This is a genomic window from Microtetraspora sp. AC03309 (assembly GCF_020826795.1).
In the GTDB taxonomy this organism is placed as follows: Bacteria; Actinomycetota; Actinomycetes; order Streptosporangiales; family Streptosporangiaceae; genus Microtetraspora; species Microtetraspora glauca.
In genome coordinates, this window is the sequence record NZ_JADDIL010000011.1 from 1 (window position 1) to 57,671 (window position 57,671).

The 57,671-nt window shown below is 71.7% G+C and carries 40 protein-coding genes and 1 riboswitch (1 of these 41 running past the window's edge); of the genes, 17 read left to right on the top strand and 23 right to left on the bottom strand.

Annotation, left to right across the window (positions count from 1 at the left end; translation table 11 throughout):
* The 3 genes from IMZ11_RS08155 to IMZ11_RS08165 all read right to left on the bottom strand — a co-directional run.
* The coding region (locus IMZ11_RS08155; RefSeq protein ID WP_228639168.1) for a DUF6493 family protein at positions 1-2,823 on the bottom strand (2,823 nt) is incomplete at its 3' end.
* Positions 2,820-3,008, bottom strand: coding sequence for a hypothetical protein (locus tag IMZ11_RS08160; RefSeq protein WP_228639170.1), 189 nt, complete (start codon positions 3,006-3,008; stop codon positions 2,820-2,822). The genes IMZ11_RS08160 and IMZ11_RS08155, both read right to left, overlap by 4 nt.
* Positions 3,009-3,083: 75 nt before the next feature.
* Positions 3,084-4,487, bottom strand: a complete 1,404-nt coding sequence (locus IMZ11_RS08165; protein ID WP_228639173.1) for a cellulase family glycosylhydrolase — start codon at positions 4,485-4,487, stop codon at positions 3,084-3,086.
* 53 nt (positions 4,488-4,540) lie between these two features.
* Between IMZ11_RS08165 and IMZ11_RS08170 the strand changes: the two genes are divergently transcribed.
* From IMZ11_RS08170 to IMZ11_RS08180, 3 genes are all read left to right on the top strand, one after another.
* Positions 4,541-5,041, top strand: coding sequence for a hypothetical protein (locus IMZ11_RS08170; protein ID WP_228639175.1), 501 nt, complete (start codon positions 4,541-4,543; stop codon positions 5,039-5,041).
* Positions 5,042-5,279: 238 nt separating this feature from the next.
* Positions 5,280-5,822, top strand: coding sequence for an RNA 2'-phosphotransferase (locus tag IMZ11_RS08175; protein ID WP_228639177.1), 543 nt, complete (start codon positions 5,280-5,282; stop codon positions 5,820-5,822).
* Positions 5,823-5,898: 76 nt separating this feature from the next.
* Positions 5,899-7,272 (top strand): hypothetical protein, encoded by a 1,374-nt coding sequence (locus IMZ11_RS08180; protein ID WP_228639178.1) that lies wholly within the window; start codon positions 5,899-5,901, stop codon positions 7,270-7,272.
* Between the two features lie 245 nt (positions 7,273-7,517).
* On the opposite strand, the gene IMZ11_RS08185 is transcribed toward IMZ11_RS08180, so the two are convergent.
* The 3 genes from IMZ11_RS08185 to IMZ11_RS08195 form a co-directional block, all read right to left on the bottom strand.
* Positions 7,518-8,258, bottom strand: a complete 741-nt coding sequence (locus IMZ11_RS08185) for a glycoside hydrolase family 25 protein (protein WP_228639181.1) — start codon at positions 8,256-8,258, stop codon at positions 7,518-7,520.
* 197 nt (positions 8,259-8,455) lie between these two features.
* Positions 8,456-8,600: riboswitch (cyclic di-AMP (ydaO/yuaA leader) on the bottom strand.
* Positions 8,601-8,808: 208 nt separating this feature from the next.
* Positions 8,809-9,465: a response regulator transcription factor gene (locus tag IMZ11_RS08190; protein WP_228639183.1), complete on the bottom strand. Its 657-nt coding sequence runs from the start codon at positions 9,463-9,465 to the stop codon at positions 8,809-8,811.
* Entirely contained in the window at positions 9,462-10,631 is a 1,170-nt protein-coding gene (locus IMZ11_RS08195) for a histidine kinase (RefSeq protein ID WP_228639186.1), read from the bottom strand. The genes IMZ11_RS08190 and IMZ11_RS08195 overlap by 4 nt, the downstream gene beginning before the upstream one ends.
* Before the next feature lie 269 nt (positions 10,632-10,900).
* On the opposite strand from IMZ11_RS08195, the gene IMZ11_RS08200 reads away from it, so the two are divergent.
* Positions 10,901-11,917 (top strand): DUF418 domain-containing protein, encoded by a 1,017-nt coding sequence (locus IMZ11_RS08200; protein WP_228639188.1) that lies wholly within the window; start codon positions 10,901-10,903, stop codon positions 11,915-11,917.
* 33 nt (positions 11,918-11,950) lie between these two features.
* On the opposite strand, the gene IMZ11_RS08205 is transcribed toward IMZ11_RS08200, so the two are convergent.
* The 6 genes from IMZ11_RS08205 to IMZ11_RS08230 all read right to left on the bottom strand — a co-directional run bounded on the left by IMZ11_RS08205 (position 11,951) and on the right by IMZ11_RS08230 (position 31,343).
* Positions 11,951-13,924, bottom strand: coding sequence for an ABC transporter ATP-binding protein (locus IMZ11_RS08205; RefSeq protein ID WP_228639190.1), 1,974 nt, complete (start codon positions 13,922-13,924; stop codon positions 11,951-11,953).
* Between the two features lie 438 nt (positions 13,925-14,362).
* Positions 14,363-17,032, bottom strand: coding sequence for a class IV lanthionine synthetase LanL (gene lanL, locus IMZ11_RS08210; RefSeq protein ID WP_228639192.1), 2,670 nt, complete (start codon positions 17,030-17,032; stop codon positions 14,363-14,365).
* Positions 17,033-17,364: 332 nt separating this feature from the next.
* Positions 17,365-19,635: a hypothetical protein gene (locus IMZ11_RS08215; RefSeq protein WP_228639194.1), complete on the bottom strand. Its 2,271-nt coding sequence runs from the start codon at positions 19,633-19,635 to the stop codon at positions 17,365-17,367.
* A gap of 13 nt (positions 19,636-19,648) precedes the next feature.
* On the bottom strand, positions 19,649-29,005 hold the full coding sequence (locus IMZ11_RS08220; protein WP_228639196.1) for a hypothetical protein: 9,357 nt from the start codon (positions 29,003-29,005) through the stop codon (positions 19,649-19,651).
* Positions 29,006-29,160: 155 nt separating this feature from the next.
* Positions 29,161-29,853, bottom strand: coding sequence for an aspartate/glutamate racemase family protein (locus tag IMZ11_RS08225; protein WP_228639198.1), 693 nt, complete (start codon positions 29,851-29,853; stop codon positions 29,161-29,163).
* Positions 29,850-31,343 (bottom strand): amidohydrolase family protein, encoded by a 1,494-nt coding sequence (locus tag IMZ11_RS08230; RefSeq protein ID WP_228639200.1) that lies wholly within the window; start codon positions 31,341-31,343, stop codon positions 29,850-29,852. Before IMZ11_RS08230 ends, IMZ11_RS08225 begins: the two co-directional genes overlap by 4 nt.
* A 158-nt stretch (positions 31,344-31,501) precedes the next feature.
* On the opposite strand from IMZ11_RS08230, the gene IMZ11_RS08235 reads away from it, so the two are divergent.
* A complete protein-coding gene (locus tag IMZ11_RS08235) occupies positions 31,502-32,542 on the top strand; it encodes an Lrp/AsnC family transcriptional regulator (protein ID WP_228639202.1) in 1,041 nt (346 codons plus the stop codon).
* A 3-nt stretch (positions 32,543-32,545) separates the two neighbouring features.
* On the opposite strand, the gene IMZ11_RS08240 is transcribed toward IMZ11_RS08235, so the two are convergent.
* Positions 32,546-33,733 carry an amidase gene (locus IMZ11_RS08240; protein WP_228639204.1) on the bottom strand — a complete coding sequence of 396 codons (1,188 nt, stop codon included), beginning with the start codon at positions 33,731-33,733 and terminating at the stop codon, positions 32,546-32,548.
* A 69-nt stretch (positions 33,734-33,802) separates the two neighbouring features.
* Positions 33,803-34,678, bottom strand: coding sequence for a LysR family transcriptional regulator (locus IMZ11_RS08245; RefSeq protein ID WP_228639206.1), 876 nt, complete (start codon positions 34,676-34,678; stop codon positions 33,803-33,805).
* 124 nt (positions 34,679-34,802) lie between these two features.
* Here IMZ11_RS08245 and IMZ11_RS08250 point away from each other — a divergent pair, with 124 nt between their 5' ends.
* From IMZ11_RS08250 to IMZ11_RS08265, 4 genes are all read left to right on the top strand, one after another.
* Positions 34,803-36,359, top strand: coding sequence for an amidohydrolase (locus tag IMZ11_RS08250; protein WP_228639208.1), 1,557 nt, complete (start codon positions 34,803-34,805; stop codon positions 36,357-36,359).
* Between the two features lie 14 nt (positions 36,360-36,373).
* Positions 36,374-37,330: an ABC transporter substrate-binding protein gene (locus tag IMZ11_RS08255; RefSeq protein ID WP_228639211.1), complete on the top strand. Its 957-nt coding sequence runs from the start codon at positions 36,374-36,376 to the stop codon at positions 37,328-37,330.
* Between the two features lie 2 nt (positions 37,331-37,332).
* Positions 37,333-38,241, top strand: a complete 909-nt coding sequence (locus IMZ11_RS08260) for an amino acid ABC transporter permease (RefSeq protein WP_228639213.1) — start codon at positions 37,333-37,335, stop codon at positions 38,239-38,241.
* Positions 38,242-38,318: 77 nt separating this feature from the next.
* Positions 38,319-39,071: an amino acid ABC transporter ATP-binding protein gene (locus IMZ11_RS08265; RefSeq protein WP_228639364.1), complete on the top strand. Its 753-nt coding sequence runs from the start codon at positions 38,319-38,321 to the stop codon at positions 39,069-39,071.
* A gap of 308 nt (positions 39,072-39,379) precedes the next feature.
* On the opposite strand, the gene IMZ11_RS08270 is transcribed toward IMZ11_RS08265, so the two are convergent.
* Both IMZ11_RS08270 and IMZ11_RS08275 read right to left on the bottom strand, forming a co-directional pair.
* Entirely contained in the window at positions 39,380-40,240 is an 861-nt protein-coding gene (locus IMZ11_RS08270) for a TIGR03619 family F420-dependent LLM class oxidoreductase (protein WP_228639215.1), read from the bottom strand.
* Positions 40,237-40,773, bottom strand: a complete 537-nt coding sequence (locus IMZ11_RS08275) for a nuclear transport factor 2 family protein (RefSeq protein ID WP_228639217.1) — start codon at positions 40,771-40,773, stop codon at positions 40,237-40,239. The genes IMZ11_RS08270 and IMZ11_RS08275 overlap by 4 nt, the downstream gene beginning before the upstream one ends.
* A gap of 392 nt (positions 40,774-41,165) precedes the next feature.
* On the opposite strand from IMZ11_RS08275, the gene IMZ11_RS08280 reads away from it, so the two are divergent.
* The 3 genes from IMZ11_RS08280 to IMZ11_RS08290 all read left to right on the top strand — a co-directional run bounded on the left by IMZ11_RS08280 (position 41,166) and on the right by IMZ11_RS08290 (position 45,439).
* Positions 41,166-42,725: a glycosyl hydrolase family 18 protein gene (locus IMZ11_RS08280; RefSeq protein ID WP_228639219.1), complete on the top strand. Its 1,560-nt coding sequence runs from the start codon at positions 41,166-41,168 to the stop codon at positions 42,723-42,725.
* A 212-nt stretch (positions 42,726-42,937) separates the two neighbouring features.
* Positions 42,938-43,645: a type 1 glutamine amidotransferase gene (locus IMZ11_RS08285; protein ID WP_228639221.1), complete on the top strand. Its 708-nt coding sequence runs from the start codon at positions 42,938-42,940 to the stop codon at positions 43,643-43,645.
* Between the two features lie 156 nt (positions 43,646-43,801).
* Positions 43,802-45,439 carry an AMP-binding protein gene (locus IMZ11_RS08290; protein WP_228639223.1) on the top strand — a complete coding sequence of 546 codons (1,638 nt, stop codon included), beginning with the start codon at positions 43,802-43,804 and terminating at the stop codon, positions 45,437-45,439.
* Between the two features lie 39 nt (positions 45,440-45,478).
* Here IMZ11_RS08290 and IMZ11_RS08295 read toward each other — a convergent pair whose 3' ends face one another.
* From IMZ11_RS08295 to IMZ11_RS08310, 4 genes are all read right to left on the bottom strand, one after another.
* The gene (locus IMZ11_RS08295; protein WP_061261115.1) at positions 45,479-45,757 is read right to left on the bottom strand and encodes a dsRBD fold-containing protein; all 279 of its coding nucleotides are present in this window, start codon (positions 45,755-45,757) and stop codon (positions 45,479-45,481) included.
* 131 nt (positions 45,758-45,888) lie between these two features.
* Positions 45,889-46,485 (bottom strand): CBS domain-containing protein, encoded by a 597-nt coding sequence (locus tag IMZ11_RS08300; protein ID WP_228639366.1) that lies wholly within the window; start codon positions 46,483-46,485, stop codon positions 45,889-45,891.
* A gap of 127 nt (positions 46,486-46,612) precedes the next feature.
* Complete coding sequence (locus tag IMZ11_RS08305; protein WP_228639225.1) at positions 46,613-47,788, bottom strand: cytochrome P450; 1,176 nt, start codon at positions 47,786-47,788, stop codon at positions 46,613-46,615.
* 111 nt (positions 47,789-47,899) lie between these two features.
* Positions 47,900-48,406 carry a hypothetical protein gene (locus tag IMZ11_RS08310; RefSeq protein WP_228639227.1) on the bottom strand — a complete coding sequence of 169 codons (507 nt, stop codon included), beginning with the start codon at positions 48,404-48,406 and terminating at the stop codon, positions 47,900-47,902.
* Between the two features lie 360 nt (positions 48,407-48,766).
* Between IMZ11_RS08310 and IMZ11_RS08315 the strand changes: the two genes are divergently transcribed.
* Positions 48,767-50,335, top strand: a complete 1,569-nt coding sequence (locus tag IMZ11_RS08315) for an MFS transporter (RefSeq protein ID WP_228639229.1) — start codon at positions 48,767-48,769, stop codon at positions 50,333-50,335.
* Positions 50,336-50,485: 150 nt separating this feature from the next.
* The gene (locus IMZ11_RS08320) at positions 50,486-51,454 is read left to right on the top strand and encodes an Lrp/AsnC family transcriptional regulator (protein WP_228639231.1); all 969 of its coding nucleotides are present in this window, start codon (positions 50,486-50,488) and stop codon (positions 51,452-51,454) included.
* 145 nt (positions 51,455-51,599) lie between these two features.
* Here IMZ11_RS08320 and IMZ11_RS08325 read toward each other — a convergent pair whose 3' ends face one another.
* A complete protein-coding gene (locus tag IMZ11_RS08325) occupies positions 51,600-52,517 on the bottom strand; it encodes an NAD(+)/NADH kinase (RefSeq protein WP_061261112.1) in 918 nt (305 codons plus the stop codon).
* A 285-nt stretch (positions 52,518-52,802) separates the two neighbouring features.
* Here IMZ11_RS08325 and IMZ11_RS08330 point away from each other — a divergent pair, with 285 nt between their 5' ends.
* Positions 52,803-53,312: an RNA polymerase sigma factor gene (locus IMZ11_RS08330; protein ID WP_061261111.1), complete on the top strand. Its 510-nt coding sequence runs from the start codon at positions 52,803-52,805 to the stop codon at positions 53,310-53,312.
* Positions 53,309-54,418, top strand: a complete 1,110-nt coding sequence (locus IMZ11_RS08335) for a hypothetical protein (protein ID WP_228639233.1) — start codon at positions 53,309-53,311, stop codon at positions 54,416-54,418. Before IMZ11_RS08330 ends, IMZ11_RS08335 begins: the two co-directional genes overlap by 4 nt.
* 133 nt (positions 54,419-54,551) lie before the next feature.
* Here the strand turns inward: IMZ11_RS08335 and IMZ11_RS08340 are convergent, their stop codons facing one another.
* Both IMZ11_RS08340 and IMZ11_RS08345 read right to left on the bottom strand, forming a co-directional pair.
* Entirely contained in the window at positions 54,552-55,076 is a 525-nt protein-coding gene (locus IMZ11_RS08340; RefSeq protein ID WP_228639235.1) for a hypothetical protein, read from the bottom strand.
* Entirely contained in the window at positions 55,073-56,881 is a 1,809-nt protein-coding gene (locus IMZ11_RS08345) for an APC family permease (RefSeq protein WP_228639237.1), read from the bottom strand. The genes IMZ11_RS08340 and IMZ11_RS08345 overlap by 4 nt, the downstream gene beginning before the upstream one ends.
* Positions 56,882-57,216: 335 nt before the next feature.
* On the opposite strand from IMZ11_RS08345, the gene IMZ11_RS08350 reads away from it, so the two are divergent.
* A protein-coding gene (locus tag IMZ11_RS08350) for a class I SAM-dependent methyltransferase (protein ID WP_228639239.1) crosses the window boundary here: on the top strand, positions 57,217-57,671 show its 5' portion. Its footprint extends 205 nt past the window's final position; only the first 455 of its 660 coding nucleotides appear in the window; it begins with the start codon at positions 57,217-57,219; its stop codon lies off the right edge, out of view.

The window sequence follows — 57,671 nt, forward strand, 5'->3', positions numbered from 1 at the left end:
CCCCCGGATCTCCCCCTGTCCCTCCGGCTCCCGACTCGGAGCGAGCCGCTGGTGCAGGCGCCGGGCCGTACGGACGAATCCGCTCGTGACCTTGCGCGCGGCGATCTCGGCGATCATCGGGATCGTGCCGCGCGCGTCCGCCCAGCGGGCGGCCTCGACGGCGAAGGTGAGCGCCTGGGTGTGGCCGGAGTGCGGGCGCTCACCCGGCCCCGGCAGGTAGACGGGCAGCAAGCCGGTCATGATCTGCCACACCTCCCGGTGCGCGCCCTTCCTCGCGCAGTCCTCCAGAGACGACGTCACGTGGCTCAGCTTGGCGGAGGCCCGGCGAAGGGTGAGGCCGAGCTGCCTGCCGCACTCCACGGCGGACAGGCTGCCGTCGGCGGCCGCCCGCAGCAGCAGGTCCTCGCCGCGTTCAGGTGACTGGAACCAGCCGCGCTCGGCCAGCAGGGCGGCGACCAGCAACGCCAGCCCCTCACCGGCCGGCCCGTCCTGGTGGAACAGCTCGGCCACGTACTGGTGGAAGTGGCCGGGCCGGTCCCAGGCGTCGAGCAGGTGCGGCAGGAGATGCATGGCCACCGCCTCCCGGTCCGAGGGCAGCAGGAGCCGCCAGTGCGACATGTAGGCGCCGTGCTCTTCCCAGCGGGATGAGGGCGGGTCGGCCAGGAGCGCGTCGACCAGTGCCAGTCCCGTCGGCTCCAGCCGGATGCGGGGGTGCAGCGTGGGGGTGTGCCTTCCCGGCTGCTGGTCGTGGGTGTAGTCGCCGTTGGCGTGAGACCAGTCCACGCGCGTCTCGGGCTCGGGCCGTTCCTTCAGCCAGCGCGCCAGCGTGGCCCCCGCCTCGGAGGTCAACCTCCCCGCGCGGTCCGTCACGGCGGGATCGACCTCCCGGGGCAGGCGCAGCAGCGCCTGCTGCAGGTCGGCGGGCAGCGCCCGCAGGCCCGCCCGTTCGTAGCCCTCCAGGCGGGTGACCAGCTCGGCGGGGTCGAGGTGGCCCGAGGTGAGGGTCGGGGTGGCCAGCAGGTACGGAGGGAGCGCCCCGGCTTTCAGGGCGGCGTGGATCTCGGCGCAGCGCAGCAGCATGGCCCGGTGCGGCGGTGAGACGGTACGCGGGTCGGGCAGCCGGTCACGCGGTTCCTTCGGCTCCTCCTGCTCCTCCGGCTTCTCCGGCTCCTCCTGCTCCTCGCGCTCCTCGGGAACGGGCGGTTCCTGCCCGGGGAAGGCGGCCTCGCGCAGCAGGGCCTCGGTCCATTGTCCGAGGTGGGACCAGTGGCGGTGGCCGTACAGCTTGTCCCGGTCGTCCCGGCCGTCCCGGCCGCGCGGCGCCTTCCTGGCCTCCGGGTAGCGAACGAAGCCGTCGAGCCAGCGTTCGAAGGCGACGCCGTCGCGCAGCCGGCCGTACGTGCCGGCCAGGTCGTCGAGCGCCGGAGGGAACGGCTCACGGGCGGGCGCCTCGAACGACGGGAGCGGGACGGCCTGGAAGTCGTCGGCCTCCACCGGCGACGAGTCCACCTCGCCGTACGCCTCGGACAGCCGCGCCGCCAGGTCCGCGGGCAGCATGGTCGCCGCCTCGCGCACGGCTTCGGCGCCGACCGGCGAGAAGCGTCCGGCGTGCTTGACGGCCAGCCGTACCGATCGCTCCTGGACCTCGTACGACATGGACAGGAACGCCGAGGCGAGAGCGGGCGCCAGATGGTCGAGATCGCCGCCGGCGTCGCGAGCCGCCTGGTCGAGCAGGGTCAGCCCGGCACGCACCAGCTTGCCCTCGGGGCGGAACAGCAGCGCCTCCACCGCCTCGTTGACCTCGTCGCCGGTCAGGCCGCCGGCGGGGCGTAGTCGCCTCAGTGCCAGCTCGGCCACCGGCCCCGGCGCGGCGGGCAACAGCCGCAGATAGTCGCGGGAGCGTTCCGGGCCGGGAGCCGGGTCGAGCAGGTCGTGCAGGCGGGCGAAGAAGCGCAGGTCGGCGGCACCGCCGCCGAGCAGGAACCGCCGGACGCAACCGTCGACCAGCAGGTCACGGCTGACCCGGCCCGCGTCGGCCAGGTCGCGGAGCGAACGCAGCCAGGAGTGCCCGTTCCGGGCCCATTCGGGCGGGTCGAGCCGGTCCTCTCGCAGCGCCCGGCCCACGCCCTCGGCCGTGAAGATCCGGGGGACCAGGTGCTCGGTCAGCGGGTCGCGCTCCAGGTCGGGCGGGGTGGATACCCAGGCGACCACGAGCGGATCATGGTCGGGCGGGACGGCTCCGGTGCGGCGCAGCAGTTCCAGCGCCAGTTCCGCGCTGTCGTCCCTGGCCTGTGCCCGGCTGCCGCGCAGGCGCAGAGCCAGCCGGACGGCGAGGTCGGCCTGCCACTCCGGCGGGCGGGTGGCGATGACCGTCAGCAGCGGGCCGAGGTCGGCCTCCGTCCGCCAGCGGGCGAAGTCTCTCCGGTAGAGCCAGGTCGCGACGGCCGCCGCACCGCCGAGCGTGCCCGCGCCGGCGACCCGCATGGGCTCGATCCAGTTCTCGCGCTCACTCCAGTCGACCCAGTGGTCGTGTCGGCGCAAACGCTCCCCCGACCACCAGCTCTCGTGCGCTTCGTCGCTGGAGAGGCCCCGGGCCGTCTCCGCGCGGACGAACGCCTTCATGGCCCGCTCCTCGGCCCGGCTCGCCTCGGCCTGGCGGCGCTCGTAGCGTTCCTGGGCGTCCTTCCTGGCGGAGCCGATGTGGCCGGGCAACTCGCGGGCCACCTCGCGGCATCCCGCCGCGTCGAGGCGCAGCACCTCGGCCGCCGTTCGTGCGGCGTCGCCGCGGGCGATGGCCTCCCGGACGCTCTCCCAGGAGCTCACGCGGCCACCTCCGCGGCGGCGCGGGCGGCGATCCGGGCCGCGACGGCGGTCGCCGGGCCGTCGAAGAGGCGCGGGAGAGCGTGGGAGAGCGGCAGCGCGCGGCCGCCGGAGGCGGACAGTCCCGGCGGGGATCCGGCGAGCGTGGAGGGGCAGACGTAGGTACACGCCTGCGTCGCAGTCGTCATGCCGCAGACGCTAGAGATCGTCTCCGACAAAACCGCCCGAGGGCCGTCTGGACCGGACGAGCGGCAGCCGTCCCACTACGTGGGGGTGATCGTGAGGGTGATCCGCCCGGACGTCCTGGTCGTGACGGTCAGGATGCGCCTGGCCGCGTCCCAGGTGGCCTCGCCTTCCGAGGCCCTGCCCCCGTCGGGGAAGCCGGCTGCGGGCAGGTAGATCTCGGTCGGGCCGGTGTCGTCGCCGTCGAAGGTCAGGGTCAGTGAGCGCTGGTCGGAGTCGATGCTCACCGGGACGCCGCCGATCGCCCGCGGGTAGGGCCTGGCGTAGGCGGCGACCAAGGGTGTGGCCCTGCCGCCCTCGTCGTACGGTCCCCAGGTTCCGGGGTCCCTGGACCAGTACGCCATGCCCATGCCCGACCGCTCGCCGAGCCGGACGACCCGGTCCACCAGGTCGCTCGCGCCGGGCCTGGACATGTCCAGGCCGAACTCGCCCAGCAGCACCGGGGCGCGGAGCCGGTCCGCCGTGCGCAGCACGTTCTCCCGCCACCAGCCGAGCGTGCGGTCGATCCATTCCTTGGACCCCGCGGTGTAGTCCTCGCCCAGGTCGAGGGGCAGCGGGTACAGGTGCGGGGCGAAGGCGATGCGGGGCTGTCCGTCCCGGGGGTCGTCGAAGTACGGGAGCGCCGAGGGCAGGCCCCAGTTGACACCCACCGCCTGCGGCTCCAGGAAGATCCAGCTGTCCCGGTCCACGGACCGGATCTCGGCGATCGACCTGCGGTAGAGGGCGGCCAGGGGGCCGGTCTCGAACTGCGGGCCCTGGACGGAGCCGCCCCACGGCTCGTTCATCAGGTCGTAGCCGAGGACCGCGGGATCGTCCCTGAACCTGGCGGCGACCGCCTTCCACGCCTTGGCGTAGTGGTCCATCAGTTCCGGGTGCTCGCCCGTGGTGTTCCAGAAGTGGTCGAAGGCGCGGATGACTCCCGGCTCCAGGTAGTACATCTCCCAGGTGGGCTGGTCGGTGCCGACCGGGAGCCCGTCGAGGTGGGTCGCCCACACGGGGGCGCCGTTGCCCGCGGTGCCGGTCGGGGTGATGCCGCTGCCCCACAGGTCCTGATGCATGTCCAGCAGGACGTGGTACCCACGCTTGCCGTACCAGCGGACCCGCTCGGCCACCTTGTCCAGATATTTCGCGTCATAGACGCCGGGCTGGGGTTCCACCGCGCGCCACTGGATGAGGAAGCGGACGAAGTTCGTCCCCATGCCCCCGTACTCGCGGTCGATGTCCGCCTCGGTGAGCTCGGGCAGGGCGTCCGGGGTGCTCTTGGCGCTGCCCGCCGTGTTGAACCCGCGCAGGATGAGCGCTCTGCCCTGATCGTCGGTGATGAAGCGGGTGCTCGACTCCGGCGCGTTCCTGGTCGCCGAGAGCACGCCGCCGACCAGGACGGCCACCGCGGCGAGGGACACGATCCACCGAGTTCTCTTCATCTGATCTCCGTGGGGCTTCCGCCGGAAACGTGGACGCGGCTAGCATGCCGAACATGAGCCATGCTCGCAACAGTCTGCCTGCGATCGTCACCCTGCTGATCGTCACCGCGTTCGGCCTGTTCGGCGTCTCGCTGGTCACCCGGGTCGGCTACCTGGCCGTGCCCGCCGCGCTCGGCCTGCCGTCCGGGCTCCCCGGCCTGCGGTTCCTCCCTGTCGGCGAGACGACGTGGCTCATCGCGCTCACCGACAGCGCGGCGGCGCTCGTGCTCGTCGCCTTGGTGGCCCTCGCACGCGGCGGCTTCTGGAGAACGTGGGGCGCGTTCCTGGCCGGTGCCGTGCTCGCCGACCTGCTGCGGGGCGTCGTGCTGGCGCAGACGGCGTCCGCGAGCCTCGGCGCCTACGCCGGATACGTGGTGGGAGCGCTGGTCACGGGGCTGGTGTGGGGGGTCGCTCTCGGCTGGCTCGCCGGGCTGGCCGCCCTGCCGCGCCGCAGAGAGCATGTGCCCTCGCCTCCGACAGAGGCGGGCGAGCCGATCACGGCGTCATCGCTCTGAGAGGTCCGCGGCGAGCGGTTCCCGGCACCGCTTCCGGAGCAGCGTGTCGCGCTTCGCGGGCGTGACCGGCCCGAAGGAAAACGGGCGTGATCGGCCCGAAGGGAAAACGGTGTGCGCCATCCGTCCGCGCGCGCGTACGGTGCGAGGATCGAGAAGGGCACTCCGGGCGTCTCCGGCCCGCCCGATGGTCACCCCCGGCACCGGAACATTGCTCCGGCCACGATCTGGCGAGGACACGATGGACGAACGGCGCCTGGTGTGGGTCTCGAAGTATCTGGCGAAGCACCTGCGGCACCAGCCGGAGCGGATCGGCATCGAGCTGGACGCGAACGGCTGGGTGGACGTCGAGGCGCTGCTGGCCGCCTCGGCCGCGCACGGGTTCCCGATCTCGCGAGCGGAGCTGGAGCGGGTCGTCGCGGACAACGACAAGCGACGGTACGTGATCCAGGGGGAACGGATCCGGGCCAGTCAGGGCCACTCCGTCTCCGTCGACCTCGATCTGCCGGTGACCACGCCGCCCGCACTCCTCTATCACGGCACGGTCGCGCGGAATGTGGCCGCGATCCGGGCCGAGGGCCTGCGGCCGATGAGCCGTCATCACGTCCACCTGTCCCCCGACCGGGAGACGGCGACGAGGGTCGGAGCACGCCGGGGCAGGCCGGTCGCGCTGACGGTGGACGCCGCCGCGATGCGGGCGGCGGGACACGAGTTCCGCGTCAGCGCGAACGGCGTGTGGCTGGTCGACCACGTCCCGACCGCCTTCATCCGTTTCCCCGGCTAGCACGCCGACGATCCACGCCGAATGGGATGATCCGACACAACCGGCGTCCGCTCATCGAGGGAAGGAACAGCCCATCATGACGGAGAACGCGCGACAGCTCGCCCGTGACGCACGACGCACTGTGCGGCAGGGTCCCGCGGCGATCGCGCAGCGGCAACGCGCCCGTTTGACCGAGATCGTGGCCTACGCCCGCGCCCACTCGCCGTACTTCCGCGAGTTGTACCGGGAGCTACCGGAAGAGGTCGACGACCCGGCGCTACTCCCGGTCACCGACAAGAAGACGCTGATGGCCCGCTTCGACGACTGGGTCACCGACCGGAATGTGACGCTCGAGAAGGCCCGGGCGTTCGTGGACGACCCCACACTCGTGGGTGAGCGGTTTCAGGGGCGGTATCTCCTGGTCACCACCTCCGGCACCAGCGGGCTGCGCGGCATCTTTCTGCTGGACGAGCGGAGTGTGGCCGTGCACACCGCCGTCGGGCAGCGCGCCCGCGGTGGGCTGGGCATCGGCCAGGTCATCCGTCTCCTGCGCGGCGCCGGCCGTACCGCGATCGTCTCCGCACCCGGCGGCCACTTCGCCACCGTCGCCGGGGCGGCGCGGTTCCGCCGGGACCACCCACGGCTCAGCTGGATGCTGCGAGAATTCTCGATACACCAGCCGCTGCCGGAACTGGCCGCCGAGCTCAACCGATACAACCCCAGCTCCCTCACCGGCTTCGCGGGCATGCTCGGGCTGTTGGCCGGGGAGCAGGAAGCCGGCCGCCTGCGCATCCGCCCAGGGGTGATCATCGCCGGTGGTGAAGCGCTGACGGCAGAGAACCGTACCCGGATCGCCGACGCGTTCCACGCCGGGATCCGCTCCGCCTACGCCGCCACAGAGTGCGGCTTCCTCTCGTACGGCTGCGCGCACAACTGGCTTCACGTCAACAGCGACTGGGCCGTGCTGGAGCCGGTCGACGCCGACTACCGGCCTGTCCCCCCTGGTCAGCCGTCACACACGGTCCTGCTGAGCAACCTCGCCAACCGGGCCCAGCCGATCCTGCGCTACGACCTGGGCGACAACGTCCTGCTGCGTCCCGACCCCTGTCCGTGCGGCAGCCCACTACCCGCTGTTCAGGTGCAGGGCCGCGCGGCCGAGATGCTTTCCTTCCCCACCGGCCGCGGCGAGCACATCGGCATCTCCCCCATGGCCTTCGGCACCTTGCTGGGCCGTCTTCCCGGCATCGAGCAGTTCCAGCTCGTCCAGACGACGCCCACCACGCTGCGGGTGCGCCTGAAGCCCGCGGACGGCACCGACCCCGACCGCGTGTGGCAGACGGTGCGTGACGAGATCGCTCACTTGCTGACCGAGCACAAGGTCGACCACATCACGCTCGAGCGCGCCGAAGAGCCACCCGAGCGGTCGGCCGGCGGCAAGTACCGCAGGATCATCCCACTGGCCGAGCCGTGACGAGAAGATCGACGGGAGGGGCACTGGCTGGTGCCGTGGCCCCACCGTCCAAGGCCAGAGCTTCTCGGGGTTGCGAACCGTCCAGATGCGCTTGATCCGGTCGCCTGGACCGTCGAACGCCGCCATCCGCCCACTATGACGACAGGACGCTCTGGTCGAGGCGCCCGGTGCTTCCGCTCGCCGATTCCGCATTCGGGACGGCCGTTCAGTCCCGTACGGAGGACGGCGGGCGGAAGCCGGGTCGGCTACGCCTTGGCGGCGGGGCGGCCCAGGGCGCGCAGCTGGTCGGCGGTCAACGCGGAGACGTTCTGGTCGATCGGCGTCTCGGTGTACTGGTGGATGGCCCAGCTCTTCCAGTCGGCGGGCGGGGTGACCGCACCCTTGGCCTTGCTGTAGTGCGCCACCCACAGGGGGTACTCGGACAGCCCGCGGCCGTAGGTCTCCGCGAAGTTCCAGCCGGTGTAGATCAGCGGCGTCGCGCCGGTCTTCTTCTTCACGTAGGCCAGCCAGGTCTTGGCCCACTTGTTGACGTGGGAGACGGACCGGCCGTCGGAGGTCTCCAGGTCGAGCACCAGCAGGTCGCCGGGCTTGCTGGGCTGCGCGTTCACCACCGACAGGAAGTGGTCGGCTTCGGCGATGGGGTCGTTGTAGGTGCGGGCGAAGTGGTAGGCGCCGCGGACGATGCCCTTCTTGCCCAGCTCGCGCCAGTGCCGGGCGAAGGAGTCGTCGCGCCAGGTCAGGCCCTCGGTGGCCTTGACGATGCCGAAGTGGGCCGGGCTGGAGCTCCAGTCATGCGTGGGCTCGTGGCCGGAGACGTCCTCGCCGTAGATGAGCGGCGGGGCCTTCCCCTCGGCCGCCTGGGCGGCGGGGGCGGGGCCGTCCGGGGTGGAGTGCGCCGGGCTGGACAGGACCAGGGCGGCGGTGGCGGACACGGTGACCAGGAGACCGGTCGCGGTCAGAACTCGGAACGTACGGGTGAGGGACATGCTGGTTTCTCCTATGAGGCATTGCTTGGGGACTGCCGTGGGGAGTGGGGTCCGCGTGGTGAGCGGGTGTCAGGGTCACGCGCCGTCGCACCCGGTCCCCCCGCGGAGGGCGGCGTGTTCTACCCCACGGCCAGACGGCGCCGGCCGGGGTTCTTCGAAGAAGGGGCAGGTCGATGCGTGGGCATGAAGGGATCGACTCCTTGCTTCCATGCCGCCTACCGGGTCAGCTGACGGGTTCGGGCGGGGAAGTGCCCTACGGCACGCAGCGCGGGCTGGCGTGTCGATTCACCCCGGGAGATGGGTCCCCGGCTCCGCTGGGAGCGGATGAGGCGGCCCACGCGCCGTCAAGACGGGAAAGATTTCCCGCCGGCGACGCACGGTCCGGGCAACGAAACGGCAACACAGGTGACGACTCAGTCGTCGGTACGTACTCCGATAGTGGACTCAAGGTACACATACCGACATAAAGTGACAAACAGGACAAAGGATTCTTTACCCGGCCAGGTCAACCGCCGGTCAGGCAGGGAACCTCGTGGGCTCCTCGCCCGCGCTACCCGCCGCCCATCATGCGGTTCTCCCAGGCCCAGGCGGCGATCTCCACCCGGTTGCGCACCCCGAGCTTCGCCTGGATGCCGGACAGGTGGCTCTTCACGGTGCTCAGCGAGATGAACAGCTCGGCGGCGATCTCCTGGTTGGTACGGCCCCTGGCGATGGCCCGGACGACCTCGGTCTCCCGTTCGGACAGCGGCCGCGCGGGCCCGCGTGCGGCCGGGACTCCGGCGGCCGTGAGGTGGCGCAGCAGGCGCAGGGTGACCGACGGCGAGATCAGGGCGTCCCCGGCGTTCGCGGCCCTGACGGCCTCGACGAGCAGCGCGGGACCGGCGTCCTTCAGGACGAAGCCGACCGCTCCCCCGCGCAGCGCGCCGTGAACGTACTCGTCGAGATCGAAGGTGGTGACCACGACCACCCGGAGCGGGTCCGGCACCCCCGGGCCTGCCAGTGCGCGGGTGACCTCGATGCCGTCGAGGCGGGGCATCCGGATGTCCACGAGGCACACGTCCGGGCGCAGCCGCCGGGCCAGGTCGACCGCCTCGGCGCCGTCCGCGGCCTCGGCGACCACGCTGATGTCGGGCTGGTCCTCCAGGATGAGCCGCAGGCCACTACGGATCATCGCCTGATCGTCGGCCACCAGGACTCTGATGGTCATCCGCGCTCCCGCGCGGCGACGGGCAGTGTGGCGCGCACGGACCAGCCGGCCCCGGAACGCGGCCCGGCGACCAGCGTGCCGCCGAGGGCCTCCAGGCGCTCGCGCATCCCGACCAGGCCGTACCCCCCGCGGTGGTGGTAGCGGGCCGGCCCAGGCGGCGCGTCGTCGACGACCTCGACGGTGACGACGTCCCGATCTCGGTCGACGATGACCGTGACCGAGCGAGCCTGCGGGGCGTGGCGGGAGACGTTGGTCAGCGACTCCTGGACGACCCGGTAGACGGTGCTGGTCACTTCGGGCGGCCACCCCGACCGGTCGTCGTCGTCGGGAAGCCGCAGGTGGACCACCCGGCCCTGACCGTGACCGTGACCGTCGAAGCGTTCGACCAGCTCGCTGAGCCCCTCGGGGCCGGACGTGGCGGGGGCCGCGTCGTCGGTGTCGCGCAGCAGGCCCACGACCCGGCGCATCGCGGCCAGCGCGTCGGAGCCGGCGGCCTCGATGCCCGCGAAGGACCCGTCCACCTTCTCGGGGTGCCTGCGGGCGACAAGCTGGGCGGCCTGGGCCTGGACCACGATGCCGGTGATGTGGTGGGCGACGACATCGTGCAGTTCCCTGGCCAGCGCCAGGCGCTCGTCGCGGCGTACCTTCTCGGCGATGGCCCGCCGTCGCGCGTCGAACAGCCGCGGGGCCACCCCGATCACGAGGGCGCAGAGCCATCCCGCGCCGTTCAGCACCGTCACCGTCGGGATTCCGGAGGAGAGCGCGTGTGCGGTGAACAGGCTGCCGAGGACCACCGCGAACCCTCCGGCCGCGACGGCGCAGGCGGTCAGGGCCGGGAGCGCTCTGACCGCGGAGCCGACGAGCACGGACAGGGCCACGGCCATGGCGGGGCCGGGCTCGGCGGGCAGGGCCGCGAACCGGGCGGTCAGGATCGCCGCCGCCGCGACGGCCAGGCCCGCGACCGCCGCCCACGCCCTGTGGCGCCGTCGCGCCATCGCGATCACGCACACCACCGCCCCGGCGGCGCAGTCGAACCACCAGTAGCCGCCGCCCCAGCTCTCCGCGATCCGTGACGCCCAGAAGGCGAGCAACGCCGCGAACAGCGCGCCGAGCCCGATGTCGGCCGCGATCCCGGCCCGCCCGGTGGCCCACTCCCGCACATTCACATCGTCGAGGCTATGAGATCTCTTCCCGCGCCGAACCGGCCGAAAGTACGATCCTCGCGGCGGCGAACCGCGCTTTCGGCCGATGCCCGCACCCGTCCGGACCCGCAGGATGAGGCCCCATGTCACATGGAAACTCTTCCTCCCGTGCTGGAAGCGGAGGGCCCGACCAGGCGCCGCGGCAGCCGCCAGGCTCTGACCGACCGCTACCCGGACATCCCGTGGAGCCGGGTCATCGGCCCGATCACCACCAAGGGGACCGGCGTTCCCGCGTGCGCCACGACGACGGCAGGGAAGGCACCGCGACGGCCTCCCACGGCCGACCGCGGATCGCCGCGCTCGACGTGGTACGCGGGTTCGCGCTGTGCGGGATCCTGCTGGCCAACATCCAGCCGATAAACGCCGTCGGCGTCATCGCCGTGAAGGGGCCGGCGACAACGGGGGCGGCGTGGATGGGGCTGCTCGTCGAGCAGCGCTTCTTCCCGATCTTCTCCCTGCTGTTCGGTGTCGGGTTCTCGCTGCTGCTCGACTCCGCCGCGGACCGCGCCGCCCGCCCGCGACTGCTCCTGCTGCGCCGACTCCTGGTGCTGCTCGCGATCGGGCTGGTGCACATGTTCGTGCTGTGGCGCGGCGACATCCTGACGATCTACGCCGTCGTCGGCCTGCTGGTGCTGCTGCCCTCGACCTGGCTGCCACGGTGGGCCGTGGCCGGCCTCGCCGCCACGCTCATCGCGACGTCGCTGATCCTCGGAGGCGGCTTCCTCGCGCTGGTCCCCGGGCTGTTCCTGCTGGGCTCGGCGCTGACCCGGTACGGGGTGATCTACCGGATCGAGCGGTCCACCCGGGTGCCGGCCGTGCTGGGCCTGGTCCTCGCGGCGGGGGCGGCGCCGGTCCTGTGGTGGCAGGCCGGATCGCGATCCGGCGACCCGGACTTCAGCGTCTTGATGGCCGGGGCGGGCCTGCTGCTCGCGGGCGTGTACGTGTGCGCCCTGCTGGTCCTGCTCAGGACGCCGCTTCGACCGGCGCTGCGGACCGTCTTCGCACCGCTGGGCCGGATGGCGCTGACCAACTACCTGACCGCCACGCTCCTCGCCCTGGCGGCCGGTCACCTTCTCGGCGGCCCGCCGGAAAGCTGGTCCGTGACGACGGTGCTGTTGATCGCCGCCGTCATCCTCACCGCCCAGTGGCTGTGGTCCACCCTCTGGCTGCGCCGATTCCGGCAGGGCCCCCTCGAATGGCTCTGGCGGTGGGCCACCTGGGCCCGCCGACCACCCATGCGCGTCCCCTGACCCGCTCGGGTGGCGTCAGCGGGTGGCGCGTGATCAGCGGGCGGCGCCCGTCTGCGCGCGGACCATCCGGGCGTACAACCCGTGCGGCTCACCGCGCAGGTCCCCGGGCGCGCCCTGCTCCGCCACCCGGCCCCGCTCCAGCGCGACGACGGTGTCGAAGGAATCGAGGACGCCGAACCTGTGAGTGATCACCACGGTGGTCCGGCCCCTGCGCTCGGCCAGTATCGCCTCGACGACCTCCGCCTCGGTCAGCGGATCGAGCGCGGAGGTCGCCTCGTCCAGTACGAGCACGGAGGCGTCGGCCAGGAGGGCACGCGCCAGCGCGACGCGTTGCCGCTCACCACCCGAGAACAGCGCCCCGCGCTCCCCCACCCGCGCCTCGTAGCCGCCGGGAAGGGCCATGATCCGCTCATGGATCCGGGTGATCTCGCAGACGCGTACCAGTTCCTCCGGTGAGGCGCCGGGATCGGCGTACCGCAGGTTCTCCGCGACCGAGCCCTGAAAGAGGAAGGGGTCCTGGGGCACGATGCAGAGCCGTCCGGGGAGCGGGCCCCGCACCTCCGTGCCGTCGATCACGACCGCCCCCTCCGTGGGGCGACGCAGCCCGGCCAGCAGGTGACCGAGCGTGCTCTTGCCGGAGCCGCTCGGTCCGACGACCAGCACGGTGGACCCGGCCGGGATGTCGATGCCCACCTCGCGCAGCGCCGCATGGCCGTGATCAGTGCCCGGTTCGCGGCCCTGTCCACACGCCTGTTCAGCGTCCTGTTCACCGCGCTGTTCACCGCGCTGTTCACCGCCCTGTTCACCGCCCGGAGCGCGCGTGGCGGGGTAGCTGAAGGCGACGCCCTGTACGGCCATCGCGCCCGGCCCGTGCCGGTGGATCTCCGGTTCACACGCCTCCGGTTCACACGCCTCCGGTTCCCGCATCTCCGGTTTCCGCGCCTCCGGTTCACGCGCCTCCGGTTCACGCGCCTCCGGTTCCCGCGTCTCCGGCCGTAGGTCGAGGTACTCGAAGACCCTCTCGAAGGCACCCTGGACGGACCGCAGCTCGGCGGAGATCTGCAGGATCTGCCCCAGCGGCTGGTACAGCCTCGACTGCAACACGATGAAGGCGAGAAGCGTGCCGGGCGTCATCTCGCGGGTCAGCCCCGCCGTCAGGAACACCAGGTAGGGGGTGAGCACGAAGAAGACATGCGCCACGCTCAGCACCAGTTGGGCCGCCAACCCCGAGCGCACCTGCAGCCGTGCGAGACGGCCGCTCTCCGCCGCGAAGGCGGCACGCTCGTCCTCGCTCCTGCCGTGCACCCGGGTCAGGATCACGGCCCCCAGGGACAGTCGCTCCGCGGCGATCGAGGACAGCTCCGCCCTGGCCTGCTGGCTGACACCGGACAGCTTCTTGAGTGCCCGTCCCGAACGGGAGGACACCCAGAAGGCGACGGGTGCGAGAACCACCGCCGCGCCGGCGAGCGGCGGGGACAACGCGACCATCGCGACGCCCGCCACGACGAACCCCAGCACGCCGGCGAGCACGCCGGGAAGTGTGTCCTTGATCGCGTGCTCGACCTGGGCCGTGTCGCCCGACAGACGCGACTGGATCTCGCCGCCCTTTGTCGTGGCGAAGAAGTCGAGGGGCATGCGCTGGAGGCGGTCGTACATCTCCTCGCGCAGGGAACGCACCACCCGTTGCGCCGTCCGGGCCGACACCCAGGTCTGTCCGAGATCCACCGCGCCGACCGCGCAGGCCGCGGCCGCCGCCAGCGCGGCGAGCCCGGCGAGCAGCGGAAGGTCGGGGCCGCCGGGCCCGAAGAGCGCCCGGTCGATGACCACCTGGCTCAGCAGCGGAACGGCGGCGTTGAACGCGGAGAAGGCTGCGACGAGCACGAGGACGAGCAGGACGGCGGGCCGGTGGGGCCGGAACAACCGTGCGACCCTGCGCCAGGTCCTCGGCGCCGAGGAGGCGGGCGGGTACGGCGTGGCCTCCGCGGCGGGGCCGGAGCTGTCGGGCACGGCGGCACCTGTCCTTGTCTGGGGGAACTTCGGGCGACCTCGGGGACCCCGGCGGACTTCGGGGAACTTCGGGCAACCCCGGGGAAGCTCAGGGAAGCGGGACCTCGGGGAAGGTCGGGCAACCTTCGGGTACGGCGATGGCGGGCGGACGATGGGTGGATGACGGACAGACGGACAGACGGACAGACGGACATGGCCCCGCCCGCCCATACGCGCCAGGCAGACGGGCATGGCCCCGCCCGCCCATACGGGCGGGCGGGGCCATGGGGATCAGGCTTCGAAGGTGCAGCCGGTGGTGGTCCTGCAGTTGGTCAGCCGCACGGCCTCCCTGTCACCGGCCTCGATCTCCGGCAGCGCCTGCAGGTCCTCGACGTTGAAGGACATGGTCTTCCCCTTCCATAGCCGCCGGGCCCCCTTGTGGACGGCCCGGTCTCTGTGTCACCGCCCCAGGTCGGAAGCGGCGAGTCCCGGAGTGTCGTCCGGCAGCCACATCCGCGGGTGGCGGTGGCGCAGCCGGAGGAGGAAGGCGAGCGTGCCCGCCGTGCCTCCCAGGAACGTCGGTACGAAGTCCCCGAAGGGGCCAGGGACGAGCAGCCGGCCGGCGCGGTCGACCGCGCCGAGCTCCAGGCAGCCCGCCAGATCCAGCGCCCATCGGCGGTAGCGGTCCTCACCGGTCAGGTCGGCGAGGTCCAGGAGGAACTCCCCGTCGCCGGGCAGCCCGTGGCACGGCGCCGGCCCTGACTGCCATCGGGTACGGTGCACGGCCGTCGCCGCCTTGCGGGCCAGGTCCAGGGACACCGGATCACCGGTGGCCTTCCAGTACCGCACCAGGAAGGTGCCGATTCCCGATGAGCCGCTGCACCAGTACGGCCGGCGCGGCCGTACCGTCTCCGGCTCGTCGCGCAGGGTCGGCCACCAGGCGGTGTCCCCGTCCACGTCGGCGTACGCGGTGAAGGTCCGGGCGATCTCGTGCACCGTCGCCATCCAGTCCGGCCGGGAGAGGGCGCGGCTCGCGTGGAGCAGCGCGGTGCCGATCCCGGCGATGCCGTGCGCGAAGCCGAAGTGGTTCGCCCCGGCCAGCCCGGAGTCGAAGGAGTCCGGCGTCGGCCACTGGGGGTACCCGTCCAGGTACGACCGTGCCTCGTGCAGGTTGTGGAAGATCCGCTCGGCGCGTTCCCGCAGGGCCGGATCGGCTGACCGCGACGCCAGGTGCAGGACCGCCATGCCACAACCGGCCAGCCCGTGGGTCACGTCCGGGCTGGGGGTCTCGGTCGGCAGCAGGCTCGCCGCCCGTACGGCGAACGTGGCCGTCTCGGCGTCGCCGGTCGCGGTCGCCGCGTCGTGAAGCGCCCACAGTGCTCCGGAGCGGCCGAAGTACAGGCCCGGCCGCCAGGTGTCCTCGTCTTCCAGCCGCCGCCGCAGCCACCGGCAGAGGGCGGCGACCGCGTCCCCGGTCGGCGCCGTCCGCATGGCCAGGGTGAGCACGCCCAGGATGCCCGCCGCGCCGCCGTTGATCGAGCACGGATCCGCCTCGATGCCGTCGGTGACGTTGGGCCAGGGTGACGGGCTGCCCTCGCTCGCGTCCATCGTCTCGACCAGATGCGCGAGCCCGTCGTCGATCAGCCGGGCGGTCAGCCGGGCGGTCCTGCCGGGCGGCCGGGACGCGGCCCCGGGGACCGCCTGCCCCGGGGTGAGCCCGGCCAGGAACCGGTCGCAGGCGTCCAGCGACCAGCGCCGCTCCGGCTCGGCCGCCAGCAGCCCCTCGACGAGGGGGCGCAGCAAAGCCAGGGTGGGATTGGCCGTGGCGACGTCGGCGACCCGGGCGAGGCCCGGCGGCTCCAGGTGTCCGCCGACGGCGCAGAAGTACGCCATCGCGCCCAGGCTGTAGCGGTCGGCGCTCTCGCCCGGCACGGGCCGGAGCTCCCCGACCTGATCCGCGAGCTCGGGCGCCAGGTATCCGGCGGTGCCGCCGACCAGAACGATGTCCCCCGGCGCGGCGGCGTGCTCCAGGTCGATGAGCCGCAGCTCGCCGTCGGGCAGCACCATGATGTTGTTCGGAGAGAAGTCGCCGAGTGTCCGTTCCCGCTCGTGCGCCGCCCGGAGCAGGCCGACGAGGCGGGTGACCAGAGGCAGCGCCCGCGCCGCTTCGAGGCCGAACCCGGTGTCGCCGAGCGGCCCCACGTGCTGGTGAACCCAGCGCTGCAACGTGACGCCGGGCAGGCGTTCCTCGACCAGGAAGGCGTGCCCGCCCTGCTCGAAGAAGTCCACGAGGGCCGGCACGATCCCGCTCGACGCCATCTCCCGCAACCGCACACGCTCGGCCGCGATCCGGCCGGCGGCGTCGACGCCGCGCAGATCGCCGCACGCGTTCGGCCGGCCTTCCTTGATGACCACCTCGCGTCCGGTCGCGGTGTCGTCGGCGTAGTACACGCCGCCCCGGCTCGCGTGCCGTACGGCCTGGCGCACCATGAACCGGTCGTTCAGGAGCACCGAGGCCGCGGCCGGTCGAGCCGGCGGCGGTTCGAACGGGCAGGTCGCGAACGGCGGCGGGGAGAACCGCGGACGCCGTTCGTCGAGCACGAATTCCCCGGCCGGGGACCGCAGCCGGACTTCGTAGAATCCGTCGTTCCCCAGCACCCGGTGCCCGCGGAAGGCGCCATAGCGGTAATGCACGATTCCGCCGGGCCGATATGGAAGGTCGGAGAGGATCGCCGGGCCGGGAAGACCGCGGGTCGCCTCGTCGAGCAGCGCGGCGAGCCGTACCGATTCGGCGTCGTCACACGGGTAAACGGTGATGAATTTACCGGCCTGCGCACGACTGCAGTGAGGTTCGAGGAAATTCCAGTATTCGGTCAGCCGTACGGGGAACTTGAAGGCGCATCCGGCCTGAACCAGAATCCCGGAAACGCAGGAGAGCACGACGGGGGCGGAGAGCATCGTCGCCGAAACGTGCAGCTTCCAGCCCTGGTCGGGCATATGATAGGCGTCCGGCGTGACCTGGCACCAGGAGTCGTTCTCGTTGATCGACCAGCCGGCCGCGCCGGCGCGGGCGAGTTCGGCGGTGACGATGTCGCGTAGTAAGGCGGGGTGACCCGAGCGAGCTATCAATCCGACTCCCCCTGTTCGCGGAGCCTGCTTCCTGCTGTCGGGGGGATTTTTCGAGGGAGCGCTTGAAATCCACTTGAAATGGCCCTTGAAATTCACTTGTAGCGTACTCGGAACCCACGTCAGAGCATGTACGTCGCTATTTCCGAACGCATTCTCACCTCGCTTCTGCCACGCTGCGGCACACGAACGGGTGCGGCGATCCGGCCCCCGCACGTTCGAGGCGGCGGAGCGCGTGGAGCTCCGCCGCCTCATCGGTCGCGCGTCACCTCGTTCGCCGAGGTCGGATCAGGAAGCCCGCCCGGCGCGTGCTTCCGTCCCGGGTCCCGCGGGGATCACGTGTGCACCAGGGTGAGCCCTCCCACGCCGCTTCTCCTGATCACGACGACGGCGTAGACGCCGGCCACCTTCGGATCCGCGATGGTGACCCGCTCGATCTTGTTCGGCCCGCCGCTGGTGGAACGGCGGGCGCTGGAGCGCGGCAGGGCCCACTTGGTCGAGTCCGGCGCCAGCACGAAGAGGTCGAAGTCCTGCCCGTTGCGCGGCACCACGGTGATCGTCGCGGGCACGCCCTGCTCGATCCTCGTCGTACGGATCTCCACCAGCCGGTCTGCGCCCATCGTGAACTCCATGGGCGTGCCCTTCTCCAGGTGGTCGGCCGGCGCCGTGACCACCTCCGTCATGGCCTCCTGATAGTCGGTGCCGGAGGTGACGTCGGCCTGGTAGAGCTTGCGGTCCGGGACCGGCTGCACGGCGACGAAATCCGGGCCGGAGATGCCCCATTCCGAGCTGGTGACGGCCGACTCAGGATCGGCGTCCCTGGCCACCTTCAGGTCGACGTCGTCGCCGTCCGTCAGGGAGGGGGCCGTCGCCACCACGGACCACCTGTCGGGGGTCGCGATGTAGCGCTGGTGGAGCGGAACGTTCGCGGGCCGGTACTCCGGCTGCCTGTCGTTGAGCTGCTCGAAGCGTTCGGGGTAGACGGCGTTCTGGAAGGCCGTCGAGCTCGCGTCGAGCGCGTCCGCCGGCTCGATCAGCTTCATGAACTCGTGGATGTCGTTGGCCGGCGCCTTGGTGAAGGCGGCCACGACCCCGACGGGTCCCAGGCTGGAGGTGTCCCAGTACCGCTCGTTGCGCGGCCCGAAGTCGGCCAGGTCCAGGAGGACACCCGCGACGCGGCCCTCCGTCTTGTCGGAGTAGGACGCCTCCGGCCAGTCCTCGCTGAACCAGCGCGGGCCCTCCAGATTGATCGAGCTCACGTCGCCCCAGCGGAAGTGCGTGTCGGCGTAGGTCTGGACCGCCAGCCAGTCGGCCCATCCCTCCGTCCAGGCGCAGCCGGGGCTCGCGGGCGTGCGCATCCAGTGAGGATCACAGGAAGGGGCCGGCGGGAAGGAGCCGTAGGTGTAGTCCATGATGAAGTGCCCCAGCTCGTGGGCCACCGTCATCTTGCGCAACTCCTCCACCGCGTTCAGGTGGACCTCGAAGCGCGCTGAGCATTTTTCGCTGGCGCCCAGGCAGTAGTAGGAGCCGGAGGCACTGTCGGGCGCCCAGTAGATGCGCACCGACCGGCAGTTCGCCTCGCCGGTCTTCCAGCAGTCGTTCCCGGGCACGTTCAGCCAGCCGGTGTACGCCTTCCAGGTGTCGTAGGCGGCGGTGAAGACCCGGAACGCGCCTTCGAGCGGGCTGCCTGGCGCGCTCTGGAAGTCGATGGTCGTCTGGTCGGTGCCGATGGGCACGTCGCTGGTCACCGCGCTGTCGCCGTAGTAGGCGGGGTCGAGCGGGTCCTTGACGCCGGGATTCACGACCGCCCAGTAGTCGCCCGTCGCGCTGACCTCGATGGAGAGGTCCTGGCCGGTGCCGTCCTCATCGGTGCCGGGGAAGCACAGCTTGTAATCGCCGGCGGCGTCCGTCATGGTCCACCCGAGATTGTCCTTGCTGCCGTCGGCGTCGGTGTCGTACCCGTAGACCTGCGCCATGGGCACGCCTCCGACCGAGCCGTCCTCCGCTTTGACGTAAGTGACGCGCCCGTGCGCGCACGTGTCCTTCGCCAGAGACGTCCGCTGCTCCGGCGGCGGCGCCGCGCGGCGCTCGCCGTCGGCCGGCGGCATGCCGAAGATCGACGACTCGGCGCCGATCGTGAGATAGGCCAGCCCCTCGCTGCTCGGGCCGGGCCGCCCGTCCCGCGCCTGGACGCGGACCGAGGCGGGGCCGGGCGCGACCGCGGTGACCACGCCCTCGTAGCGGACCGGCTTGCCGCGCCGGACCCGCTCGGTACGGCGGGCCCGGTCCACGGGGCTGCGCCCGATCGTCGCCGCCGCGCGGTCGAGCCCGGCCGGCGGGCGCACCCACCGCAGGGTCTCCGGCAACTCGATGGTCGTCGTGGCGTCCGGCACGTCCTGCTTGGCGACCACCTCGACGCTGAGCGTCGCGCTCTGCCCCACGGCCGGAGCCCGGTCGAGCGAGACGGTCACGGTGAAGCAGTCGCCCGGATCGCACGGAGGAGGCCCCGCGAGGGCCGGGGCGGGGGCCGCCGCGGTGAGTACCGCGGCGATCCCCCCGGCCACCAGCACCTTCACCAGGGCGGCGGCCGTCAGTCGGCGTGACATGCGTGTCTCCTGATCAGCCCGCGCAGGCCACGGGCGAGTCGAAGTGTCCGGGTGAGGTGGGATACGGCGAGCCGCTGTCGCCTGTGGGGATCGCCAGCTCCCTCGCCCCCGAGGCGTCACCCGCGCCGCGCCCCGCGCCCGCTCCCCAGGCCACCTTGGCCAGGAAGTCGAGCATCGCCGGGGAGTGCTGGCGGACGATGTTGTGCCCGCCGTTGGCCGGGCCGCAGTGGGTGTAGAGGTTGAACGAGCCGTTCCAGTCGATCATCTTGTCGCCCGGGTTCGGCCCGTTGGCGGTCTGGTCGCCCTGCAGCACGTCCCGGTCCGCTCCGCCGTACTGCCAGTCGACGCCCTGGTGGTGCTGGTCGTCGGTGACGGAGGCGTTGTCCTTGTCGGTCATCCGGAACCACAGGCAGGGGTCGACGACGGTGGTGAGCGTGCCGTCCGGCATCCGGCCGGGGGCGCACTCGTCCGGGAAGGAACCGCGCGGGTTGTAGTCGAGCAGGTCCGCCCCGGCGCCACCGAAGACGTGATCGACGAAGCGGTCGTCGGTGCCCCGGGCCGCCGGGTCGAACACGCCGTCGCTGAGGCAGTCGGCGGTCGCCGCGTCGAGGACCGGGTCGCAGCCCTTGCCGCCCCAGATGACGTCCGCGCCGTCGCCGCCGAAGACCTCGTCGCCGCCGCTGTCGCCGTTGATCAGATCGTCGCCGGCGCCGCCGTGCATGCTGTCGCGTCCCGGCCCGCCGCGCATGCGGTCGTCGCCACCCTTGGCGAACCCGTCGTACGGCATGGTGGCGCTCACCCAGGTGTCACCGTCCGCGTCGTGCAGCAGGTCCGCGCGACGGTCGTAGGAGCCGAGCGGGAAGCCGCGGTAGGTCTCCTTCGGCGGGGCGTTGAGGCTGACCGTGAAGCCCAGCCGCTGGGCGTCCCCGGCGTCGATGCGCTCGTTCACCACGCCGCCGCGGTCGCCGAGCATGGCGTCCTCGCCCTCGCCGCCGTCCATCTCGTCGTCGCCGAGCTCGCCGAACATGTCGTCGTCGCCCGCGCCGCCGTACAGGCGGTCGTCGCCGTCCTGTCCCCACAGCCCGTCGTCGCCCGCGTCGCCGTACAGGCGGTCGGCCCCGAAGGCGCCTTCCGGCTCGCACGTCGCCTGGGCCTGCGTGCAGAACCTGGTGGACTCTCCTGGCAGCGCCGGATCGTGCGTACGGCTGCGCGTCGCGTCGGCGGGTGCCTGCCCCGCCGCGTAGCGCTCGGTGTAGACGCGCTCGCCGCTCTCGGTGAGCGTGCGTACGAGCGAGCCGTTGTCGCCGAGCAGCACGTCGGCCGCGCCACCGCCCTCGATCGCGTCGGCCTCGTCGGCCGCGCCCGGCTTGGCCGAGCCGCCGATCAGGTCGTCCTGGCCGGGTGTGGCGTCCTCGCCCTCCAGCTCCGCGGGCTCGCTCGCGGCGCCCTTCCAGCCGGGGTCGGCGAGCGGTTCGCTGGTGGTCTGGGTGGACTCGGCCGACAGCGGGAGGTCGCCGCGGATCTGGTCCGCGCCGCCGCCGCCCTCGACATAGTCGCCCTGGGCGCCGCCGGAGATGTAGTCGTCACCGTCCTGCCCCCACAGGACGTCCACACCCGACCCGCCGGAGATGCGGTCGCCGCCCGAACCGCCGCCCAGGAGCGTGACCGCGCGCGGTGTCATGGGCTTGCCGGCCGATCCGGACCTGACCGTGGCCCGGGTGGGCTCGCCCGCCGGCGTCACCAGGGCGTTGTCGCCCAGGACGACGTCGTCGCCCGGACCGCCGAACAGCGCGTCGTCGTCGTCGGCCGTCGCCGTGTGCGAGCCGCCCACCACGTCGTCGTCGCCCTGGTCGCCCTCGACCCAGTCGACGCCCTGGCCGCCCTCGGCGTAGTCGTCGCCCGCCTGGCCGCGCAGCCGGTCGGCGCCGCCCTGCCCGAAGATCGCGTCGTTGCCCGCGCCGCCGTCGGCGACGTCCGCGCCGGAGCCGCCCGCGAGCAGTTCCACCCGGTGCGTGCGGAGCTGGCCGGCCCGTACCGCGACCGGGGTCGCCGTGCCGGACGTGCTCAGGACCGCGTTGTCACCGGCGATCACGTCCGGTCCCTCGCCGCCGAGCAGGGTGTCGCCCGCGTCGGGGTGCGGCCCGGAGCCGCCGCCGACGAGCTCGTCCTCTCCGTCCTCGCCGAGCACCCGGTCGGCGCCGTTGCCGCCTTCGAGGTGGTCGTCACCGGCGTCGCCGTGCACCTCGTCGGCCCCGATCCCGCCGAAGGCGATGTCGGCGCCGTCGCCGCCGTGGATCACGTCGGGGCCACCGGCCTCCTCCGGCGTCCCGTCCAGGTCGAAGGAACCGGTGGCGTCGCCGTTGTCACCGACCAGCCGGTCCGCTCCGGCGTCGCCGTAGAGCGTGTCGCCTCCGTCGGCCTTGCCCGCCGTGCGGCTGCCGCCGATGACCAGGTCGTCGCCGGAGCCACCGAACGCGACGTCCTCGCCCGCTTCGCCGAGGACCGTGTCGTCCTGCGCGCCGCCGTACAGCGTGTCGTCGCCGGAGCCACCGGCCACCTCGTCGGCCCCGTCGTCGCCGTAGGCGGTGTCCTTTCCTGAGCCGCCGCTGATCGAGTCGTCGCCCGCCCCTCCGGACAGGTGGTCGTCGCCCCGCTCGCCGCAGATCCGGTCGTCTCCGGCGCCGGCCTCGACCCGGTCGGCTCCGCCGCCGGCCGAGACGGTCTCCTTTCCTGAGCCGCCGAGGATGAGGTCGCGGCCGTCGCCGTTCCCGTCGGTCTCCTCGCAGGGCTCGGCGCGCCGTCTGTCGCCGAAGATCGTCGCGCCGCCGTCGCCGCCCACGATGTGGTCGTCGCCGTCGCCGCCGACCAGCAGCTTGACCGACGGCTCGACGCCCGCGGGCAGCGGCAGGTGCCGTACCCGCCTGGCCGGGCCGTAGTCGTCGCGGCCCTCGGCCTCACCGACGTCGGACGGCTCGGCGATCACCCAGTCGTCGCCGGGGCCACCGAAGATCTCGTCCTTGCCGTGACCGCCCGCGAGCACGTCGTCGCCGCCACCTCCGATGATCTTCACCGTCTCGCCGGGCAGGGAGTGCCCGGCGACCAGGTCGACGGCCTGCCCGCCGTACACCGTGTCGGCGCCCGCGCCGGTGTCGACGTAGTTGGGGCCGGTGTCGGCGGGTCCCGCTCCGTCGGGTTCGGTCTCCTCGCGCGGCCCGGTGTAGATCTCGTCGCCGGCGGAGCCGCCGGTGAGCGTGTCGCCGCCGGGCCCGCCGACCAGCAGGCTCGGCTGGGCGCGGTAGCGGGGTGACGGGTCGGTGGCGGCCAGCGGGCTGTCGGACGCCACGCTGAGCGTGTCGTCCCCGCCGTTCCCCCACAGCCGGTTCTTGCCGAGCCCGGCGGCGATCCGGTCGTCACCGTCGCCGGAGCCGTTGGCGGGCTCGCCGGGCAGGCCGTCGGCGGTCCAGTCGGCGACCTCGACCGTGCCGACCTTCCGGGTGGCGGGGGTGAGGTGGCCGTCTCCGGCCACCCAGCCGCCCGCGCCGCCCACGGTCAGGTAGTCGTCGCCGGGGCCGCCGGCCACGATCGCGACCGTCCTGCCCCGCTCGTCGTACTGGTCGGCGCTGGTGATCTGGTCGTCGCCCTTGCCACCGTCCACCACGTTGGTTCCCGCGCCGGCCAGGATCAGGTCGTCTCCCTCACCGCCGAACGCGACGACCTTCCGGTCGAACGGGTACGGCTTGCCCGACGCGTCGGCGTAGCCCTGGAAGACGAGCCGCAGGCTGCCCTTCGCGCCGCGGCCGTCCGCCAGCACCCGGTCGAGTCCCGCCGTACGGTGCTCCTCGCGTACGCCGAGCGCGCTGACCACGAACCCCTCGTCGCCGGGGAGCTGGCTGACGGTCCATTGCTCGGCGTCGTCGCCGGGCTTGGCCGTGCTGCCGCCTCTGGCCGGGCGCATCGGCCCGATGTGCAGCACCAGCGCCTCGCCGCTGACGGTGGCGAGCTTGGGCGGATCCTCGTCGCACTTCGGTTTGGCCGAGAAGTCGAGCAGCGTGGCCTCGACGATCGTCCAGTCGAACCGCTTCTTGAAGATCGAGATCCCGATCTCCACCCATGCCTTGAGATAGACCTTGAGCTTGCCGTCCATGGTGAACAGGCACAGCGGGTTGCGCAGCAGGACGCCGGTGAACTCGTGGAACCTGAACTTGCCGTCGTTGGTCGGATCGGCCCAGAGCATCGAGATGGCCAGGGAGACGCCGCCGCTCACGCCCGCCTTGACGAGCAGCAGGTCGACCGCCGCTCCGGCCTCGAGTTGTCCGTACAGCTTGATCGCCGGTAGGGGCTGGCCGCGTTCGTCGGTGGTCTTCAGGTAGAGGCTGTCGAGGACTTGGAGGTCGGCCTCTCCCTGCTCGATCGCCTTGCGGATGCCGTACGTGTCGAAGCCCGCCTTGATCCGCGCCTCGACCCCGGCGGTGCCGGAGATGACGACCATGATGGGCGGCGGCGCGTACACCGGGCCGAAGGACTGGCTGTAGGTGAAGCCCAGACGCAGCGGGCCCGAGTCGTACTCGACCAGCTCCACGTCCTTGCCCATAAGCAGGCTGAAGATCGACCGGCCGGCGTTGTCGAGCACGGGGAAGCTGAAGCCGGCGCTCTTGGAGTGCTTCAGCGGTCCCTGCTCGGCGTCGCTCGCCGCCTTGCCCTTGGCGCAGCTCCTGGCGCCCTCGTCGAGCGCCGCGAACAGGTCGGCCGTCTCCGGGGCCACATCCGTGATCAGCGAGTCCGCCACGTCCGGCGAGTTCTCGGTCGTGAGCGCCCTGTCGCCGACCACCGTGAAGCCGCCGATGGGGATGTGCAACTCGCCCCGGCAGTCGGGCAGCGAGGAGACCAGCTTGAGGATCTCGGTCATCCGCTCGATGAACTGCGTCGTGCTGTTGCCGCCCAGGGTGTTGAACTTCTTGGCGATCGTCATCAGGTTCACGTCGTCGCCGCCCGCGGCCCGGCTCAGGTCCGAGAGCACCGGGATCGGCGCGTAGAGCTGGTCGACCACCGGCCTGACCGGATCGGTGAGCCGCTTGACCTGGGTCACCACCGGGCCGAGGACGGTGCGGAAGAAGTCACCGGCCTCCAGGTTCACGTTCGTGAAGGCGATGTTCAGGTTCGCCGGGTCGGGGGCCCCGCCCTTGGTGAGGTCCCAGGCCACGTGGAAGTCGCCGAACAGCCCCGGGAGCATCGGCGACCCGGGCGTCACGGTGAAGCGCCAGTCGATGGCCGCCTTGGCGTGCAACGAGGTCTCCACCAGGTCACCGGCCTCGGCGAGTTCCCGCAGCCCGATCCGGCCGACGGGCTTGAGCCCGACGGTGAAGGTGCCCGCGAACAGGTCGGGCGACTGCGCCGTGCGGTTCTTCAGGGTCACGTCGAGGATGGCCAGCTTGGCGTTGATCTCCTCGGGCAGCGAGACGTTCACGCCGACGCTCGCCCGCGGCTGCTTGTCCGGCGTCGCGTCGAGGAAGAAGCCGTTGGTCCGGTCCAGGCCGACGGTGGCCTCGATGTGCCAGCCGACCTTGGCCTGCACGCCCTTGCCGGGCCCCTGGCGTAGCGCGAGGCCGGGGATGCCGATGTCCAGCCGCCGCTCCAGGGCCGCGCAGCCGTCGACACAGCCCTGCTGCGGGTCGACGACGCCCTTGCCGATGCTGATCGTGAATCTGACGCCGGTCAGCTCGGTGCCCTTGGCCGCGTCGCAGGCGGTGGGGTCCGCGGGCTCAGGCGCCTGCACGCAGGTGATCACGGGTTGCGCGCCTGGGCCGATCTTGGGGGCCAGCTCGGCGTTGTACCACTCGCGCAGGTCCTTGCCGGTGGGCACCCGGCCGCCGTTCGGCAGCTTGCGGATCGCCGCCTTGATCTCCAGGCGCTTGGCGCCGACGAAGTCCGCGCCCTGCTGGAGGTCGTGGCCGACCAGGGGCAGCCGGCCGTCGTAGGCGGCCGTGCGCATGCCGGACTCAAGCGCGGTGAGGTAGCGGTCGATGCCGTCGCCCAGGTTGGTCCAGTCCAGTTCCATCCCGGCGGGCAGCGTGGAGAAGTCGAACGCGGGCAGCTCCAGCCGGTCGATGTCGCCGGGCAGCTTCTTGGTCAGGTCGAACATCTCGGCCAGCGGAGCGGCTCTGGGCAACCGCAGGACGAGCGCGTGCTTGCCGTCGGCGGTGATCGGGCTGCCGCCCAGGTAGGCGGGCAGCACCGCGCACAGCGCGAGGTCGGTCTCGTCGCGACGGGGGTCGCGGTCGCAGGTGACGGGGTCGCTCGTCTCGTTGAGCGCCAGGTCGAGCCCGGCGAAGAAGTCGGCCGGCGGCACCGGCTCCTGCGACTCGCCGCCGTAGCGGAGGCTCACGCCGTAGCCGAGCCTGGCCTGCAGCGGATCGTCGCCCGCCTTGCCGATGGAGACGGGGAGCGGCCCGATGGAGGCGTCGACGGTGCCGTCGAGCTGCGCCCTCGCCTCCAGGTCGAGGCTGGAATCGGTCTCGACGAGCAGGTCGCGGGCGAGGTCGAAGTCGCGCTTGAGCGCCACCTGCAGGCCCAGCCGTACCTCGCCGTCGATCGTGGCGTCGAGCGTGCCGGAACCGGAGGCGGCGACCAGGCTGCGCTCCCCGAAGGAGAAGCGCAGCGGCTCGTTCAGCGCCGCCTTCTTGTCATAGGCCAGCGACAGCCGCAGCCGGCCGCCCTCGTAGCCGACGCGCACCTGACCGCCCAGCGTCTTGTTCAGCTCGGCGACCAGCGCCTGCACGGTGTCCGGCGGGGCGGCGGTCAGCCGGTCGACCGCGTCCCTGAGCCGCGAGCGCAGCGTGTAGGCGGCGCCCGGCTCCGGCGTGGCCTCGCCGAACTTCCCGGTGAACGCCATCGTGTGCCCGTCGCAGACCGCCGCGACGGTCATCAGACGGGTACCGACGATCACTCCGCGGCCGACGTGCGCCTGGGTGAACGTGCGGGAGGGGTCGGTGACGAAGCCGTTGCCGCCGCCGCAGGCGCCGTCGCCGTACACGACGCCGGGGCCCGAGCCCATCTCCTCGGCGGAGACCAGGTCGGAGACCGAGCGGCCGAGGAGCGGCAGCTTCGTGGTCATCGCGTCGCCGACCGGCCCACTGCCCTTGACCTGGTCGAGGTAGGTGGCCATCGCGCCGAGCGACTTGATCAGCGCGCCGAACAGGGCGCGCGGGTTGTCGGGGTCGAAGGCGAAGTCCTTGACCTTGCCGAGCTTGTCGAAGCCGCTGAAGACCAGCGTGTCCGGCTTGCCGATGTCCGGCATCTCCACCGCGCCGGTGACCTTGCCGCCGAAGAAGTCCGCCATCCCCGGCACGCCCAGGGTGAGCCTGGCCTGGGCGGCGGCGTCCACCTGGGACGTCAGGACCTCGCCCGGGTTGCTCGCCAGGCGCTCGAACAGCTGCGTCAGCCGTACGTCTCCGACGTCCTTGAGCGCCACCTTCACCGTGTCGCCGCCGCTCCTGCCGGACATGGAGAGGTCTCCGGTGACCTGCACGCCCAGGTAGCCGACGACGGCGTTGACGTTCACCGAGCTGAGGACCGACACGCGCGCGCCGAACAGGTCCCGGCCGGTACGCAGCATGACGCGGTCGGCGGGCCGGGGCAGTTCCGTCACCACGGTCGAGCTGCCGTCCGGGTTGGTGTGCTTGTAGGGACAGGCCTTCTGCTGCCCGTCCGGCCTGGCGGCGCACGCCTGCCCGGTGGCCGGGTCGCTGAGGTCGAGCACGACCGTGGCGGCGGCGTGGTACCCGCGCATCACGCCGGCCACCGACGTGGCCGCGTTGGCCTGTGCGAGCCCCGCGCGGGTCTTGAAGGTGTCGCCGAAGGAGACCTGGCCGATCATCGGGTCGGCCGCGGCGATCCGGTACGGCGCGCCGGCCGCGGGCACGCCTCCGCGCCACCCGTCCGCGGCGAGGGTGACGGTGTCAGCCGTGTTGTCCGCCACGACGCCGCTCGACGCGCCCGCCGTGACCATACGGCCGGCGAACTGCCCGGGCGTCCACTTCTGGCCGGCGTGCTTGAGGGTCGCGGCCGTGTAGGTGACGCCGGTTCCCGCCCCGCTGCTGGCCTGGCCCGCCGGGTTGAGCGCCTCGGGCACGGGGTTGACCGAGCGGTCGATGACGAGCGTGAAGGCGATCTTCTTGGCGGCGTCGTCGTAGCCCGCGTCGGCGACCTTGATGATCGCGCCGCCGGGCAGGCCGCGCGCCTTGCCGAGCGCGGTGAACATGTCCTGGATCGAGGTGAAGGTCGGCCGGCCGGTGTCGCGGTCGACGCTGCCGGCGACGAACGCGTCGAGCGCCTCCGAGATCTGCACCGCGTCGGCCAGGGAACCACGCATGAACGGCAGATCCACGTCGCCCTGGTCGCCCCAGCGGGCACGCTGAACGGCGGTGATCGCGTTGGCCAGATGTGTCAGCCCGTCCAGCAGGTCCTTCGGGGTGAGTGTCTGGAAGCGGTTGAGCCTGTCCAGGTCGGGCTGGCTCACGCTCACCTGCGGGCCGCCCGTCGCGAGGTCCGGCCAGCTCACGTCGACGGTCGCGGTGGCGCCCTCGACCTGGGCGCCGGCGAACGGCTGCGCCGTGATCCCCAGCTTGGCGGTGGCCGAGCCCTTCCTGGAGAAGGCGAACAACCCGGCCGCCGCCCCCTCCGCCCCCAGCTCGCGCAGGTCCAGCCTGCCGTCGCCGTCGGGGTCGGATACGGCCGAGGTGTACGTGGAGGTGAAGGAGAGCGCCGAACCCGCCGACAGGTCGACGCCGAGGATGCCGAAGGCGGCCGTGGGCTTGGCCCCCGCGACCAGTCGCCCGTCCGCCTGGACCGTCAGCGCGACGTCCTTACCCAGCCAGACCGACTTGGTGGCCGGGTCGTAGCCGAAGGGGAGCTTCGCCGCGAGCTTCAGCGTGACGTTCACCCCGCCGGATGTCGCCAGCGAGACCTTGGGCTGGGTGCTGCTGACCGAGACCGGCCGGTCGGCGACCGTCCTGGTGACCTCCAACGTGAGGTCGAGGCGCCTGATCGTGCCGTCGGTGCTCGCCTTCGCCAGCAACCGGCCGCCGCGCGGGCCGGCGAGCGCGTACTCGTCCTTGAGATCGGCCAGGCTGGTGAGGTCCTTGAGCTGGTCGTACACCGCCACGTCGAAGAGGTCGCCCAATCCCAGGCCGTCCGCGCCGCCGGGGACCAGGCCGACCAGGGGCAGTTGCTCGCCCATCGGGCCGACCGTCGCGAGGCCCCTGCCCGCGGCGGCGAACCGCTCGACCGCGGACAGGAGCGCGGTGGTCTCCTCATCCCGTTGCGCCGCCGCCGAGGCGACCGGCGGAACCGCCGTGACCAGTCCTGCCACCATCCCCAAGGCGCACAGAACGCTGAACAATCGCTGCCTGAACACGAGACCCCCAGGACTCAGCAGCCGATATGACGGGGATGTGTCTACCGATCGCTACTTGTGAACCACTTGGGGGAGCTCCAACCCCGCGTGACCGACGGGGTACCGCGCGTGCCTCAGCCGAGTGCCACGTCGGCGACCCGGCGGGCCAGCAGGCGGGCGGGGTCGAGCACCGGCACGGGGACGCGGGACACGTCCAGAGCCAGGACGATCTCGGTGCACGCGGTGACGATCCGCTCCGCGCCGCGATCGGCGAGGGACCGCGAGACCTCCGCGAGCGCGCGACGGTGGGCGGGCCGGGCGCCGCCGCTCTTGACGGCGCCGATGGCCGCCATGACCTGCCGCTGGCCGGGCGCGTCCGGCTCGACGATCTCGACGCCGCGCCGCCGCAGCGCGTCCGCGTACAGGCCCGCGCGCAGGGTGCCCGTGGTGGCCAGTACGCCGGCGGCTCCGACGCCGTCCGCCGCGAGGGCGTCGGCCGTGACCTCGATGATGCTCACCAGCTCCAGCCCGGCCTCGTCCGCCAGGCGCGGCACGAAGGCGTGGGCGGTGTTGCAGGGAACGGCGAGCACCTCGCATCCCGCCCGCTTCAGCGCCTCGATGCCGCGCCGCAGGTACGGGGTCGGGTCCTCGCCGCCGCCGAGCAGGCTCAGGGAACGATCGGGGACGCGAGGATCGCCCCAGATGACGATGGGCACGTGCCCCTGGTCGCAGGTGGCCGCCGTCTCCTCCACGAGCTTGCCGTAGAAGTCGACGGTGGCCGCCGGGCCCATGCCGCCGAGGACGCCGACCAGCCGGGGCTCGCTCATCGGGCACCTCCGACGATGGCACGGCCGGGCAGTACGGAGGGCACCAGGGCGCCGTCGCGCACCACGGCCTCTCCCCCGACGAACACGTGCGTGAAGCCGATCGACGACGTCGCCGGGGTCTGGTACGTCGACCGGTCGGCGACCTCGGCGAGGTCGAAGACCACGAGGTCGGCATCGCAGCCCGCCCGTACGCGTCCCTTGCGTGCCATGGCCGGGCAGGCGGCCTGGAGGAAGGTGGCGGGCAGCAGCGAGCAGCGGCGCAGGGCCTCGCGCAGCGACAACGTCGCGGTCTCCCGCACCATCGTGCGCAGGAACCGCGCGAAGGTGCCGGAGCTGCGCGGATGCGAGACGGCGTCGGGCGGCATGGGACGGTCGCCCTCGACGGGCGCGCCGCCCGCGTCGGTGAAGGGGACGGCGTCCGAGGCGACCGCGGTGTCGTCGAGCAGCAACGCGCGCCTGATCACGGCCAGGTCCGCTTCCGAAGCCTCGTCGAAGTAGTGGACGACGACCAGCGCCTCGGGGGTGTCCTGCCGGATCCGCAGGAGCCTCTCCTCGTCCACGGGACGCTCGCCCGTGGCCACGACGACCAGGTCCGAGGGGCGGAGGCCGAGGCGGGGAAGGCGGTCAGGACGCAGGAACGGGGCGCCGACCGCGGTCATCCCCGCGCCGTACGGATAGGCCTCGGTCGTGATGGCGAGCCCGCGCGAGCGTGCGCCGCCGACCAATTCCGCGACCTCGTCGACGGCACGCAGCGAGGTGGAGTTCAGATGGCACAGGTGCATGTGCGCGCCGGTCCCCGCCGCCGCCGCGACGACCTCGGCCGCGCCTTCCAGCGCCGTCTCCGGGTCGTCCCGGTTCTTGAAGCGCGCGTGCGTGAAGGTCGGCACGCCCAGGCGCGCGGCCGTACTCGCCACGCGCATGTACTCGCCCCTGCCGGTTCGCGGGGCGTACCCGAGGAGCACGCCGATGCCCAGCGCGCCCGCGCCGATCTCCTCCTCCAGGCGGCCGATGATCCGGGAGAGCGCGGCGGGGGCCGCGGGCCCCTGCCGTCCGGCGCTGCCCCCGATGCCCGCCGCGAAGCCGAGCGGCCCGTGTACCGGGGGCGTGCCGTCCAGGACGCCCATCCTGGCCTGCGCCCACGAGGCCGAATAGCCGTAGTTGACGGGGCGGCCCTCCGCCGCGGCGCTCGCGAGCGCGCGGGCCACGTCGCCCGCGCCCGCCTCCAGATCCAAGGCGGTGGTGACCCCGTCCAGCGCCTGGAGGCGCAGGGAGGGGATGGTCTGCGCGTGGCTGTGCAGGTCGACGAACCCGGCGGTGACGACGTGGCCGGACACGTCGAGCGTCCGTGCCGGGCGGAATCCGGACGACTCACCGACCGCGACGATCGTGCCGCCGCTGACGGCGACGTCCGCGACCGCGTCCAGGCCGGACTCGGGATCGACGACCCGCCCCCCGGCCAGCACCAGGTCGCAGTCGCGCGGCGGAGTCATCGGGAAGCGTCCTCTCCCCCACGGCGACCGAGGGGCGATCCAGGGAGCGAGCCAGAAGTGAGCCAGAAGGCGAGCCGGGGACGGCTGCCCGCACAAGGATCGAGGTATACGGTGTGCCCGGTGTCCGAACGCAGCAATATGACACCAAGGGAGTGATCGTGCAGGATTCCGGCGTCGAGTCTCCGCGGTTGTTGTCGGAGACCGACCTCGAACTCATCGACGCCCTCCAGATCAACCCACGGGCGAGCTGGGTGGACGTCGGGGCGGCGACCGGCGCGGACCCGGTGACGGCGGCGCGGCGCTGGCAGCGGCTGAACGGCACCGGGGAGGCGTGGACCACCGTCGCCCTGGGACGGCGCCAGATGCACGCGATGAGCATGGCGTTCCTGGAGATCGACTGCGAGGCCGGAGCGGCGGTCGAGGTCGCGGGCAGGCTCGCGACGGCGGGGCACCTCATCACCGTCCAGCACGTCGCCGCGGGTCACGACCTCTTCGTGATCGCCGTCGCCGCGTCGATGCCGGCGCTGGCGGACTACCTGCTCACGGACCTGCCGCGGGTGCCCGGCGTGGCGAAGGTGCGCACCCATCTCGCCACGCGCGTCTTCGAGGCGTCGTGCCGCTGGCGGCTGCGCGTGTTGTCGCCCAGGTCCGCGAGCGTGCTGACCAGGCGACCCGGGCCGCCGGAGTCCACCAGGGAGATGGACGAGATCGACCGGCGGCTCTTCAAGGCCCTGCTCGCGGACGGCCGCGCCGGTTACGCCGAGCTGGCGGGTGCCGTCGGCATGTCCGAGCGCACGGTGCAGCGGCGGCTGTCACGCCTGGTCGCGACCGGCGACATCGACTTCCGCTGCGACCTGGCGCGCGCGCACGCGGGCTGGCACTCCTCGGCGGTGTTGTGGCTGCGGATGCCGGACGGTCTGCTGGAGGAGACCGGCCGGGCGCTCCTCGACTGGCCGGAGACGCGGACGTGCGCGGCGCTCGCGGGTGCCCGCAACATGCTCCTCACCGTCGGCCTGCACGGGGTCTCCGACCTGCATCCGCTGGTGGTGCGCCTCGAGGAGCGGTTCCCGTACGTGAGCGTCGCCGACCGGCAGATCGTCCTGCGGCAGTCGAAGCTCTACGGGCGGGTGCTCGACCCCTTCGGCCGCTGCACGGGGGTCGTCCCGGTGGATCCGTGGAGCCTGTCGCCGCGTATCTGACGTTCAGCGCGGCTCGGGGATCACTCCCCCGCGGGCCTCCCGGCACAGGCCGGCCCGCAGGACGTCGGCCTCCCTGCGCCCCACCATCTGCAGGTCTCCGACGGCCAGCGCGGGCAGGCCGAGCGCGGACACGACGGACGTGATCCGGCCGACCTCGCCGCGCACGGCGGCCTCGTCGCATCCGACCCGCGGCGCGGGACCGCCGAGTGTCGGGGTGATCACGACGTCGATGCCCGACATCTCGGCCGAGAACCTGGCCCGGACGGCCGCGAGCTCCGCGACGGCCCCGCGGTATTCCCGATGGCCGATCCCGGCGGCGTCGTCCAGCTTCCGCCGCACGCCCGCGCTGTAGCTCGCGGCGTTCTTCGGATACGTGGCCTCGTGGGTGCGCCGGGCCTGCGCGCCCACGATCGTCCAGTACGGGGAGAGGATGTCGTACGGCAGGGCGATCTCGCGAACCTCGGCGCCCAGGTCCGCGAACTCCCCGGCCTGCGCGCACCCTTCGGCGACGCCGACGACCAGCCCCGACAGTGAGGAGGGCGGCGGGACGGCCTCCCCGGAGAGCGCCTGCCACACGCGCGCGCAGTCGGCGACCGACGTGGCCATCGGCCCGACCACGTCGAACATCGGAGCGAGCGGCGCGACCCCTTCGGCCGAAACGGCGCCGGCCCTCGGGCGCAGTCCGACGACGCCGCAGCAGGCCGCCGGGATCCGCACCGAACCTCCGGTGTCCGTACCGAGGCCGACCCGGGCGATGCCGGCGGCGAGCGCCGCCGCCGTGCCGCCGCTCGACCCGCCGGGGGCCAGGTGGTCATGGCGTGGGTTGCGCACATCGCCCCAGTGCGGGTTCTCGCTCGTGACGCCCCAGGCGAACTCGTGCTGGTTCGCCTTGCCGACCAGGAGCCCTCCGGCGCGTTCCAGCAGTTCGACGCACGGCGCGGTGGTCAGGGCCTCCTCGCTTCCGTACAGGACGGAGCCGCGGGTCGTGCGGAGACCGGCGACATCGATCATGTCCTTGACCACGAACGTCCAGCCCCACAGCTCGGGCGGTGTGGCGGGCACCGGCCGGTCGAGGCGCGCGAGCCGGTCGATGACCGGCTCGGCACCGGACTCGATGAGGATGTTGTGCTCGCGGTGGAGCCGAATGGCCTCGGCGGACCTGACGATCGCCGCCTCGTGTTCCATTTCCATGATCGGAATCTCCTGGGGAGTGTCTGGTGAACGCCGCCCGTCGCGAGCGCGGGTCGGCGCCGCCGCCGGTCAGACCGCCAGCGCGTCCAGCAGGGAGTGCAGGGACGCGGTCTCGCGCTCGGGGCGGACCAGGCTGAAGATACTGCGGCTGGTGTTCAGCCACGGCACGTCGGCGACCACGACGTCCCTGCCGTGCCCGCGCAGCGCGAGGTCGGTCACGAGGGCCGCGCCTATGCCCGCCTCGACCATCGTCAACGTGATCTTGAAGTCGTCGGAGTAGCAGGCCACCCGGGGGCGCAGGTTCCACCGGGCGAAGACGCTGTCGAAGAAGGAGGCGTCGCTGCTGCCCGGATGATGCATGATCCACGGCAGGTCGACGAGCTGCTCGACCCGGTAGGGCTCGAGGTCGAGCCAGTCGCGCGGGTGGACGATCTTGTAGCGGTCCTCGGCGATCCAGTGCCGCCCGAGTGCCGACGGCCAGGACAGGCCGGAGTTCCCCACCTGGTAGACGATCGCCGCGTCCATCTCGCCGCCGGCGCCCAGACGCGGGATGAGCTGGGAGGACTCGGCGACGGAGACCTTGATCCCGGCCCGGTCCTGCGGCTCCATCCGCCGCAGGACACCGGCCAGCACGTCGGCGAAGCTGGGAAAGATGCCCAGATGGATCTGGCCGCCGCTGTTCCTGTGCACGGCCTGGACGGTGGCGACCATGCGCTCGATGTCCATGAGCACGGTCTCCGCGTGCCTGGCCAGCACCTCGGCGGCGCTGGTGGGCAGCACGCTGTGGGCGGAGCGGTCGAACAGCTTCACGCCCATCTTCCGCTCCAGCGCGGCCATCTGCTGGGACACGGCCGAGGAGGTGTAACCGAGCCGGTTGGCGGCGGCGGCGAAGGACCCCAGCTGGACGACCTCACGGAGCGTGCGCAGGTGTTCCGGCTTCAGCATTAGCGTTCCTTATTCTCAGCGTCGCCAAATGTCGTGTTTATAGCGCTTCCGACTTCTTTTCGCCACTTCTACAGTGATGGCCACCGTTACTCGAGAGCCCTTGAGAGTCACATTGAGCATCCGCGTGTACCGAAACGCCGCCATCTACACAGGAGACAGCGGCACCCCGCCTGCCCAGGCCATGGCCGTGGACGGCGAGCTGCTGCTGGCCGTCGGCGGAGAGGCGGAGGTACGCGAGGCCGCGGGCGCGGGAGCCGAGCTGATCGACCTGGAGGGCGCGGCGGTGATCCCCGGGCTCTACGACGCCCACATCCACACCGCGCAGTACGCCCAGAGCCTGGACGCGGTGGACCTGCGCGACGTGCGCTCCCTGGACGACGCGCTGGCCAAGGTGGCCGCGCACGCGGCGCGGCTGCGACCGGGCGCCTGGCTGTTCGGCGGCCGGTGGAACAGCAACACCTGGGACCCGCCGGCGCAGCCGGACCGGTACGCGCTCGACTCGGTCTGCCCCGAACTCCCGGTCGCGCTGCCCAGCGTGGACGGCCACACGGTATGGGCCAACTCCGCGGCGCTGCGGCTGGCCGGCATCGACGCGAGCACCCCCGACCCCGTGGGCGGCGAGATCGTCAGGGACGCGGACGGGGAGCCCACCGGCATCCTGCGCGAGTCGGCCTCCTACCCGCTGCGCGGGCTGATGGTCTCCCCCGACCTGCGTGACCTGCTCCGCGCCGCGCAGGAGGACCTGCTCGCGCTCGGCCTGACCAGCGTGCACGACATCGACGGTGAGGACTGCCGCGCCGCCTACCTGGAGCTGCGCGACGCCGGCGAGCTGAAGCTGCGCGTGCACAAGTCGATCCCGATGATCCACCTGGAGGCCGCCATCGCCGAGGGCCGCCGTACCGGCCAGGGCGACGACTGGGTCCGTACCGGCCCTGTGAAGATCTTCAGTGACGGCGCGCTGGGCTCGCACACCTGCCACATGAGCGAGTCCTTCGCCGGCGAGCAGGGCAACGTGGGCATCGCGGTCACACCGTACGAGGACCTGGTCAGGCTGTTCGCCAGGGCCTCGGGGGCCGGCATCGCGGTGGCCACGCACGCCATCGGCGACCGGGCGGCCCACCTGGTCATCGACGCCTACGAGGCCGTCGGCCGTACGGCGGGGCTGCGCCACCGCATCGAGCACGCCCAGCACCTGCGGCCCGTCGACCTGGCCAGGATGGCGCGTCTGGGCATCGTCGCCTCGATGCAGCCCGTGCACTGCACCAGCGACATCGACCTGGTCGACTCCCTGCTCTCCGGGCACGAGCTGGCGTCCTACGCCTGGCGCGGGATGCTGAACGTCGGCGTCGCGCTGGCCTTCGGCTCCGACGCCCCGGTCGAGCACCCCAACCCCTTCGCCGCGCTGTACGCCGCGGTGACCCGTACCCGCACCGACGGCACCCCCGCCGGTGGCTGGCAGCCTGAACAGCGGTTGAGCATGGCCGAGGCCATCACCGCCCACACCCTGGGCGCCGCGTACGCCGCGGGCGAGGACGACCGCAAGGGTGTCCTCGCTCCCGGCAAGCTCGCCGACTTCATCGCGGTGGACACCGACCCCTACCGGGAGTCGCCTGACGCGGTACTGCGCACCAACGTCATGACCACCGTCGTCGGCGGCGAAGTCCGCTGGCAGCGAATCTGAAGGAGCACCCCCCGTTGAACACCCGGATCCTCACCACGCTCGCCGTCGGCGCGCTGCTCGCTGCCACCGCTGCCTGCGGCGCCCAGTCCCTGGACGACGACGGCGCGTCCGGCGCGTCCGCCACGGCCCCGGCCGTCGTCCTCGACCAGGCTCCCACCGAGGAGAAGGCGGCCGACGTCATCAACGCCATCACCCCGGACAAGGACCTCGCGGCCAAGGCGCCGGCGAGCCTCAAGTCCGGCGGGCTGAAGGTCGTCTCCTCCATCGGCTACCCGCCGATGGAACTGTTCGCCACCGACGGCAAGACGCCGATCGGTTTCGACCCCGCCCTGGCCCGGGCCATCGCCAGGAAGCTCGGCGTCAAGGTGACCATCACCGACGAGGAGTTCAACTCGCAGATCCCCGGCGTGCTGACCGGCCGCTACGACTTCGTCATCTCCTCGATGACCGACAACCCGGAGCGGCAGGGCCAGGTCACGTTCGTCGACTACGTGCAGGCTGGCGCGGGGATGCTGGTCAAGGCGGGCAACGCGGCCGGCATCACCGGGCCGAAGGACCTGTGCGGCAAGACGGTCTCCGTCGTCGACAACGGCTCCTCCATGGAGCTGGCCGAGAGCTACGACGCCGACTGCAAGAAGGACGGCAAGGCCGCGGTGAACGTCCTGAAGTTCCCCGGCGACACGGAGGCCATGCTCCAGGTGAGCAATGGTCGGGCGCAGGCCACCGTCACCGACTACGTGGTGGCCGCCTACAAGTCCGCCGATCCCAAGCTCGCCATGGAGGCGATCGCCCTCGAAGGCACCGAGAGCCCGTGGGGCATCGGGATGAAGCCGGACAACAAGGAGCTCATCGAGTCCGTCAAGGGCGCGCTGGACGCGCTCATCCAGAGCGGCGAGTACGGCAAGCTGCTCGCGGCGTGGAACCTCGACAAGCTGGCCGTCCAGTCCGCTGTGGTCAACGGCGGTAAGTGACCGTGCGGACCGAACCGATCACCGACGCGTCGGGCAGTCCGATCCCCGTCGCGCGGACCTGGCACTGGGGCCGCTGGCTGGCCGCGGCGGTCGCGCTGGCGGTCGCGGCCCGGCTGGCCTACCTCATCGTGGCCAACCCGAACCTGGACTGGGGCAAGGTCGCCGGGTACCTGTTCAACGAGCGAATCCTGAGCGGCGTCTGGGTCACCATCGAGATCTCGGTGCTGGCCACGGCCATCGGGCTGGTCCTGGGCGTACTGGTCGCGATCATGCGGCTGGCGCACAACCCGGTGCTGAGCGGGCTGGCCACGTTCTACATCTGGTTCTTCCGCGGCACGCCGGTGCTGGTGCAGCTCATCTTCTGGTACAACCTGGCGTTCCTGTTCCCCGAGCTGGTGCTCAAGATCCCGTTCACCATGATCGGCCTCAAGTGGGACACCAACCAGGTGATGACCGGCTTCACCTCGGCCATGCTCGGGCTGGGGCTGAACCTGGCCGCCTACTTCGCCGAGACCGTGCGCGCCGGGATCCAGGCCGTCGACCGCGGCCAGACCGAGGCGGCGTACGCGCTGGGCATGACGCCGGCCAAGCGGATGCGGGTCATCGTGCTGCCGCAGGCGCTGCGCATCATCATCCCGCCGACCGGCAACGAGTTCATCTCCATGCTGAAGACCACCTCGCTGGTCTACGTGGTCGCCGGGCACGACCTGATGACCAACGCCAGCCAGATATACAAGGCGAACAACCTGATCATGGAGCTGCTGATCGTGGCGAGCCTCTGGTACATGCTCATGACCGCCGTGGCGACCTTCCTGCAGGGCCGGCTGGAGCGCCGCTTCGGCTCCGACGCCGTACGGCTGGTGCGCGGGGGCGGCCTGGCGGCCAGGATTCTGCCGAAGGTGGCCGCGTGAAGCCCGCCGCGAACCCCGGTGCGGACCCGGTCGTGGATTCCGTTCCGGACCCGGTCGTGCGGGCGTCGGGCGTCCGGATGAGCTACGGCGACGTGCAGGTGCTCAACGGCGTGGACTTCACCGTGGCCGCCGGCGAGGTGAGCTGCGTCATCGGCCCGTCGGGCTCGGGCAAGTCCACGTTCCTGCGTTGCCTCAACGGCCTGGAGCCGGTGCTCGGCGGCAGCCTGCGGGTGCTCGGCGAGGAGGTGGGCCACACGCTGCGCGACGGCAGATACCACCCATGGACGCCCAAGGAGTTCGCCTCCTTCCGCAGGAACATCGGCATGGTGTTCCAGCGCTTCAACCTCTTCGCCCACCAGAGCGCGCTGGAGAACGTCGCCTGCGGCCCCGTCCACGTGCTGGGCACCCCGACGGATCGGGCGCGGGTGCTGGCGATGGAGCATCTGGAGCGGGTGGGCCTGGCCGACCACGCGCACAAGCGGCCCCACCAGCTCTCCGGCGGCCAGCAGCAGCGGGTGGCCATCGCCAGGGCGCTGGCGATGAACCCGGCGCTGATGCTGTTCGACGAGCCGACCTCCGCGCTGGACCCGGAGCTGGTCGACGAGGTTCTGGAGGTCATGAAGGGCCTGGCCGCCGATGGGATGACGATGGTCGTGGTGACCCACGAGATCGCCTTCGCCAGGGAGGTCGGCGACTGGCTGACCTTCTTCGCCGACGGCGTGGTCGTCGAGCGGGGCCGGCCCGGCGAACTCCTGGCCGCTCCGGCCCACGAACGGACCCGGGCGTTCCTGTCCAGCGTGCTCGGCTCGAAGGAGCGCCAGGAACCCTAGGTGACCGGTGCCGACGACACCGAGCGCATCACGACGCGGCAAGCGTGGCGACACGCGGCAACACGCGGCAAAACACGGCAACACGTGGAGAAGGCCCGGAACTCTGAGGGGGCCGGGACGCCTTACTGCGCCCCGGCCCCCTCAGAGCCGTGCGTGCCACTCGTCGCGGCGCACGGCTCAGGCAAGCCCCGGTGGGTGGTTCAGGGTTCGTTGTGCTGGTCTCCTGCGTTGGCGGGCGAGGAACCCGCGATGGCGGAGGAGTGCACGAGGCGGGTCGGGTTGCCGTCCCGTGATCCGGGCCGCGCCCCCTACGCGGAGAACGCGAGTTCGGCGAAGGCTTCGAGCTGCTCCAGATAATGGGCGAGCGACTCGTGCTTCACGGTGAGGTTGATGCGGGTGCCTCCCGCGCCGGCGGCGGTCTCGAGGAGTTCGGCGACCCTGTCGGGGGCGTTCAGGGCGTCGACGCGCCGGCTGGGGGTGAAGACCACGTCGAAGTCCGGGGGGAGTTCCACGGAATCGAGCATCTGGCGCAGCTTCTCCGGCGACGGGCCGTGGAACGCCTGGGGGGCGGGGGCCCAGCCGTCAGCGAGGCTGGTCGCGCGGCGCAGGGCGCGCATGCTGTGGCCGCCGACCCACAGCGGGACCTTGTCCTGGACGGCGTGCGGGTCGATCACCACCTCCTTGAACGAGAAGTACGGGCCGTCGTAGGACGCGATGCGGGTGGACAGGCACGCGCGCAGGGCACGTAGAGCGTCGTCGGCGCGGGCTCCGCGGTCTTCGAAGGGCTTGCCCAGCAAGTCGAACTCGGCGCGCAGGCTGCCCACGCCCAGGCCGAGGATCAGCCGGCCGCCGCTGAGGTAGTCGAGGGTTCCGAAGCGCTTGGCCAGCTCAAGCGGGTGGTAGAAGGGCAGGACCAGCACGTACGGCAGGAAGCGCAGCCGTTCGGTATGCCCCGCGAGGAACGAGAACGTCGCGAGCGGGTCGTAGAAGCGCTCGCGTTGGGGGACGCCCTGCGGCACGGCGACGTGGTCAGGGCAGGTCATGAAGTCGAACCCGAGGCGGTCGGCGGTCTTGGCGACCTGGAGCAGTTCGGGAACCCCGGCGTGCTCCTCCCATGCGGGGCGGTTGCCGGAGAGGGCGAGGATGGGGGAACTGATACCGACTTTCATGAGTCCGCCTTCCCAGAGGTGATGCGCTGTCGAAGCTGGATGAGAGGGTCCTGGTCGTCATGCCGTCCCGAGGGCCCGTCGCCCTCCTTGGCCATGAAGCGGCCGACCTCGGATCTGGTCCACTCGCGGACCGCCCAGCGCTCGGAGATGGCCCACCGGCCGTCCCGGTAGTTCATGTGATCGACGAAGCGCACCCCGCTGGTGAAGTTGGCGCGGGCGCTGTCGGCCGGCTCGCCCCAATGGACGGAAGTGCCGTACGTCTCCGAGACCGCCGCGTCTCCGTACAGTTCGACCAGGTGGTTACCCAGGATGTGCATGGTCCCGCCGGTCCGGGCGCGGGCCCGGAGCTTGGGTTCGACCCAGGCGAGGTACTCCTCGACAGGCCCCGTGAAACCGGTGTGGTGGTCGATCGCGTCGGGGTGGTACGCCGAGCGCACCAGATCCATGTCGAGCCGGTCGACGCCCCGGCAGTACCGCAGGACGACCTCGTGGATCTCCTGCCGATCCGACCACTCCGAACGCTGCCGCGCCACGGTTTCCCTTTCGGTCCGTTGTTCTTCTGCGCAGGTTAGGGAGCCTCGCCGGGTATCGGCGGCGGAGTCCCGTTGATCGGAAGCGGCCGGGGAACGGTCGTCATGGAACGGCGAAGAGCCCGGCGCGTTCCAGGTGCCGACCGCCGCGCTGCCCCACAGGGGCTCGGGAGCTTCGCCGATCGACGCGGCGTTCTCGCTGGCGAGAGAGTTATTTGTTAAGAAACTTGACAGATGGCGCCGCCGATCCCGACCATGTACCCACGCGGATCCGTGCACTCATCCGGCTCACTGGCAAGGAAGTCCGCCGGCGATGTCACCGGCGGACCATCACCCGTACCCACCCCCCTCGATCGGCGCGGAAGCGCCGATCACTCCTGGTTCGGGAGACCGTCATGCGAAACCGAACATCGCGCCTGCTGACGCTGGCAGTATCGCTACTGCTGGCGGCCATGGGAGCGCTCATCACCCAGATGCCGGCCAACGCGGCCAACCTGCTCGAGAACGCGGGCTTCGAGACCGGAACCCTCGCGCCCTGGTCCTGCACCGGCGGGCTGGGGTCGGTGGTCGGCTCGCCGGTCCGCTCCGGCACGAAGGCGCTCGCCGGCGCGGCGAGCGCCTCCGACACCGCCCAATGCAGCCAGACCGTGACCGTGCGGCCGAGCACGGCCTACACCCTGAGCGCCTGGGTCCGCGGCAACTACGTCTACCTCGGCGTGAACGGCGGCGGATCCACCTGGACCCCGTCGGCGACGGCGTACACACAGCTCACCGTTTCCTTCACCACCGCGGCCGCCCAGACCACCGCCGTGATCTACCTGCACGGCTGGTACGGCCAGGGCACCTACTACGCCGACGACGTGAGCTTCGACGGTCCGGGAGCCTCGCCGTCGCCCTCGGCCTCGGCCTCCCCTTCGCCGTCGGCGTCCCCCTCTCCCTCGGCGTCCCCGTCGGCGTCGCCCTCGCCGTCCGCCTCTCCCTCGGCCTCGCCGACGGACACGACGTGCGCGGTGAAGTCCCGACCGGCGGGCAAGGTCATCCAGGGATACTGGGAGAACTGGGACGGCGCGTCGAACGGCGTGCACCCGCCGCTCGGCTGGATTCCGATCACCGACCCCCGCATCCAGGCCCACGGCTACAACGTGATCAACGCGGCGTTCCCGGTCATCCGCTCCGACGGCACCGTCCTGTGGGAAGACGGCATGGACTCCACCGTGAAGGTCGCCACACCGGCCGAGATGTGCCAGGCCAAGGCCGCCGGCGCCACGATCCTGATGTCCATCGGCGGAGCGACCGCCGGCATCGATCTCAGCTCCAGCACCGTCGCCGACCGCTTCGTCGCGACCGTCGTGCCGATCCTCAAGAGGTACAACTTCGACGGCATCGACATCGACATCGAGACCGGCCTCAGCGGCAGCGGCAACATCAACCAGCTGTCCGCCTCCCAGGCCAACCTCATCCGCATCATCGACGGCGTGCTCGCCCAGATGCCCGCGGGCTTCGGCCTGACCATGGCCCCGGAGACGGCGTACGTCACCGGCGGCAGCGTCACCTACGGCTCGATCTGGGGCGCGTACCTGCCGATCATCAAGAAGTACGCCGACAACGGCCGCCTGTGGTGGCTGAACATGCAGTACTACAACGGAAGCATGTACGGCTGCTCCGGCGACTCCTACTCCGCCGGGACGGTGCAGGGCTTCACCGCCCAGACCACCTGCCTGAACAACGGCCTGGTCATCCAGGGCACCACGATCAAGGTCCCCTACGACAAGCAGGTCCCCGGCCTGCCCGCCCAGTCCGGGGCCGGGGGCGGCTACATGGCGCCCTCCCTGGTGAGCCAGAGCTGGAACAGCTTCAGCGGCGGCCTCAAGGGTCTGATGACCTGGTCCATCAACTGGGACGGGTCGAAGGGCTGGACCTTCGGCGACAACGTCAGGAGCCTGCAGGGGCGCTGACCGTACGCGATGGCCGCCCCCGAGCGATCGGGGGCGGCCTTCACCCGACCTCGCGCCGTACGGCCGGCTCGACGCCCACGCGCACCGCCGCGACGGTGGCGCAGGGTTGCCGAACCACGCGCGCGGTGCGTCGAACCCCGCGCTTGTGGCGGCACGAACAAATCGCGGGTGCGCCTGTCGGCGGGGCGATAGAGTCGGGCCTCATGCCGGAAATGTCGCGTGTGCTTGCCGTACAGAACGAGACGAACGGGCGGCCTGGGCGGTTCGGGGAATGGCTGGAGGCCGCCGGGGTCGCCGTCGACGTGGTCACCGCCTTCGACGGGTCGCTTCCCCCGTCGCGGCTGGAGCACGACGGCCTGATCGTGCTCGGCGGCGGTTACCTGCCGGACGACGACGACAAGGCGCCCTGGCTGCCGGCCACCCGCGCCCTCGTCGAGCAGGCCCTCACCCGGTCGGTGCCGTTCTTCGGCATCTGCCTCGGCGGGCAGATGCTGGCCTCGGTCGGCGGCGGGAAGGTCCAGGGCGACGCCGGGGCGCCCGAGCACGGCAGCACGTCCATCACCCTGAGGGCCGAGGCGGCGGACGACGTGCTCTTCGGCGGGCTGCCCGCCGCTGTCCCGGCGATCGAGAACCACATCGACGCCATCACGGCCCTACCGCCGGGCGCGGTCTGGCTGGCCGAGACCGAACGCTGCCCCTACCAGGCCTTCCGGCTGGGCGACCGCGCCTGGGGCGTGCAGTTTCACCCCGAGGTGGGGCCGGAACGCATCCAGCGGTGGGACGGCGAATACGCCCGCCGGCGAGGTCTTGACGTCGACGAGCTGTACTCCGCCGCCGTGACCGACGACCCGCTCTCGCGGGCCGCCTGGAGTGAGGTGGCCTCCCGTTTCGCCACCGTGGTCAAGGAGAGCCGTCCATAGAGCGTGACTGATGATTCGGCGTGGCAGCGTTCGACCAGGTCGCGCCGGCGGTGCGGTCGACCACGTTCCAGGTCTCACCACGGACGACCGACTGCCGGCGTGATTATTTGTCGACACGCTCTGGTGGCACACCGCGTTGGGGCGGATGCTTCGTTCATGGGCGACTTACCTCTCTCGTACTCCTGCGGCACCTCCGATGTCCCCCTGCTCGGAGAGACGATCGGGGCGAATCTCGAACGCACGGTCGCGCGCTTCGCTGATCGCGAAGCCCTGGTGGAGGTGGCGACCGGGCGCCGCTGGACCTACGCCGAGCTCGACGCCGCGGTGAACGAGGTCGCGCTCGGACTGATGGCCGGCGGCGTCGGCAAGGGCGACCGGGTCGGCATCTGGGCGCCCAACTGCGCCGAGTGGGTGCTCGTCCAGTACGCCACCGCGAAGATCGGCGCCATCCTCGTCAACGTCAACCCCGCCTACCGCGGCCACGAACTGGCCTATGTGGTGAGACAGTCCGGCATGCGGCTGCTGATCAGCGCGGTCGCGCACCGGACCAGCGACTACCGGGCGATGATCGCCGAGATCGGGTTCACGGACGTCGTGTTCATCGGCGAGCGCGGATGGGACGAACTCGTCGAGAACGGCAGGCGGAGCAATCCGACGGCGCTGCGGGAACGGGCGGCGACGCTGACCTTCGACGACCCGATCAACATCCAGTACACCTCGGGCACCACGGGCTTCCCCAAGGGCGCCACGCTGTCGCATCACAACATCCTGAACAACGGCTACTTCGTGGCCGAGTCAGTCGGCTACACCGAGGCCGACCGGGTCTGCCTGCCGGTTCCGCTGTACCACTGCTTCGGGATGGTCATGGGCAACCTGGGCGTGACCTCCCACGGCTCGTGTATCGTGCTTCCCGCGCCCGGCTTCGACCCCGAGCTCACGCTGCGCGCCGTCGAGCGGGAGCGCTGCACCTCCCTGTACGGCGTGCCCACCATGTTCATCGCCGAACTCGGCCATCCGGACTTCGCCTCCTTCGACCTGTCCAGCCTTCGTACCGGGATCATGGCCGGTTCGCCCTGTCCGGTCGAGGTGATGAAGCGCGTCGTCTCCGAGATGAACATGAGCGAGGTGGCGATCTGCTACGGCATGACGGAGACCTCCCCCGTGTCGACGATGACGCGCCGGGACGACGGGCTCGCCCGCCGTACCGAGACGGTCGGGCGGGCGATGCCGCACATCGAGGTCAAGATCGTCGACCCCGCGTCGGGCCTGCCGGTGCCCCACGGCGAAGCCGGGGAGCTGTGCACCCGTGGCTACTCGGTCATGCTCGGGTACTGGGCGCAGCCGGACGCCACCGCCGAGGCGATCGACGCCGCCCGCTGGATGCACACCGGCGATCTGGCGATCATGGATGCCGAGGGCTACGTCACCATCGTGGGCCGGATCAAGGACATGGTGATCCGCGGCGGCGAGAACGTCTACCCGCGCGAGATCGAGGAGTTCCTCTACACCCACCCCGACGTCGCCGACGTCCAGGTGATCGGCGTGCCCGACCAGAAGTACGGCGAGGAGCTCATGGCCTGGATCATCATGCGGCCGGGGGCCGAGCCGCTCACGACCGAGCGGATCAAGGAGTTCTGCGCCGGGCGCCTCGCGCACTACAAGATCCCCCGTTACGTCCACGTGGTGGACGCGTTCCCCATGACGGTCACGGGAAAGATCCGCAAGGTGGAGATGCGGGAAAGCGCCCTCGACATCCTCGGCCTGCACGACGCGGCCCGCGTCCGGCACGCGTGAGCGGTCGGTTCGCGGCACCGGATTCCTCCGTGGAGAGTCTCACCACAGGTCGAGATCGGCCGTCTCCTCGATTCCCGCCTGGCGGGAGATCATCTCTCTGACGGCGGCCTGATAAAGGGAATGGCTGAGCCTGGCCAGGGCACGGGCGGCGGCCAGTTCGTCGCCGATCTCCGGGACCGACTGGTCGTCCGGACTGCGGCGGGCATGGCCCGTGCCTGAGACGCTGACGCCGTCCACGACGGCCAGCGCGGCCTGTGCGTAGGTGTCGTCGCCGTGCTCGGTGATGTCGACGGTGACGTTCCAGCGCTTGTCGGTCATCGTTGTCCTCCTTGGCGGGAGGCGTTCTCCTCCCTGGTGAGAGGCGCCTCGTCCGTCCTCGGCCGAGAGCGTCCCGGCCGAGGACGGGGTCCGGGAGCGAGCCGCCCCCGGACCGACCTCGTGAGCGCTCCTCACGAAGTGAGCACGACGTCGGCCACTCCCGGCACCGTGCGGGCGATGACCTCGGCGATCCGTGCCGACCTGTCGTCCAGGTCACCGCCGTGCAGTTCGACGACTCCGTCGTGTACGGCCACCCGCCACTCCGTCGTCTCGAACGAATCCCGCAGCGCCGTGAGGACGTCGTCGCGGATCCTCTCGTCACCGTGGGCGAGCATCCCCATCAGGTCGCGCCTGCTGGCGATGCCCACGACGTCGTCGCCGCGTACGACCGGGACGCTCTTCACTCCGGTCGAGATCATCAGATCCACGAGTTCCAGGACGTCGGCGTCCTCCCTGACGGTCCTGACGTTCGGCGTCATGACCTCCTCGACCCCCACGGACTGCGGCGAGTCCGGTGGGGCCGAGGGACGGAGGTAGGCCCTGGGGTCCGCTTCGAACTCTCCACGCAGGAGGTCCATCTCGCTGACGATCCCGACCATCCGGCCGTTCCCGTCGACCACCGGCGCCGCCGTGATGTCCTGCTCGTAGAGCAGGTGGATGGCCTGTTTGACGCTCCACGTCCGCGGCAGCGTCACCACCGGCGCGGTCATCATCTCCCGGACGAGCATCGCGACCACCCCCTACTCCATCCCACCCCTGACGGTCCTCCTCCCCCAGGGGCGAAGGTCCTTCGCCTCCGCCCAGCGCCGGAGCGGCTCGGCCCGCCGCCTCAGTTCACGGGGAAGAGCGCGCCGGTCACCAGGTGACGGGCAGCGCGTCCAGGCCGTAGACGATCGCGATCTTCCGGAAGGCGACGTCCTCCGCCGGTACGGCCAGGCGCAGGCCGGGGAACCGGCGCACCAGAGCCGGATAGGCGATCCGCAGCTCCATCCGCGCCAGCGGGGCGCCGACGCAGCGGTGGATGCCGTGTCCGAAGGCCAGGTGCGACCGGAAGTCCCGGGACGGGTCGGCGGTGTCCATCTCCGGACCGAGGGCCGGGTCGCGGTTGGCCGCCGACAGCGAGCACAGGACCATCGAGCCCCGGGCGATGGGCTGGCCCGCCAGGACCAGGTCTTCCCGCGCGAACCGCGGGAAGGCGACCTGGACCACGGTCATGTAGCGCAGCAGCTCCTCCACCACCTGCTCGACGTGGTCGTCCCGGTCACGGACCAACGCCAGGTGCTCGGGATTGTCGAGCAGCCACAGCGCGCCGAGCGCGAGCATGCTGGTGCTGGTGTCGTGCCCGCCGGTCAGGAGCCCGTCGACCAGGCTGGCGAGTTCCCGGTCGCTGATCTCGTCGCCGTGCTCGCGGATCAGCCCGCCCAGCAGCCCGTCACCGGGGCGGAGCCGTTCTCTGGCGACCAGGTCGGTGAGGTAGGACATCGTGTCGTTGATGGCCTGCAGCGACGCCTCGGGGCCCGCCGAGAAGTCGAACCTGTCGGTACTCAGCCGCAGGAAGTCCGCCTGCTCCTCGTACGGCACGCCGACCAGCTCGCACACCACGAGCGAGGGGATGGGGAGCGCGAAGTGGCGGACCAGGTCGGCCCCCGGCCCCTCTTTCTCCATGGCGTCGAGCTGGTGCTCGACGATGGCGCCGATCCGGGGCTCCAGCCGCTGGAGCCGCCGCATGGTGAACTCGGGCGTGAGCATCCGCCGGAGCCGGGTGTGCTCGGGCGGGTCGCGGAAGCCGAGGCCGCCGGGGTCCTCCTGGTTGGAGCCGGCGGCGATGATGTTGCCGAAGTCGTTGCTGAACCGGGTGCTGTCCCCGAGGACGGCGCGGACGTCCTCGTAGCGGGTGACCAGCCAGACCGTCGAGCCGTCGGGCATCGGCAGGGGGTGCACAGGACGCTCGGCCCGGATCTGGGCGAGCTCGGCGACCGGGTTCATCCCCTCGCGCAGGAACTGCACGAGCGGGAACTCGGTTTCGGACATGGTGGTGTTCCTATCGTCATGTGATCGCACGGCTGATGAGCCGGGCACGCGGCAGCCGGGAACGAACGCGCGCGATCGACGCGGCGCGCACGCCTCCGGTGAGAGGGGTGGCTACCGCGGGTCCGGAGGACCACGCCGACGGATCGAATGTCGGAGATTCTCGGAGATCAGCGGCCGAGGGGAGCTTTGGGAGAACCCCACGGCCGGTACCGGCGGCGTGCGAACCGAGGTGCGCAGCAGCCGGCCGAAACTGCTGTCCAGCATGTCGAGCAGCGCCCACAGCACCGCCTCTCCGCGTGCCAGGCACAACGCGGTCATGCCGATCGCCCACCCGTGCATGAGCAGCATGCTCACGCTCGGCATGAGCCCGGAATGAACGTGTGCCTGGGCCGGCTCAGGCATCGACGCGTGCACCAGAGTGAACATCACGTGGAGCAGCAGTTGCAGGCATCCCAAGAACGGAAGGATCACCCGCAACGTGCGTTCGCGCCCGGTCAGGGGAAACACGCTGACGAAGGAGATGCCGAGGCCGCCGAACACGCTCGTCTGGGAGAGAGCGGCGCCGGCGAAAGCATGCGCCATCGCACTCAGACCGACACACGCCACGGCGAACGCCATGGCCCGGACGATGCGGAAGGGCAATGCCGCAGACATAACTCCGCAATCATTCCACATGGCGCTGCCAAGATCCCCCCGGTCGGAAGGCGAGGCGGGGAGCGAATCGTCACCCCCGCAGGCGAATCGCGTCGATCTCGGCGGCAGCGAGATGGCCAGTAGGCCACGCCGGGTTTTCGGCCCCGGGCTTTCGACCTCGGGTTTTCGGCCGCGCGAACGGTGTCGGAAATCGTCCGCGAATCGGGGCTCAATGTCGGTTTTCGGCGGTGTCGGGGGTGCCGGCTGGCCCGAGGACGGCGACACGGCGCAGGGTGGCGCGGTAACAACCGACCTCGGCGTGCCACGCCGCAAGAGAGGGTTTCCTTGAACGTTTCGAGTGGGGGGACGGGGGCCGCGCGCAGGAGGAGGATCACGATCACGCTGGCCTGTGCGGGGGTCTTCGTCGCCTATCTGCCGGTGGTCACCGTCGCGGTGAGCCTGCCGGCGATCCAGCGGGCGCTGGGTGCGTCCACCGCGCAGCTGTCGTGGGTCTCCGACGCCTTCGTACTGCCGGTTGCCGCGTTGATCCTGACCGCGGGGGTGTTCGCGGATGTGCACGGCCGCAAGAAGATCTACCAGGTGGGCTTGGCGTTGTGCGCGGCGGGCGCGGTGGTGGCGCTGTGTGCCCGTTCGGTCCAGGTCGTGTGGGTCGGGCAGGCGCTGGCCGGTGCGGGGGCCGCGGCGCTGCTGCCGGTGACGTTGGCGCTGATCAGTCACGTGGTGCCGGATCCGCGCGAGCGCGGTAAATACATCGGTTTGTGGACGACCTGCATGATGGCGGCCATGGCGGTGCCCCCGTTGATCGCCGGGGTGATCCTCCAGCATGTGGAGTGGCGGTGGATCTTCCTGTTGCCGGTGCCGGTGTCGCTGCTGACCATGGCGGTCGCCGCACGGCTGTTGGACGAGTCGCGAGCGCCCGGGACACGCCGGCTGGACTGGCCTGGGCAGTTCACCGCCGCGGCGGCGATCACGGCGTTGATCTACGGAGTGATCGAGGGCGGTGCCGAGTCGTTCTCTCATCCCCGGGCGGTCGCGGCGCTGGCGGTGGCCGTGGTGAGCGCCGCCGCGTTCGTGGTGGTGGAGACGCGCAGCACCTCTCCCATGCTGGACCTGTCGCTGTTCCGCAGCCCGGCCTTCGCCGCCTCCACGCTGGCCGCCCTGATCAGCTTCCTGGGGCTGATCGGCTTCTTCTTCGTCCTGAGCCTGTACTTCGGTCTGGTGCAGCAGCTGAGCACCTTCCAGTCCGGTCTCCGCATGGTGCTGGTCAACGTCGTGTCCATGCTCTTGGGCGTCGTGATGGGCCGCGTGATGCGCCGCGTGTCGGCCCGGGTGCTCATCACGGCCGGCCTGCTGGTCACGGCGGGCGCGCTGCTGTGCCTGACCACGATCGGCACGGACACGTCGTTCTGGTCGGTGGCCTGGCGCCTCGCGCTGCTGGGACTGGGCCTCGGCATCGCCTTCCCGTGCCTCACGAGCACCGCCGTCGCCGCGGTGCCCCCGCACCGGGCCGGCATGGCGGCCGCGGGCAACAACGCCTTCCGGCAGGTCGGTGGCGCGTTGGGACCGGCCGTTCTGGGAGCTCTGCTGACCGTTAAGGCGATCGACGCCCTGCCCGGCCACCTCGCCGACGCGGGCCTGACCGGCGCGCGGGCACGGCACATCCTGGAAACCGCCGACGCGGGCGGGCTCGGCGCGGTGGCCCGGCTGCCCCTGGGCGCGGACACCGGCCGTGCCCTGGGCGCGGTGTCCGAGGCGTTCCTCGACGGCCTGCGCCAGTGCCTGACCATCTCGGCGGTCCTGCTGGTCCTCGCCGCTCTGGCCGCCGCGGTCCTGCTGCGACGCCCGCGGCCGGTCACGGCGCCCGTCGCCGTCGGCTCTCGACCTGCGCCGTGAGAGCGGGGCCGGGGCCGCCCCCGGCCCCGGGCCTGGCCCCGGCGCGCATCTCGGCTGGCCGGGGCGCCTACGATGGCACCCACCGGCCTCCATACGTCCCTCGCAGGCGACGCTGTGCCACGTTTCCGCCCGTGCAGGAGAAACCCCGTTGTGCCCCAGACACTCGATGTGCTCGACCTGAAGCTGCTGCAGGCGCTGGAACTCGACGGGCGGGCGCCGTTCAGCCGGATCGCGCAGGTGCTGGGAGTCTCCGACCAGACCGTCGCACGCCGGTTCAGGCGGCTGCGCACCACAGCACGTCTGCGTGTGACCGGCATGACCGACGACAGCCGCCTGGGCCGGGCCGGCTGGATCGTCCGGCTCGGTTGCACCCCCGACGTGTCGGTGCGCCTGGCCTCCGCGCTCGCCAGACGCCCCGACACCCAGTACGTCGATCTGGTCTCCGGCGGCACCGAGGTGCTGTGCGCGATGAGGCCGCGCAGCCGGCAGGAGCGCGACGAGCTGCTCCTTGAACGCCTCCAGCGCACCCCGCGCGTCACCTCGGTCAGCGCCCACTGCATCCTGCACTCCTTCTACGGAGGCCCGTTCGGATGGCTGCGCAAGACCAGCGCGCTCGAGCCGGACGAGGAAGCCGCGCTGCGCGCACCGGCTGCCGCTCCCGCCGCGGCGCCGGTCGTGCTGGATGCCGCCGACGAGGCGCTGCTGGGCGCGTTGCGAAGTGACGGCCGTGCCACGCTCACCGAGTTGCAGGCGGCCACCGGCCAGTCAGAGGCCGTGGTCAAGCGGCGTCTGGACCGGTTGCGTGCCACGGGAGTGCTGTATTTCGCCGTCGAGTACGACCACGAACCCTTGGGACACGGTGTCGAGGCGATGTGCTGGCTGACCGTCGCGCCGCACGCGCTCGCCGAAGCCGGCCAGGCGCTCGCGGGCCACCCCGAAGTACGTTTCGCGGGGGCCATCACCGGCGAGGCCAACCTCGCCGTCTCGGTGCTCTGCCGCACCACCGGCGACCTGTACGCCTACCTGAGCGAGAAGGTCGGCGCCCTGCCCGGCGTCCAGACGGTGGAGACCGCCCTCGTCCTCCGCCGGGTCAAGGCCCTCACGTACGAACGTGGTTGACGTCGACAGGACCACCCCGACCGGGTTCAGTCTTTCGGGCGGGCGAACAGTTCGAGGTGGGAGCACCGGACGTCCCGTCGGCCGGGACCCGGCCCCGCGCCCGCCCCCGGGACGCCGGGGGACGGCGAGAGACGGCGGGGGACGCCTAGGGACCCCCAGGGACGGCCGGCCGACCGGTCGTGTCCGGCCACTCGGTCGTGTCCGGCCGACCGGCCAGGATCTCGGCGGAGTCCGTGAGGCGCAGCTTCCTGCGTACGCGCTCGTAGAACGTGGTGAGACCGAGCCGCACGACGTGGACGGCGGCGGGCCGGGGCCGGATGCCGATGTGCTCCCCCGGCGCGGCGTGACCCGCCACCCTCCCGTCGACCTCGACCGCGAGCCTGCCGCTGGTGGGCAGGACGGCCAGCGAGAGAGTGTCCCGGAGGGAGAGCACCACTCCGCGGTTGTGCGCGGAATGCGGGGACGCGGGCGTCACGAGCAGGGCCTCGACCTCGGGGTTCACGATCGGCCCCCCGGCGGAGAAGCTGTACGCGGTGGAACCGGTCGCGGTGGCCACGATGACGGCGTCGCCCGCGTAGCCGATGAACGGCCGGCCGTCGACGTGCACCGCCACGACGGCGGTTCTGTGCCCGGGTACGCGTACCAGCGCGACATCGTTGAAGGCGGTCACGACCTGTGAACCCAGATCGGCGTCGATGGCCAGTCGGGGCTCGATGGTGAAGTGCTGGGCGTCGATGGCCGAGAGCGCGCCGGGCAGCTCGGGCACGTCGACCTCGGCCAGGAAGCCGAGCTTGCCCACGTTCACGCCGAGGACCGGGGCACGCTGCCGATCGGCCAGCCGCATGGCCCTGAGCATGGTGCCGTCTCCGCCGAGGCTGACGATCAGATCCGATCGCCGACCGAGCTCCTCGGCCTTCACCGAGATCACCTCGCGGTCGAGCCGGCCGACCTCGTCCTGGACGCCGAGGACCTCGGCGTCCCTGCGGGCGGCCCAGTCCAGGACCGCGGTGACCGCTTCGGAGCAATTTCGCAGCGGGTGCAGAACCAGGCCGACCGAGCGCATCACAGCGAGCCTCCGTAGTGAAGCCAGAGCCTCGGGCACCGCCCGTGTCGTGAGAGAACGCTCAGCCTGCCGCCTGTCCCACGGCGCCGCGCGGCTCCTGCTTCTCGCCCGCCGCTTCGAGACCTCCTGCCTGGCAGGCTTCCCACGTTCCCGTACGGACGAGTAGGGACAAGTCTAGTCGTGCCCTTTCGGCCGCCCACCGGCGCTCGTGGCGTCGGTTCGGCATTCCACCGCGAAAAACCCCCGAACGATGTAATCGGGACGGATGCGGAGGGACTACTGGGTGTGGACGATCCCGAAGAGCGATTCACCGACCTCTACGACCGGCATTACCGGGCCGTGCTCGGCTACGCGCTGCTGCGCGCCGACCGGCAGACCGCCGAGGACGCGACGGGCGAGACCTTTCTGATCGCCTGGCGTCGCCTCGACGACATGCCGGACCCGCCGCTGCCGTGGCTGCTCGGTGTGGCGCGCAACCTGCTGCGCAAGCAACGGCACGCCGGGCTGCGCGGCAGGGAGCTCGCCGCCGGGCTCGCGGAGCTGGCCCCGGAATCGGACGGGGACGTCGGCGAGCGGGTCGCCGAACGCGAGGCGGCCCTCGCCGTGCTCGCGGCGATGCCGGAGCGAGACGCGGAGGCCGTGATCCTCGCCAGTTGGTACGGCCTCGCTCCCAAGGACGCGGCGCGGGCGGCCGGATGCTCCGCCCGCGCCTTCAACGTCCGCCTGCACCGCGCCCGCCGCCGGCTCGCCGAGGCGTTGCGCACCACCGACAAGACCCTCCAGGAGCAGACGTGACCCATCCCGTTGACGATCTGGTCGCCGAACTGCGGCCGGACGAGTACACCGGCGCCGCCTACCAGCGCAGGCGGGAGGCCGACCTGGCCCGTGCCTTCGCGACACCCCGCCGCGCCCCCCGCTGGACGGACCGCTTCGCGACGCCGTACCGGCGGACCGGCCTGGCACTCGCCGGCGGCGCGCTCGCGATGGCCGCCGCCGCGACGGTCACCGCGTCGGTCACCCTGTCGGCCACCATGTCGGCCACCGCAGGGGGCGCCGGCCCGCTCGGCGGACAGGACGCCCGCCCCGGCGTGACCTCCTCGATCAGCACGGCCGCCGACGACGCCAGGGACGCGCCGTCGCCGATCCGGCTGGAGCCGCGCGCCTTCCTGCTGGCCGGGGCCGAGACCGTGCTGCGGGAGCAGCCCGCCGACGGACGTTACCGGTACGAGCGCACCCGGACGTTCGAGCCGGTCGACCGGTACGGAGCTCTGGTGGCGCACACCGACGAGAGCTGGTACGACGGCCGCGGGGGCCGAACCAGCTCCAACCAGGACGTCGAGGTCGTGTTCGACTCCGCCGGCGACAAAGCCCGGTGGCAGGCCGCGGGCTCACCGTCGCTCTGGTCCGGGAAGCCGTCGACCGACGATTTCTCGAAGATCTCCCTCTCGTGGTCGATCGGCAGGAAGTCCCTGACGATGAACCGGCTCCACGCGCTGCCGGAGACCGCCGCCGGGCTGGAGAAGTGGCTCCACCAGGCCCACACGGAAGGGTCGTTCCCCGACTTCGTCTTCGGCGCGGCCCGCTATCTCCTGTCGTCCCCGGCGAGCGCGGAGACCCGGGCCGCGGCGCTCCGCGTCCTCGCCGACCAGCCGGGACTCACCCTGTCAGAGAACGTCGCCGACCGGCTGGGCCGTACCGGCGTGGCGATCGACAGTCCGGACGGCGCCGCGCGACTGATCGTGGACCGGTCGGGCTCGACGTTGCTCGCCTACGTCCAGCTCGTGACGGAGCGGCCCGTACGCGAACCCGGTCCCCGCGAGGTGCGCATCCTCCATGCGGCGGGCTACCAGGCCGCCTACGAGGCCATGGGCTGGACGCGTGAGGTGGGCACGCGGCCGTAGGGCCGCCACGGGCGGGGAACCAGTCGGCTATCTCGGCGGATGACCTGCGGGCCGCCGGAAGGTAGGTCGGGCCGTCCGGGCAGAACGTGCCGTTCGCGCTGGATGGTGCGAGCACGCGCTGGCGGCCCGGAGTCTAGCGGCCCGGAGTTCCGTGTCGCCGCCATTCCCGGTCCCATCCCGCCACGGCCCGGCGGGCGGTCCACGCGTGCCGGGACACGCGTACGAGCCCGGAAACCGACCAGGCGACGCACCCCGCGGCGATCCAGGCCAGCAGAGAGCCGATGAGAACACCCGGCGCGTCCAGGGGAGGACGGGCCGGCTTCTCGTCGGCGTCGACCCAGAGGCGGATCCGGCCATCGGAGACCCGGTCCGAGATCAGGCGCGTCGTCGTGACATGCCGCGCGCCGCGCTCGTCGACCCAGGCGACCTGCCGGGTGGCTCCCCTGGTCACCCTGTCCTCGTGGTCGTCGAGGACCGTCGCCGTGATCTGCCGGTGGGTCGCGAGGTAGTCGTCGACCTCCGCCGACAGAGACCGGTGGGCGGCCAGTGCGACGACGGAGCCGAGCAGCACGGCGATCGCGGCCCGAACGACACCCGATCTCGTCATCCGCAGCGGACCGGCGGTGTGGAACCATTGCCCCGCGGACTGGAGGGTCATGCCGGGGCTCCGATCCGGAAGCGCATCCGGCACACCACGGCGTCCGTACGGCGGCGCAGTGCCCTGGCCAGGACGGCACCCCGCTGGTTCTGGAGCATGCGCTGCCAGGCGTGATCGGGCTCGACCTCGGCGATCAGGACGAAGACGTGGGGTTCGGGCACCTTCGCGAGGTAGTCCACCAGTGGGGTGTCCAGGCGTCGATGGGCGTCGAAGAGTTGGACCAGTTCCACGTCGGGGTGCCAGCGTTCCCAGTCCTCGACGAACGCGCGGGCGATCGTCTCCTCTTCGGGGTGGGTGACGTTGACCGCCGTCACCCGGTCGCCGAGGGAGAGCGCCGCGGCGAGGGCGTCATGACTGAGCCGGTTGACCGCGTGGATCGGCACGACGACGTGGGACCGGTGCGGCCGGGGCGGGGCGGGGGTCGTGCCGAGTTCCAGCCGCTCGCCGATCCGGGTGTAGGAGCGGTTGACCCATTCCATCGCCAGGACCATCAGCGGAAGCGCGACCACGATGAGCCAGCCTCCCTCGGTGAACTTGGAGATCGTGACCACGACGGCGGCGACGAGGGTCAGCAGCGCGCCGAACCCGTTGAGCCCGGCCCGCCACCTCCAGCCGGCGGGGCGGTCGATGATCCAATGCCTGACCATACCCGCCTGGGAGAGGGTAAAGCCGACGAACACCCCGATAGCGAACAGCGGCACCAGGAGGTTCATGTCACCGCCCGCGGCGATCAGGAGCGCGGCGCTGGTGATCGTGAGGAAGGCGATGCCGTACCGGTGGACGTGCCGGTCCGCGCGCAGCGCGAACAGGTGCGGCAGGTTGTTGTCGGTGGCCAGGAGCCGCGCCAGCGGCGGGAGCCCTCCGAACGAGGTGTTGGCCGCGAGGGCGAGCAGCACCACGGTGGAGAACTGCACCAGGTAGAAGAGCGGTCCGTCACCGAGCGAGGCCCGGGTGACCTGTGCCAGCACGGTCACGCCGTCGACCGGCGCGATGGCGAACTTCTCGATCAGCGCGGCAACGCCGATCAGCATGACCGCGAGCAGCGCGCCCAGGACCAGCTCCGCGTTCTGGGCCCGCCTGATCCGGGGTTTCCTGAACGAGGGAACGGCGTTGGCGATGGCCTCGACGCCCGTGAGTGAGGCGCAGCCGTTGGCGAAGGCCTTGAGCAGGAGCAGGGCACCGACCGTCCGCAGGTTCTGCGCCTGCTCGGCATGCTGGACGACCGTGGCGGGCTCGGTCCGGACGAGGCCGGTGACGACGACCAGGAGGATGGCGCCGACGTAGATCGCCGTCGGGGCGACGAAGACGCGGGCGCTGTGCGCGATGCCTCTCAGGTTGACCGCGGTGACCAGGGCCAGAACCACCAGGCAGAGCCACACCGTGTACGGCAGCAGCGCGGGGAAGGCCGAGGTGAGCGCCGCCACCCCGGCCGCGACCGAGACCGCGACGTTGAGCACGTAGTCGATGATCAGGCTGGCGCCGGCGACCAGGCCGGCGCGGCGCCCGAGGTGGGTCCTGGCCACGCCGTACGCGCCGCCGCCTTCGGGAAAGGCGGCGATGACCTGCCGGTAGGAGAAGGTCAGCACGGCCAGCAGTGCGGCGATGGTGAGCGTGACCGGGATGGTGAACCCGAGTCCGGCGCCGCCGGCCAGAGCGAGGACCAGCACGATCGCCTCGGGACCGTAGGCCACGGACGCCAGCGCGTCGAGTGAGAGCGCGGCCAGACCGCCGGCGACGCCGAGCCGGTGCTCGTCACCGGCGTGGGGAAGCCCCTTGGCCGCGACGGGAGTGGATGCTGCGGACATCACGTCCTCCTGTGAGGGAACGCCGCCATCGTCTCCCCTCAGCCGGCGTGCGCCCGTGCGTCCATACGGACCCTTTATGGCTTTCATCAAGATAACTACGCAAATCAGACGGCGACGGCGTTCGGGGACATCTTCCTCGGCCCGCGTCCGGACCCGCGACGGCGTGACGGAACGCCAGGCGTCAAGAACGTGTAGGGATGGGCGGCCGACTCGTAGGAGTTCCGTATCGGTCGCCGCTTTTGCCATGAACTGTGCCCGAAAGTGGATGCGTCGCCCCCGGTTCCGCCTCAGGCGCCGGCCGCGGTTTCGGCTCCGGTCACAGCCCAGGAGGAGAGATGACGGTGTACCCCGCCCAGCGAGATGACCCCCCGGACAACAGGCACGGCCTGGGCCACGGAATGGAGCAGTTCCATCATCCACGGCCCGTGCGCATCGGGCGCGGGGACGACTGCCGTCCGACCTGGCAACGCGATCGACTGCTGCGGGCGCTCGGCGGGACGGTGCTGGAGATCGGCGCGGGTGACGGGGTGAAGCTCACCTGCTACCCCGCCGAGGTGGACGAGATCGTGCTGGTCGAACCGGACCCGTTCCTGCGGGCCACCGCTCGCATCGCTTCGGCCGCTTGCGCGACGCCGTCGCGCATCCTCGACGGCGACCCGGCCCGGCTGCCGGTTCCGGACGCCTCCTACGACGCGGTCGTCTGCTCACTGATCCTCTGCTGTACGCCCCAACTGGAGACGACGCTCGCGGAGGTGCGGCGAGTCCTGCGCCGGGGAGGGGAACTGCGGTT

Coding starts and splice junctions, on each gene's coding strand:
- IMZ11_RS08180 (WP_228639178.1), top strand. CDS start 5,899: ATGACGGAGAACGCGCGACAGCTCGCCCGTGACGCACGACGCACTGTG.
- IMZ11_RS08185 (WP_228639181.1), bottom strand. CDS start 8,258: ATGTCCCTCACCCGTACGTTCCGAGTTCTGACCGCGACCGGTCTCCTG.
- IMZ11_RS08305 (WP_228639225.1), bottom strand. CDS start 47,788: ATGTCCGAAACCGAGTTCCCGCTCGTGCAGTTCCTGCGCGAGGGGATG.
- IMZ11_RS08290 (WP_228639223.1), top strand. CDS start 43,802: ATGGGCGACTTACCTCTCTCGTACTCCTGCGGCACCTCCGATGTCCCC.
- IMZ11_RS08220 (WP_228639196.1), bottom strand. CDS start 29,005: ATGGTGGCAGGACTGGTCACGGCGGTTCCGCCGGTCGCCTCGGCGGCG.
- IMZ11_RS08245 (WP_228639206.1), bottom strand. CDS start 34,678: ATGCTGAAGCCGGAACACCTGCGCACGCTCCGTGAGGTCGTCCAGCTG.
- IMZ11_RS08265 (WP_228639364.1), top strand. CDS start 38,319: ATGAGCTACGGCGACGTGCAGGTGCTCAACGGCGTGGACTTCACCGTG.
- IMZ11_RS08285 (WP_228639221.1), top strand. CDS start 42,938: ATGTCGCGTGTGCTTGCCGTACAGAACGAGACGAACGGGCGGCCTGGG.
- IMZ11_RS08175 (WP_228639177.1), top strand. CDS start 5,280: ATGGACGAACGGCGCCTGGTGTGGGTCTCGAAGTATCTGGCGAAGCAC.
- IMZ11_RS08170 (WP_228639175.1), top strand. CDS start 4,541: ATGAGCCATGCTCGCAACAGTCTGCCTGCGATCGTCACCCTGCTGATC.
- IMZ11_RS08190 (WP_228639183.1), bottom strand. CDS start 9,465: ATGACCATCAGAGTCCTGGTGGCCGACGATCAGGCGATGATCCGTAGT.
- IMZ11_RS08295 (WP_061261115.1), bottom strand. CDS start 45,757: ATGACCGACAAGCGCTGGAACGTCACCGTCGACATCACCGAGCACGGC.
- IMZ11_RS08310 (WP_228639227.1), bottom strand. CDS start 48,406: ATGGCGTTCGCCGTGGCGTGTGTCGGTCTGAGTGCGATGGCGCATGCT.
- IMZ11_RS08325 (WP_061261112.1), bottom strand. CDS start 52,517: ATGCGCTCGGTCGGCCTGGTTCTGCACCCGCTGCGAAATTGCTCCGAA.
- IMZ11_RS08225 (WP_228639198.1), bottom strand. CDS start 29,853: ATGAGCGAGCCCCGGCTGGTCGGCGTCCTCGGCGGCATGGGCCCGGCG.
- IMZ11_RS08345 (WP_228639237.1), bottom strand. CDS start 56,881: ATGTCCGCAGCATCCACTCCCGTCGCGGCCAAGGGGCTTCCCCACGCC.
- IMZ11_RS08300 (WP_228639366.1), bottom strand. CDS start 46,485: ATGCTCGTCCGGGAGATGATGACCGCGCCGGTGGTGACGCTGCCGCGG.
- IMZ11_RS08280 (WP_228639219.1), top strand. CDS start 41,166: ATGCGAAACCGAACATCGCGCCTGCTGACGCTGGCAGTATCGCTACTG.
- IMZ11_RS08165 (WP_228639173.1), bottom strand. CDS start 4,487: ATGAAGAGAACTCGGTGGATCGTGTCCCTCGCCGCGGTGGCCGTCCTG.
- IMZ11_RS08270 (WP_228639215.1), bottom strand. CDS start 40,240: ATGAAAGTCGGTATCAGTTCCCCCATCCTCGCCCTCTCCGGCAACCGC.
- IMZ11_RS08160 (WP_228639170.1), bottom strand. CDS start 3,008: ATGACGACTGCGACGCAGGCGTGTACCTACGTCTGCCCCTCCACGCTC.
- IMZ11_RS08215 (WP_228639194.1), bottom strand. CDS start 19,635: ATGTCACGCCGACTGACGGCCGCCGCCCTGGTGAAGGTGCTGGTGGCC.
- IMZ11_RS08340 (WP_228639235.1), bottom strand. CDS start 55,076: ATGACCCTCCAGTCCGCGGGGCAATGGTTCCACACCGCCGGTCCGCTG.
- IMZ11_RS08240 (WP_228639204.1), bottom strand. CDS start 33,733: ATGGAAATGGAACACGAGGCGGCGATCGTCAGGTCCGCCGAGGCCATT.
- IMZ11_RS08230 (WP_228639200.1), bottom strand. CDS start 31,343: ATGACTCCGCCGCGCGACTGCGACCTGGTGCTGGCCGGGGGGCGGGTC.